Annotated in this window: 52 protein-coding genes, 3 tRNA genes and 21 pseudogenes (1 of these 76 running past the window's edge); 55 read left to right on the top strand and 21 right to left on the bottom strand. The window is 43.8% G+C overall.

The window, feature by feature from the left end; all coding sequences use genetic code 11:
- The 9 genes and pseudogenes from MMY81_RS25550 to MMY81_RS35870 form a co-directional block, all read right to left on the bottom strand.
- On the bottom strand, positions 1 to 264 hold a 264-nt coding region (locus MMY81_RS25550; RefSeq protein ID WP_252315069.1), incomplete at its 3' end, for an ATP-binding protein.
- Between the two features lie 56 nt (positions 265 to 320).
- Entirely contained in the window at positions 321 to 584 is a 264-nt protein-coding gene (remB, locus tag MMY81_RS25555) for an extracellular matrix regulator RemB (RefSeq protein ID WP_120194482.1), read from the bottom strand.
- Between the two features lie 12 nt (positions 585 to 596).
- Positions 597 to 1718 (bottom strand): annotated as a pseudogene (gene recF, locus MMY81_RS25560) (DNA replication/repair protein RecF).
- Positions 1719 to 1728: 10 nt separating this feature from the next.
- A pseudogene (gene yaaA / locus MMY81_RS25565) lies at positions 1729 to 1954 on the bottom strand (S4 domain-containing protein YaaA).
- A 163-nt stretch (positions 1955 to 2117) separates the two neighbouring features.
- Positions 2118 to 2372, bottom strand: a complete 255-nt coding sequence (locus tag MMY81_RS35855; protein WP_374562825.1) for a hypothetical protein — start codon at positions 2370 to 2372, stop codon at positions 2118 to 2120.
- The gene (gene dnaN / locus MMY81_RS35860) at positions 2369 to 2956 is read right to left on the bottom strand and encodes a DNA polymerase III subunit beta (protein ID WP_374562839.1); all 588 of its coding nucleotides are present in this window, start codon (positions 2954 to 2956) and stop codon (positions 2369 to 2371) included. The genes MMY81_RS35855 and dnaN overlap by 4 nt, the downstream gene beginning before the upstream one ends.
- Before the next feature lie 17 nt (positions 2957 to 2973).
- Positions 2974 to 3129: pseudogene (locus tag MMY81_RS35865) on the bottom strand (DNA polymerase III subunit beta); the annotation flags it as partial.
- A gap of 299 nt (positions 3130 to 3428) precedes the next feature.
- Positions 3429 to 4412 (bottom strand): annotated as a pseudogene (gene dnaA / locus MMY81_RS25575) (chromosomal replication initiator protein DnaA).
- Positions 4413 to 4497: 85 nt separating this feature from the next.
- A pseudogene (locus tag MMY81_RS35870) lies at positions 4498 to 4744 on the bottom strand (DnaA N-terminal domain-containing protein); the annotation flags it as partial.
- Between the two features lie 784 nt (positions 4745 to 5528).
- Between MMY81_RS35870 and rpmH the strand changes: the two are divergent.
- The 13 genes and pseudogenes from rpmH to MMY81_RS25630 all read left to right on the top strand — a co-directional run bounded on the left by rpmH (position 5529) and on the right by MMY81_RS25630 (position 14819).
- A pseudogene (rpmH, locus tag MMY81_RS25580) lies at positions 5529 to 5665 on the top strand (50S ribosomal protein L34).
- Positions 5666 to 5850: 185 nt separating this feature from the next.
- A pseudogene (rnpA, locus tag MMY81_RS25585) lies at positions 5851 to 6189 on the top strand (ribonuclease P protein component).
- 260 nt (positions 6190 to 6449) lie between these two features.
- Positions 6450 to 6647, top strand: a complete 198-nt coding sequence (locus MMY81_RS36350; RefSeq protein WP_483882501.1) for a hypothetical protein — start codon at positions 6450 to 6452, stop codon at positions 6645 to 6647.
- Positions 6629 to 7255 (top strand): YidC/Oxa1 family membrane protein insertase, encoded by a 627-nt coding sequence (locus tag MMY81_RS25590; RefSeq protein WP_483882502.1) that lies wholly within the window; start codon positions 6629 to 6631, stop codon positions 7253 to 7255. The genes MMY81_RS36350 and MMY81_RS25590 overlap by 19 nt, the downstream gene beginning before the upstream one ends.
- Positions 7252 to 7557, top strand: coding sequence for a Jag N-terminal domain-containing protein (locus tag MMY81_RS25595; RefSeq protein ID WP_252315035.1), 306 nt, complete (start codon positions 7252 to 7254; stop codon positions 7555 to 7557). The genes MMY81_RS25590 and MMY81_RS25595 overlap by 4 nt, the downstream gene beginning before the upstream one ends.
- Positions 7558 to 7566: 9 nt before the next feature.
- Positions 7567 to 7875 (top strand): RNA-binding cell elongation regulator Jag/EloR, encoded by a 309-nt coding sequence (gene jag, locus MMY81_RS25600; protein ID WP_252315036.1) that lies wholly within the window; start codon positions 7567 to 7569, stop codon positions 7873 to 7875.
- Positions 7876 to 8109: 234 nt separating this feature from the next.
- Positions 8110 to 9485 (top strand): annotated as a pseudogene (mnmE, locus tag MMY81_RS25605) (tRNA uridine-5-carboxymethylaminomethyl(34) synthesis GTPase MnmE).
- Between the two features lie 60 nt (positions 9486 to 9545).
- Complete coding sequence (gene mnmG, locus MMY81_RS25610) at positions 9546 to 11435, top strand: tRNA uridine-5-carboxymethylaminomethyl(34) synthesis enzyme MnmG (RefSeq protein WP_252315037.1); 1890 nt, start codon at positions 9546 to 9548, stop codon at positions 11433 to 11435.
- A 78-nt stretch (positions 11436 to 11513) separates the two neighbouring features.
- Positions 11514 to 12233 carry a 16S rRNA (guanine(527)-N(7))-methyltransferase RsmG gene (gene rsmG, locus MMY81_RS25615; RefSeq protein ID WP_252315038.1) on the top strand — a complete coding sequence of 240 codons (720 nt, stop codon included), beginning with the start codon at positions 11514 to 11516 and terminating at the stop codon, positions 12231 to 12233.
- A 221-nt stretch (positions 12234 to 12454) separates the two neighbouring features.
- Entirely contained in the window at positions 12455 to 13216 is a 762-nt protein-coding gene (locus tag MMY81_RS25620) for a ParA family protein (RefSeq protein ID WP_120194492.1), read from the top strand.
- A 61-nt stretch (positions 13217 to 13277) separates the two neighbouring features.
- Positions 13278 to 13798 (top strand): annotated as a pseudogene (locus MMY81_RS36355) (ParB/RepB/Spo0J family partition protein); the annotation flags it as partial.
- Between the two features lie 6 nt (positions 13799 to 13804).
- Entirely contained in the window at positions 13805 to 14059 is a 255-nt protein-coding gene (locus MMY81_RS36360; protein ID WP_483882503.1) for a hypothetical protein, read from the top strand.
- A gap of 55 nt (positions 14060 to 14114) precedes the next feature.
- Positions 14115 to 14819 (top strand): DUF554 domain-containing protein, encoded by a 705-nt coding sequence (locus MMY81_RS25630; RefSeq protein ID WP_120194494.1) that lies wholly within the window; start codon positions 14115 to 14117, stop codon positions 14817 to 14819.
- Positions 14820 to 14851: 32 nt separating this feature from the next.
- Here the strand turns inward: MMY81_RS25630 and yyaC are convergent, their stop codons facing one another.
- The gene (gene yyaC / locus MMY81_RS25635; protein WP_120194495.1) at positions 14852 to 15499 is read right to left on the bottom strand and encodes a spore protease YyaC; all 648 of its coding nucleotides are present in this window, start codon (positions 15497 to 15499) and stop codon (positions 14852 to 14854) included.
- A 160-nt stretch (positions 15500 to 15659) separates the two neighbouring features.
- On the opposite strand from yyaC, the gene MMY81_RS25640 reads away from it, so the two are divergent.
- From MMY81_RS25640 to MMY81_RS25755, 24 genes and pseudogenes are all read left to right on the top strand, one after another.
- Positions 15660 to 15866 (top strand): DUF951 domain-containing protein, encoded by a 207-nt coding sequence (locus tag MMY81_RS25640; RefSeq protein ID WP_120194550.1) that lies wholly within the window; start codon positions 15660 to 15662, stop codon positions 15864 to 15866.
- A 94-nt stretch (positions 15867 to 15960) separates the two neighbouring features.
- Entirely contained in the window at positions 15961 to 17061 is a 1101-nt protein-coding gene (gene ychF / locus MMY81_RS25645) for a redox-regulated ATPase YchF (RefSeq protein ID WP_120194496.1), read from the top strand.
- A gap of 136 nt (positions 17062 to 17197) precedes the next feature.
- Positions 17198 to 17485 carry a 30S ribosomal protein S6 gene (gene rpsF, locus MMY81_RS25650; protein ID WP_252313715.1) on the top strand — a complete coding sequence of 96 codons (288 nt, stop codon included), beginning with the start codon at positions 17198 to 17200 and terminating at the stop codon, positions 17483 to 17485.
- 24 nt (positions 17486 to 17509) lie between these two features.
- A complete protein-coding gene (gene ssb, locus MMY81_RS25655) occupies positions 17510 to 17932 on the top strand; it encodes a single-stranded DNA-binding protein (protein ID WP_252315039.1) in 423 nt (140 codons plus the stop codon).
- A 121-nt stretch (positions 17933 to 18053) separates the two neighbouring features.
- Positions 18054 to 18281 (top strand): 30S ribosomal protein S18, encoded by a 228-nt coding sequence (rpsR, locus tag MMY81_RS25660; protein ID WP_211327008.1) that lies wholly within the window; start codon positions 18054 to 18056, stop codon positions 18279 to 18281.
- A gap of 249 nt (positions 18282 to 18530) precedes the next feature.
- Positions 18531 to 19469, top strand: a complete 939-nt coding sequence (locus MMY81_RS25665) for a YybS family protein (protein ID WP_252315040.1) — start codon at positions 18531 to 18533, stop codon at positions 19467 to 19469.
- Positions 19470 to 19480: 11 nt separating this feature from the next.
- Positions 19481 to 21452 (top strand): annotated as a pseudogene (locus MMY81_RS35875) (DHH family phosphoesterase).
- Positions 21449 to 21892 (top strand): 50S ribosomal protein L9, encoded by a 444-nt coding sequence (rplI, locus tag MMY81_RS25675; protein WP_120194502.1) that lies wholly within the window; start codon positions 21449 to 21451, stop codon positions 21890 to 21892. The pseudogene MMY81_RS35875 and the gene rplI overlap by 4 nt, the downstream one beginning before the upstream one ends.
- A gap of 82 nt (positions 21893 to 21974) precedes the next feature.
- Positions 21975 to 23331 (top strand): annotated as a pseudogene (gene dnaB, locus MMY81_RS25680) (replicative DNA helicase).
- Positions 23332 to 23566: 235 nt separating this feature from the next.
- Positions 23567 to 23686 (top strand): adenylosuccinate synthetase, encoded by a 120-nt coding sequence (locus MMY81_RS25685; protein ID WP_252315070.1) that lies wholly within the window; start codon positions 23567 to 23569, stop codon positions 23684 to 23686.
- A 98-nt stretch (positions 23687 to 23784) separates the two neighbouring features.
- Positions 23785 to 24653: pseudogene (locus tag MMY81_RS25690) on the top strand (adenylosuccinate synthetase).
- Between the two features lie 286 nt (positions 24654 to 24939).
- A tRNA-Lys gene (locus MMY81_RS25695) sits at positions 24940 to 25015 on the top strand.
- A gap of 24 nt (positions 25016 to 25039) precedes the next feature.
- Positions 25040 to 25114 (top strand) — tRNA-Glu (locus tag MMY81_RS25700).
- A 45-nt stretch (positions 25115 to 25159) separates the two neighbouring features.
- Positions 25160 to 25235: transfer RNA gene (locus MMY81_RS25705), tRNA-Phe, on the top strand.
- A gap of 316 nt (positions 25236 to 25551) precedes the next feature.
- Positions 25552 to 26219 (top strand): annotated as a pseudogene (gene yycF, locus MMY81_RS25710) (response regulator YycF).
- Between the two features lie 55 nt (positions 26220 to 26274).
- Positions 26275 to 28044, top strand: coding sequence for a cell wall metabolism sensor histidine kinase WalK (gene walK, locus MMY81_RS25715; protein WP_308215482.1), 1770 nt, complete (start codon positions 26275 to 26277; stop codon positions 28042 to 28044).
- Positions 28041 to 29215: pseudogene (locus MMY81_RS25720) on the top strand (YycH family regulatory protein). Before walK ends, MMY81_RS25720 begins: the two are co-directional and overlap by 4 nt.
- On the top strand, positions 29208 to 29378 hold the full coding sequence (gene yycH, locus MMY81_RS25725) for a two-component system activity regulator YycH (protein ID WP_252315041.1): 171 nt from the start codon (positions 29208 to 29210) through the stop codon (positions 29376 to 29378). Before MMY81_RS25720 ends, yycH begins: the two are co-directional and overlap by 8 nt.
- Before the next feature lies 1 nt (position 29379).
- A complete protein-coding gene (locus MMY81_RS25730) occupies positions 29380 to 30315 on the top strand; it encodes a two-component system regulatory protein YycI (protein ID WP_252315042.1) in 936 nt (311 codons plus the stop codon).
- Positions 30316 to 30323: 8 nt separating this feature from the next.
- Positions 30324 to 31118: an MBL fold metallo-hydrolase gene (locus MMY81_RS25735; protein ID WP_252315043.1), complete on the top strand. Its 795-nt coding sequence runs from the start codon at positions 30324 to 30326 to the stop codon at positions 31116 to 31118.
- Positions 31119 to 31224: 106 nt separating this feature from the next.
- Positions 31225 to 32448, top strand: a complete 1224-nt coding sequence (locus MMY81_RS25740) for a S1C family serine protease (RefSeq protein WP_252315044.1) — start codon at positions 31225 to 31227, stop codon at positions 32446 to 32448.
- A 208-nt stretch (positions 32449 to 32656) separates the two neighbouring features.
- Positions 32657 to 32812, top strand: a complete 156-nt coding sequence (locus MMY81_RS25745) for a CxxH/CxxC protein (RefSeq protein WP_245961019.1) — start codon at positions 32657 to 32659, stop codon at positions 32810 to 32812.
- Positions 32813 to 32874: 62 nt separating this feature from the next.
- Entirely contained in the window at positions 32875 to 33354 is a 480-nt protein-coding gene (gene rlmH / locus MMY81_RS25750) for a 23S rRNA (pseudouridine(1915)-N(3))-methyltransferase RlmH (RefSeq protein WP_252315045.1), read from the top strand.
- A 107-nt stretch (positions 33355 to 33461) separates the two neighbouring features.
- On the top strand, positions 33462 to 35111 hold the full coding sequence (locus MMY81_RS25755) for an alpha-keto acid decarboxylase family protein (RefSeq protein ID WP_252315046.1): 1650 nt from the start codon (positions 33462 to 33464) through the stop codon (positions 35109 to 35111).
- 58 nt (positions 35112 to 35169) lie between these two features.
- Here MMY81_RS25755 and MMY81_RS25760 read toward each other — a convergent pair whose 3' ends face one another.
- Entirely contained in the window at positions 35170 to 35478 is a 309-nt protein-coding gene (locus tag MMY81_RS25760) for a hypothetical protein (RefSeq protein WP_252315047.1), read from the bottom strand.
- 115 nt (positions 35479 to 35593) lie between these two features.
- Complete coding sequence (locus MMY81_RS25765) at positions 35594 to 36172, bottom strand: DUF4190 domain-containing protein (RefSeq protein ID WP_252315048.1); 579 nt, start codon at positions 36170 to 36172, stop codon at positions 35594 to 35596.
- 159 nt (positions 36173 to 36331) lie between these two features.
- On the opposite strand from MMY81_RS25765, the pseudogene MMY81_RS25770 reads away from it, so the two are divergent.
- The 14 genes and pseudogenes from MMY81_RS25770 (at position 36332) to MMY81_RS25835 (ending at position 46520) form a co-directional block, all read left to right on the top strand.
- Positions 36332 to 37008, top strand: a pseudogene (locus MMY81_RS25770) (uracil-DNA glycosylase).
- Between the two features lie 18 nt (positions 37009 to 37026).
- Positions 37027 to 37857, top strand: a complete 831-nt coding sequence (locus MMY81_RS25775) for an aldo/keto reductase (RefSeq protein ID WP_252315049.1) — start codon at positions 37027 to 37029, stop codon at positions 37855 to 37857.
- 276 nt (positions 37858 to 38133) lie between these two features.
- A pseudogene (locus MMY81_RS25780) lies at positions 38134 to 39381 on the top strand (ammonium transporter).
- A 1-nt stretch (position 39382) separates the two neighbouring features.
- Positions 39383 to 40402 (top strand): DUF294 nucleotidyltransferase-like domain-containing protein, encoded by a 1020-nt coding sequence (locus tag MMY81_RS25785; RefSeq protein WP_252315050.1) that lies wholly within the window; start codon positions 39383 to 39385, stop codon positions 40400 to 40402.
- Entirely contained in the window at positions 40402 to 41109 is a 708-nt protein-coding gene (locus tag MMY81_RS25790; protein ID WP_252315051.1) for an exonuclease domain-containing protein, read from the top strand. The genes MMY81_RS25785 and MMY81_RS25790 overlap by 1 nt, the downstream gene beginning before the upstream one ends.
- 34 nt (positions 41110 to 41143) lie before the next feature.
- Positions 41144 to 41491, top strand: coding sequence for a MerR family transcriptional regulator (locus MMY81_RS25795; protein WP_252315052.1), 348 nt, complete (start codon positions 41144 to 41146; stop codon positions 41489 to 41491).
- A gap of 73 nt (positions 41492 to 41564) precedes the next feature.
- Positions 41565 to 41744, top strand: a complete 180-nt coding sequence (locus MMY81_RS25800; protein WP_252315053.1) for a hypothetical protein — start codon at positions 41565 to 41567, stop codon at positions 41742 to 41744.
- Between the two features lie 92 nt (positions 41745 to 41836).
- On the top strand, positions 41837 to 42226 hold the full coding sequence (locus tag MMY81_RS25805) for a hotdog fold thioesterase (RefSeq protein ID WP_252315054.1): 390 nt from the start codon (positions 41837 to 41839) through the stop codon (positions 42224 to 42226).
- Between the two features lie 199 nt (positions 42227 to 42425).
- Positions 42426 to 42743, top strand: coding sequence for a DUF5327 family protein (locus tag MMY81_RS25810; RefSeq protein WP_252315055.1), 318 nt, complete (start codon positions 42426 to 42428; stop codon positions 42741 to 42743).
- A 24-nt stretch (positions 42744 to 42767) separates the two neighbouring features.
- Positions 42768 to 43139, top strand: coding sequence for a DUF423 domain-containing protein (locus MMY81_RS25815; RefSeq protein ID WP_120194525.1), 372 nt, complete (start codon positions 42768 to 42770; stop codon positions 43137 to 43139).
- 41 nt (positions 43140 to 43180) lie between these two features.
- Positions 43181 to 43981 carry a 3'(2'),5'-bisphosphate nucleotidase CysQ gene (cysQ, locus tag MMY81_RS25820; protein WP_252315056.1) on the top strand — a complete coding sequence of 267 codons (801 nt, stop codon included), beginning with the start codon at positions 43181 to 43183 and terminating at the stop codon, positions 43979 to 43981.
- Between the two features lie 188 nt (positions 43982 to 44169).
- Complete coding sequence (locus tag MMY81_RS25825; RefSeq protein WP_252315057.1) at positions 44170 to 44793, top strand: cell wall hydrolase; 624 nt, start codon at positions 44170 to 44172, stop codon at positions 44791 to 44793.
- A gap of 143 nt (positions 44794 to 44936) precedes the next feature.
- Positions 44937 to 45407 (top strand): RDD family protein, encoded by a 471-nt coding sequence (locus MMY81_RS25830; RefSeq protein WP_374562836.1) that lies wholly within the window; start codon positions 44937 to 44939, stop codon positions 45405 to 45407.
- Positions 45408 to 45572: 165 nt separating this feature from the next.
- Positions 45573 to 46520: a DUF6612 family protein gene (locus MMY81_RS25835; RefSeq protein ID WP_252315058.1), complete on the top strand. Its 948-nt coding sequence runs from the start codon at positions 45573 to 45575 to the stop codon at positions 46518 to 46520.
- 137 nt (positions 46521 to 46657) lie between these two features.
- Here MMY81_RS25835 and MMY81_RS34550 read toward each other — a convergent pair whose 3' ends face one another.
- Positions 46658 to 47245 (bottom strand): PepSY domain-containing protein, encoded by a 588-nt coding sequence (locus MMY81_RS34550; RefSeq protein ID WP_308215484.1) that lies wholly within the window; start codon positions 47243 to 47245, stop codon positions 46658 to 46660.
- Positions 47194 to 47541: a PepSY domain-containing protein gene (locus MMY81_RS25845; RefSeq protein WP_252315059.1), complete on the bottom strand. Its 348-nt coding sequence runs from the start codon at positions 47539 to 47541 to the stop codon at positions 47194 to 47196. The genes MMY81_RS34550 and MMY81_RS25845 overlap by 52 nt, the downstream gene beginning before the upstream one ends.
- 203 nt (positions 47542 to 47744) lie before the next feature.
- On the opposite strand from MMY81_RS25845, the pseudogene MMY81_RS25850 reads away from it, so the two are divergent.
- Positions 47745 to 48366 (top strand): annotated as a pseudogene (locus tag MMY81_RS25850) (class D sortase).
- A gap of 86 nt (positions 48367 to 48452) precedes the next feature.
- Here the strand turns inward: MMY81_RS25850 and MMY81_RS25855 are convergent.
- The 3 genes and pseudogenes from MMY81_RS25855 to MMY81_RS25865 all read right to left on the bottom strand — a co-directional run bounded on the left by MMY81_RS25855 (position 48453) and on the right by MMY81_RS25865 (position 49737).
- Entirely contained in the window at positions 48453 to 48599 is a 147-nt protein-coding gene (locus MMY81_RS25855; protein WP_252315060.1) for a hypothetical protein, read from the bottom strand.
- Positions 48600 to 48649: 50 nt separating this feature from the next.
- Positions 48650 to 49279, bottom strand: a pseudogene (locus MMY81_RS25860) (DUF368 domain-containing protein).
- A gap of 137 nt (positions 49280 to 49416) precedes the next feature.
- The gene (locus MMY81_RS25865) at positions 49417 to 49737 is read right to left on the bottom strand and encodes a DUF3817 domain-containing protein (RefSeq protein ID WP_120194533.1); all 321 of its coding nucleotides are present in this window, start codon (positions 49735 to 49737) and stop codon (positions 49417 to 49419) included.
- A gap of 249 nt (positions 49738 to 49986) precedes the next feature.
- Between MMY81_RS25865 and desA the strand changes: the two are divergent.
- The 3 genes and pseudogenes from desA (at position 49987) to MMY81_RS25880 (ending at position 52929) form a co-directional block, all read left to right on the top strand.
- Positions 49987 to 51031: pseudogene (gene desA / locus MMY81_RS25870) on the top strand (Delta(5) desaturase DesA).
- 171 nt (positions 51032 to 51202) lie between these two features.
- Positions 51203 to 52333 (top strand): sensor histidine kinase, encoded by a 1131-nt coding sequence (locus MMY81_RS25875; protein ID WP_252315061.1) that lies wholly within the window; start codon positions 51203 to 51205, stop codon positions 52331 to 52333.
- Positions 52330 to 52929: a response regulator transcription factor gene (locus MMY81_RS25880; RefSeq protein ID WP_120194536.1), complete on the top strand. Its 600-nt coding sequence runs from the start codon at positions 52330 to 52332 to the stop codon at positions 52927 to 52929. Before MMY81_RS25875 ends, MMY81_RS25880 begins: the two co-directional genes overlap by 4 nt.
- A 56-nt stretch (positions 52930 to 52985) precedes the next feature.
- Here the strand turns inward: MMY81_RS25880 and MMY81_RS25885 are convergent.
- The 4 genes and pseudogenes from MMY81_RS25885 to MMY81_RS34555 form a co-directional block, all read right to left on the bottom strand.
- A pseudogene (locus tag MMY81_RS25885) lies at positions 52986 to 55164 on the bottom strand (ATP-dependent Clp protease ATP-binding subunit).
- Positions 55165 to 55488: 324 nt separating this feature from the next.
- Positions 55489 to 56251 (bottom strand): annotated as a pseudogene (hemQ, locus tag MMY81_RS25890) (hydrogen peroxide-dependent heme synthase).
- A gap of 83 nt (positions 56252 to 56334) precedes the next feature.
- Positions 56335 to 57075, bottom strand: coding sequence for an enoyl-CoA hydratase/isomerase family protein (locus MMY81_RS25895; RefSeq protein WP_252315062.1), 741 nt, complete (start codon positions 57073 to 57075; stop codon positions 56335 to 56337).
- A gap of 23 nt (positions 57076 to 57098) precedes the next feature.
- Positions 57099 to 57671, bottom strand: partial view of an FAD-dependent oxidoreductase gene (locus tag MMY81_RS34555; RefSeq protein ID WP_308215485.1) — the end only. It continues 606 nt past the right edge of the window; 573 of the gene's 1179 nt are visible here — the last part of the coding sequence; its start codon lies off the right edge, out of view — the gene reads right to left on this strand; it ends in the stop codon at positions 57099 to 57101.

Below are 57671 nucleotides of genomic sequence, written 5' to 3' on the forward strand. Positions count from 1 at the left end.
GCGTCCCATTTTTTCGTGGTTTCCGACCGGAATACCGCGTCCGTTATCCTGAACCGTAATGCTGTTGTCTTTTTCAATGACAATGGATATTGAGTCACAGTAACCACCCATTGCTTCATCAATGCTGTTATCGACAATTTCCCACACGAGGTGGTGAAGTCCTCTGGAACTAGTTGAACCAATGTACATGCCGGGACGTTTTCTAACTGCTTCAAGGCCCTCCAGGACCTGAATCTGGCTTTCATCATATGAATTTGGATCCATTGCCAATTACATTCACCTTCTCTTCCATTACCATATTCCAAATGTATGCGTGTCTATTATTCTTCGCTGAAATCTTCTATTTCTGAAATGACCTGTGCGCGTCGTTTTAACGTTAAAGAAGAAATAGGAGATAAGTACACTTTTTCATGCGTGACAACTACTGATTTCGTATAATCCTCTGAAATTTCTACGACCTGACTGCTGTTCCGGGCGTCCATAAAACGGGCCGTGTCTTTTGAAGAGGCATGGGAAGTCTGGTCGAGAATGGCGACTACATCTTTTGACCGGATGATCATATCACCGCCCAAATGAATAAACATATGTCTTCCTCCCTACTCTGCTGGTGTCAGCAGGCCGCTGCCTGCATGAAAAGTCGAAGCTTTTTTTAATGTTTCATGTTCAATGCCATCAATACTTGTCGTTGTGACAAACGTCTGCACTTTTCCCTGTATAGCATGAAGCAGGTGGGACTGCCTGAAATGATCCAATTCTGAGAGCACATCATCAAGGAGTAAAATCGGGTACTCTCCAATGTTGTCGTGAATAAGCTCAATTTCTGCGAGTTTCAGAGACAGGGCTGCTGTCCGCTGCTGGCCCTGCGAACCATAGGTCTGTGCTTCCCTGCCGTTTATTTTTATAATCAGTTCGTCACGGTGGGGACCAACAAGAGAAATACCCCGCCTTATTTCGCGGTCCGAGGCTTTTTCAAAAGCCCGGTGAAGAGAAGCAGCAATGGCTTTTTCATCCATTCCTTCCTCAACCTCTGCTGAAGAACTGTATTCAATATCAAGCTTCTCCATCTGCCGGCTGATCTGCCAGTGAATGTCCTGAGCCCAGTTACGCAGCATCTTTAAAAAAGAAAAACGCCTTCCGATAACTTTAGAGGCCGTTTGGACAAGCTGATCAGTCAGCACCTGCAGCATCATATCCTGTTCTTTTGTAGCGGATGGGAAGATGTCTTTTAGCAGCTGATTTCTTTGTTTGAGTATTTTCTGATAGATGCCAAGGTCATGAAGATAGACAGAGCTTATCTGGCCTATTTCCATGTCGAGAAAACGCCTTCTCAGATTGGGACCGCCTTTTACAAGCGACAAATCTTCGGGTGCGAACATAACAACGTTGCAGGAACCGATATACTGGCTTAGTTTTTTCTGTTCGAGTCCGTTCACTTTTGCTTTTTTGCCTTTTTCCGACAAAATCACCTGCAGGGAGGCAGGGCCGTTCTTTTTGGTTACCTCTGCGCTGATTCTGGCAAAATCCTGATCCCACTGAATCAGCTCTTTGTCTTTGGATGTCCGGGTGTGATTTAGCAAAAGCCAGTACATGAATGGCTTCCATAAAATTTGTTTTACCCTGCGCATTTTCACCAAGTATAACATTTATCTCATTTTCCACCGGAGGGTAAGCTGATTGTAATTCCGATATTGCTTTAAAGAGATTTCGTTAATATACAATCTCTTTTCCTCAGCTCGTACTGGAAGCTATTTCAAACACTCCAGCGCCCTCAATCTCGATCACATCACCAGGATACAGCTTGCGCCCTCTCCGCTGGTCCTGCTCCTTATTTACAAAGGCTTTATATTCCAGCAGAAAAATCTTAGCCATTCCGCCGGTATCAATAACTCCCGCTTCTTTTAAAAAGCTGTCCCAGCGTTATATATTCTTTGCTTATTTCAATTGTATTTGTCATATACCGGGCCTCCTATGCCAGAAATGAAATGACATACTATATCATCTTACATTTTACTAAATTTCCACTTATAAAGCCAATATGAAATCCACGCTTACATACTTGCTGCTGCGCTCTTTCATCAGAAAAGCCCCTGGCTTTTCAACCCAGAGGCATTTGTGTTTTAGTACGTTCTTACCGGTGAAAATAAATGCAGCATTTGATCATGGTCTGTCGGCTGAACAGTAAAAGGACTCATTGCCCCGGTGAAACGAATTTTAATTGTTTCACTGTCGATTACTTTCAGGGCATCCATGATGTTCTTGCCGTTAAAAGAAATACGGAGTTCTTCTCCCTCCATTGTATCACATGAAATCTTTTCTGTTACTTTTCCTACCTCTGCTGATACAGAGCTTACTTCTATTTCGCTGTTATTCATTGTTTTAGGTTAATGACGTTGTTTTTAGCTTCTCTTGAAAGAAGAAGCGCCCGCTCCAGCGAAGATAAAAGCTCTTTTGTACGGAGCACAAGTTCTGTTTTGGCATGATCGGGAATCATGTTTTTCGTAACCGGGTATTTGCCATCCAAAAGCCTGGAGAAAAAGAGAAGATTTTCAAACTTAAATAACACCTGGCTTTCTGTGACAATAATATCCACCAGCTCTGTAGAATCTTCGAGTACTTTATTCAGCTCATTCAGGCTCTTTCCGGGAATGACTACGTTTGATAAAGACATAGCCCCTGTTTTGGTTTCTACTGATGCTTTGCGCATTGCCAGGCGGTGGCTGTCTGTTGCAGTACAGATTAATTCAGATTCCTCACCTTCGAGGTTTACACCTGTCAACACGGGGCGTGTTTCCTGAGTGGACACGGCGAAAACGGTTTGTCGTACCATATCTTTAAGCAGATTCTGCGGCATTTGAAAATGATTATCCTCATCAAGCTGCGGAAGTCTTGGATATTCTTCGGGATCGAGTCCATTAAGGTTAAAACAACGCTTCCGGAACGAAGTGTTGTTGCGAATTGATCCTGAACGGCGACTTCAATTTCCTCTCCCGGCAGTTTTTTTACTATTTCAGCAAAAAAACGGCCTGCAGCACAATACTGCCCTCTTCTTTTATCGTTACGTATTCTTTTTCTCCATCACTTGCCGGTATGAACGTTTCAATCGAAAATATCAGAATCGCTTCCTGTCAATGTTACTCCATAATTGGTCGCTTCTATCTTGATTCCTGTAAGAATTGGAATAGTGTCCTGGAAGAGACGGCCTTGTTAACGTGCTGAACACTGTGAACGAAAGCATCCCGTGAATAGTAAAATGCATAGGTAGACCCCTTTATTATATATTTAATAATTTATAGTCGTAGTAGTAGGGGCTGTTAATAGTGTGGATAAGTTAATCAACCCCAATAGTGCCGTAGTTATCCACATGTGGATGAAATGTTAATAACTAAAATGTTATCCTCATCATGCCTTTAGTTGTTCCATAAGCTCTTTCAGCTGTTTTTGAAAATCGCTGTCCGAATGAACGAGTTTTGAGATTTTTCATGGGCATGAATAACTGTTGTATGGTCGCGCCCTCCAAATTCCTCTCCAATTTTAGGAAGAGAAAACTCTGTCATTTCCCGGGACAGATACATGGCAATCTGCCTTGGAAAAGCAATAACCTTTGTGCGTTTTTTTGCTTTCAGTTCCTGGGGCTGCAGACTGTACTGGCTGGCAACTAGCCTTTGAATATCATCAATCGTTACTTTCTTTGGCTTGCTGTTTGGAATAATATCCTTGAGTGCTTCAGCTGCCAGATCGGCATTCATGTCCTGATTGATTAAGGAAGAATAGGCGACAACTCGTATCAAAGCGCCTTCGAGCTCGCGGATGTTTGTATCTATTTGATTGGCAATATAAAGCATAACTTCGTTTGGTATATCCAGTTTTTCGGCTTTCGCTTTCTTGCGGAGGATGGCGATTCTTGTTTCCAGATCCGGAGGTGTGATATCGGTGATTAATCCCCATTCGAACCTGGAACGAAGCCGGTCCTCAAGCGTCGGTATTTCTTTTGGCGGGCGGTCACTGGAAATAACAATTTGCTTGGACTCCTCATGAAGTGCGTTAAACGTATGGAAAAATTCTTCCTGGGTTTGTTCTTTTCCGGCTAAAAATTGAATATCATCTATTAACAGCACATCAACATTCCTGTATTTGTTTCGGAAGTTCACTGTTTTATTGTCCCGGATAGAGTTAATAAATTCATTCGTGAATTTTTCGGAAGATAAATATACAACTCTGGCATTTGGATTATGGTCGAACATAATGTCCGATTGCGTGCATCAGGTGGGTTTTGCCAAGGCCGACTCCCCATAAATGAAGAGTGGATTGTATGCTTTTGCCGGGGCTTCGGCTACTGCAAGAGAAGCCGCATGGGCAAAACGATTTCCTGAGCCAATAACAAATGTGTCAAAAGAATACTTATCGTTAAGCATGCTTTAGGCACATTTTCGGAACTGTCGTCTTTTTCTCTTTTAGCATTCGGTGCAGCAGGAACCGTGAAATCATCCGCATGTTCAGCTTCTGGAATGATAAATTTTACATCCAGTTCTGAACCGGTGAGATCGTTTAACGTATCTGATATTAAAGAGGAATAGCGGTTTTCCAGCCAGTCGCGGGCAAATTCATTCGGCGCAGTAACAACGATAGTATCATCATATAATTCGGAAGCCCTGGTAGCTTTCAGCCACGTTTCATAACTGGGTTTGCTGACCTTTTCCTTCATAATTTCAAGCGTTTGGTTCCATAAATCATTAATATTTTCCAGCACTCTCTAACCCTCCTTTTCTATTTCTTTATTGTTTTATTTATTACATAAGCGGATAAAAAAAAACTCGGTTCACCACCGAGTCTGGTGTATCCATCTATTTTTTTAACATGCCGGTCCCATAGTACACGGTAAAACTATTCATTGCTACCGATAAAAATAAAATAGCAGTTAAACCTATGTATAAGGAAAAATATTCGTATACTTTTAAAAAGGAACTCTTGATAACAAGTGGATAACATTTAGTATAGTACATAATCGTCTTATCCACATGAGTCTTTTTTATGTGGAAAAACTATTCAGAGGCTGTGGAAAGTTATGCACAAAGTTATCAACAGGTGTGGATAAGTATTTTATTTCACAAAGTTATCCAGAGGAAACATAACTATCATATCAAAAATAAAAAGCGAAAACAACGGACTTTTTTATAGTTATCCACATAATCAATACCTTGTGGGAAACATTTGTCCACACCACTAGATTGTGTATATCCTGTATATAAAATGACGTAATGTAAAAAATGGTGTCCGAAAGTTATCCACACCAGCATGTAATCCCGATTCTTTGTTTTATTTTTCTGCTCTGCTGCGGCCCTCAAAAGATTGCTATTGACAGATGCCCCCCTTTCTCTATATAATTTTACGGAATGTGCAAGAGGTTATATTTCAGTAAAGTACCCTTTCGGCTTAATCAATCAAATTGATTCTTTGAGAATATAAAGGCTGGGATATAGAAGAATTACCGCACAGTAGAACGATAAATTACTCACCAGGAGGTGCTAAGAATGGGAAAACCAACGTTTAATCCTAAAATCGCAAGCGCAAAAAGAATCATGGCTTCCGTACAAGAATGAGTACAAAAAACGGCCGTCACATCATTAGAAACCGCCGTCGTAAAGGAAGAAAAGTACTATCTGCCTAAGGCCACTGATATTGACAGTGGTCTTTTTTACTTTTCCTCACAGGACGGGTCTCTGCATGCAGCGGCTTAAATAAGCTGCATGGAGGCTGTGCTGCTCTGTGAGGGCTTGTTTCTAAAGCAGCAAGACAGCTTGCTGTTAATTAAGCATATGGTCTGTTGAAGGCTCTGGCGGAGGTGCCGCTGTTTTGAAAAAAATGCACAAATTAAAAAAGAATCATGAATTTAGTATGGTGTTTGACAAAGGATCTCTTATGCAAACCGTCAGTTCGTGCTCTACGTCCTTAAAAAGCCTGCCCAGTCTGAATACCGCGTGGGCGTAACCGTCAGTCGTAAGCTTGGCAATGCGGTTACTAGAAATAGAATGAAGCGCCTTTTAGAGAAGTATTGAAAGAACTGGATGATTTTCTTGATCCAAAAAAGATTATGTTATTATCGCTCGTAAGCCGGCTTTAGAAATGGAATATGAAGAATTGAAGAAAAGCTTTAAACATGTTTTGCGAAAAAGCGGCAGCCGTTCTTTCTAAAACAGCAGCCAGGCTTTTCTTTCTTTATCTTTTATATTCGCTAAAATGGTTAAGGGCTCTTTTTTTTGAAAAAAGCGAACGCTTACTTTTATATTTCAATATTTTACCATTATAATTGTATATATTTAGCAATAAGACAAACCATACATACAAACTTTTAATTTAATGGATTTTTTGTAAATTTAATCATTCCTTTTTCTTAAATAAGCCCGATAGTTTCACACTATATGAAGATTGTTTTTATCAAGGAGGAAGCGGTTGTGCGAAAGAAGTTAGGATTAGTAGCAATGCTGGTTGCTTTAATGACCGTCATGGCGGGTTGTTTTGACGTAAATCAGCCGATTAATGCAGACAGTGAAGGTATTTGGAATTCGTATTTTGTTTACCCATTATCATGGTTGATTATTTATATTGCAGAACCCTGGGAGAAAGCTACGGCATGTCAATTATTGTTGTAACGATTATGCTTCGTATTCTGATTCTTCCTTTAATGATCAAGCAGACAAGAAGCGCAAAAGCGATGCAGGAAGTTCAGCCTGAGCTTGTGAAGCTGAGAGAAAAATATTCTGCCAAAGACCAAAAAAACACAGCAGGAACTGCAGCAGGCAACAATGAAATTGTTTCAATCAAAAGGAATCAATCCACTGGCCGGTTGTCTTCCAATCTTTATTCAGATGCCTATTCTTATCGCTTTCTACCATGCGATAATGCGGACAGAGAGATTGGAACGCATGAATTCCTATGGTTCCAGCTTGGCCAGCCCGATTATATACTTCCGATCATTGCAGGGGTTACAACATTTATCCAACAAAAGATGATGATGGTCTCAGACAACCCTCAAATGAAAATGCTTATGTACATGATGCCATTTATGATTGGCGGATTTGCCTTTTTCTTCCCATCCGCACTGGCTCTTTATTGGGTGATTGGTAACCTGTTTATGATTATTCAGACTTATTTCATTACAGGTCCAGGTGCAAGAAACAGGCGTGATGCAAAAACAGCAGATGGTGTCAGCGAAGACGGACCGAAACAACCGAAAGCTGGAGGAGTGAAGAAAAAGTGAAAACAGTAACAGTATCCGGAAAAACAATAGAAGAAGCGAAAGCTAATGCGCTATTGGAATTGAGTATAGAGGAAGACCAGCTTGAGTATGAGCTGGTGCAGGTGCCGGTAAAAGGTTTTCTTGGTTTATTCAAAGGCAAAGCCGCTATTATTGAAGCGAAAGTAAAACAGGATCCTACAAAAGAAGCGGCTGCGTTTCTTACCCAGGTTTTAAAGGAAATGGGTACTAAAGCTGAAATAGAGATTACAGAAAAGAAAAAAGAAGTTCTTTTGATATTCAAGGCGAAGATCTCGGTGTGTTGATTGGAAAGCGTGGAAAAAACGCTGGATTCACTGGAATATCTGGTGAATTTAGCTGCGAACCGCTATTCAGATAAGTATTCACATATTACATTGGATGCTGAAAATTACCGGGAAAGACGTCGGGAGGCGCTTCAACAGCTGGCAGCAAGACTTGCTGATAAGGCAAGGAAAACGAAGCGGAAAGTAGTTTTGGAGCCCATGAGTTCCAGAGAACGAAAAATTATTCATGCAGCGCTTCAAAATGAAAAAGATATCGAAACAGCTTCTGAGGGTAAAGAACCTCACCGCTATGTAGCTATTTTCCTTTCCAAAAAATAAAACCGCTTTTCTTTATACTCAATACGGATTATTACGACAAGCCATTTCTGATATCAGGAATGGCTTTTTTTGTGGATAAAATAGGGAGGTTGAAAAAAGAAGGAAGGTTATCCACATGTGGATAATCAATGCTTTCCGAAAACTCATTCCTATGCTATTCTATTTAGTTAGGAATACAAAACCAAATGAAATAATGTAAGCAAACTATTATTCATTCTGAGGAGCGGAGTTAGAATGGAATTTGATACAATAGCCGCAATTTCCACTCCGGTCGGCGAAGGTGCCATTGCCATCGTACGATTGAGCGGGGAGCAGGCTTTTTCTATTGCTGATACACTGTATAAAGGAAAGAAACGGGTGCAGGAGGCAGCATCCCACACTATTCAATACGGCCATATCATAGATCCGGAAACAGCCGAAACGGTAGAAGAGGTTATGGTGTCAGTCCTTCAGGCACCCCGGACATTTACGAGAGAAGATATTATAGAAATAAACTGCCACGGCGGTCTGGTTTCCGTTAATCGGGTTCTTGATCTAGTATTGAGCGCAGGTGCGAGGCTTGCTGAACCGGGAGAATTTACGAAACGCGCCTTTCTTAATGGCAGAATCGATCTCTCTCAGGCAGAAGGCGTAATGGATCTGATCCGCGCTAAGACGGATAAAGCCATGCACGCAGCTGTAAAACAGGTGGAAGGCAGGTTTTCGGAACGGGTCAGGCGCCTGCGCCGGGAGCTGCTCGAAACGGTAGCCCACGTAGAAGTAAATATTGATTACCCTGAGTTTGATGCGGAATCGGTCACTCTTGATAATTTAAAAAGACACACTTCCCACGTGAGGGACGAAGTAAAGCAGCTGTTGTCTACGGCAAAGCAGGGGAAAATTCTTCGTGAAGGACTGGGAACAGCCATAATCGGCCGCCCGAATGTAGGGAAATCGTCTTTAATGACAGCCTGATTCATGAGAATAGAGCAATTGTTACAGACATTCCAGGCACGACCCGGGATGTATTGGAAGAATACGTTAATATACGTGGTGTACCACTGCGTCTTATTGATACAGCAGGTATCCGGGATACAGAAGATATCGTAGAAAAAATAGGTGTGGAACGCTCCAGAAAGGCACTGCAGGAAGCAGAACTCATTCTGCTTGTGCTTAACAGTGCAGAAGCACTTTCTGTAGAAGATGAGGCATTATTTAAGGCTATACACGGGCTGAATGCGGTGATTCTGTTAAACAAAACGGACCTGGATAAAAAGATAGATGAAGACCGTGTACGGGAGCTGGCTTCGGGCCGTCCTGTTATTGCGGCGTCCTTATTGAAAGATGAAGGCATTGACGAACTGGAACAGGCGGTATCGAGCCTCTTTTTTGAAGAAGGCATTGAAGGATCGGATCTAAGCTATATTTCCAACGCGAGGCACGTCGGTCTCCTGAATCAAACGAGGCAGACGCTTGAAGATGCCCTGGAAGCAGTGGAAATGGGCGTACCTGTTGACATGATTCAAATTGATATTACGAGAGCCTGGGAAATGCTCGGTGAAATTATCGGTGAAAACGTCCATGACGGGCTTATTGACCAGCTGTTTTCTCAATTCTGTCTAGGTAAATAAATTGGAATATAAAATAAATTACACTTTCACCATATTTAACCATTATAAGGAGGCACATGAATGAATTACGAAGGCGGTACGTATGACGTTATAGTCATCGGAGCCGGGCATGCAGGAGTTGAAGCCGGCCTTGCAGCAGCTCGTTCAGGCTCAAAAACACTAATGCTCACATTAAACCTTGACGCTGTGGCGTTTATGCCATGCAATCCCTCAGTAGGGGGCCCTGCAAAAGGAATTGTCGTGCGTGAATTAGATGCACTCGGTGGGGAGATGGCAAAAAATATTGATAAAACCCATATCCAAATGAAGATGCTGAACACTGGTAAAGGACCTGCCGTTCGTGCTTTAAGGGCACAGGCGGATAAATTCATGTACCAACATGAAATGAAAAATACGATTGAAGAACAGGAAAACCTTACCCTGCGCCAGGGACTGGTAGAAAAATTGATCGTTGAAGACGACGTATGCAAAGGGGTAGTAACGAACACCGGAGCGGAATATACGAGCAGCACAGTCGTTATTACAACCGGCACGTACCTGCGCGGGAAAATTATTCTGGGAGAACTTGCTTATGAAAGTGGACCAAACAACATGCAGCCTTCTGTTCAGCTTTCTCATGAATTAAAAGCTCTTGGGTTTGATCTGGTCCGTTTTAAGACAGGCACGCCTCCACGCGTGAATGGCAACAGTATTGACTACAGTAAGACAGAAATTCAACCAGGAGACGATCAGCCCCGGGCTTTCTCCTATGAAACGACTAAATTTATTACAGATCAGCTACCCTGCTGGCTGACTTACACCGGAGAAGCAACCCACCAGATTATAAATGATAATCTATCCCGCTCTCCTATGTATTCCGGTATGATCGAAGGTACCGGTCCAAGGTACTGTCCATCTATTGAAGACAAAATTGTACGTTTTAATGACAAACCGAAACATCAGATTTTCCTGGAGCCGGAAGGCAGAAATACAACAGAAGTATATGTGCAGGGACTGTCGACCAGCCTGCCGGAAGATGTACAGTTCAAAATACTACAATCTATACCAGGCCTTGAAAATGTTAAGATGATGCGTCCAGGCTACGCTATTGAGTACGATGCAATGGTGCCTACACAACTGTGGCCTACACTGGAAACAAAAAAGGTGGAAAACTTGTTTACTGCCGGACAAATAAATGGAACATCCGGTTATGAAGAAGCCGCAGGCCAGGGGCTGATGGCGGGTATGAACGCTTCGCTTAAAGCGCAGGGAAAAGAACCTGTTATTCTGGATCGTTCAGACGCCTATATTGGCGTAATGATTGACGATCTGGTTACAAAAGGAACCAATGAACCATATCGTTTGTTAACTTCGAGAGCAGAATACCGCCTGCTTCTCCGCCACGATAATGCCGATCTTCGGCTGACAGAGATCGGTTATCAGGCAGGTATGATCGAACAGGAACGGTATGATCGTTTCCTATCGAAAAAAGAAGCAATTGAGCAGGAAAAACAACGAATGAGAAAAGCAACTATTCAGCCGGGTCCGGAGCTTGAGAAGATGCTTACATCAAAAAACTCCTCTCTTATTACAGAGGCAGTAACGGCTATGCATTTATTGAAGCGCCCGGAGCTTGGATATGACGATATTTTTCCGCTTACCGGCTTTACAAGCCGTGTAACGCCGGATGTAGCAGAACAAGTTGAAATTCAGACGAAATATGAAGGCTACATTTCCAAACAGCTGGATCAGGTAAACAAAATGAAAAAGATGGAAATGAAGAAAATACCGGAAAATCTTGATTACAGCGTAATCAGCGGTATTGCTACAGAAGCCCGCCAAAAGCTGACTGAGGTAAAACCATTGTCTGTCGGCCAGGCTTCACGGGTATCAGGGGTCAATCCCGCAGATATTTCCATTCTTCTCGTTTATCTGGAGCAGGGAAAGCTTGCCAGAGTAGGGGAAGCTTAAAAGGAAGCTGGGCGTCCGTTCCTTACGGACGCCTTTCCTATGGATGACAGGATGAAGAACCGGCAGAGGAGGAGAACGATGAGCAAAGAGAAATTTCCCGAGTGGGCGGCAGCAGAAGGTATTGTTCTGTCCGCGCATCAGCTCAAGCAGTTTGAAAGCTATTACACACTGCTTATCGAATGGAATAAAAAAATGAATTTAACCGGTATTACAGATGAAGATGAAGTTTATGAAAAGCATTTTTTTGACTCCATTTCTGCGGTAAAAGCATTTCCCACCACAGATCGTCCGCTGAAGATAATTGATATTGGAGCGGGGGCGGGCTTTCCGAGTATCCCGCTTAAAATATGTTTTCCTCATATTGAAATGACAATTGCGGATTCGCTGAAAAAGCGGATAACGTTTCTGCAGGAGGTCGCAGGAGTGCTCGGCTTAAACGATATAAGCTTTGTACATGAGCGGGCGGAACAGCTTGCCCGGAACCCAGAACACCGGGAAAGCTATGACATTGTAGTGGCAAGAGCCGTTGCGCGTATGCCGGTTTTATCCGAACTTTGTCTGCCTTTTGCTAAGATCGGCGGTACCTTTATTGCTATGAAAGGGTCTACCGGGTTAGAAGAAAAAGAAGAAGCCGAAAAGGCCTGCAGTCTGCTCGGAGGGGTGTGGAAAGAGGAATATTCATTTACGCTGCCGATAGAAAAAAGCCAGCGTTGCATTCTTCAGGTAATAAAAGAGAAAAAAACGCCAAAGACTTATCCCCGTAAGGCTGGAACACCATCTAAAGAACCGATTATGTAAAGAAAAGCCGGCAGCCTGAAACATTTATCAGGCTGCTTTTTTACGTTTTTTCTGAAAAAGACGAACAAAAAGAGAACTGTTGCGAATTTTTTTTAAAAACATGATAGAATAAAAAAAGAAAGAAAATCCGCTTAAATACGGTTTTAATTAATACTACTCGGATAATTCATCCAGCTTTACATATAATAAACGAAGCAGCAGGAGAGAAAGTAGGTGTAACGATGGCCAAAGTAGTAGCCATTGCCAATCAAAAAGGCGGCGTTGGCAAAACGACAACAGCAGTAAATATCAGCGCGTGTATCGCGTATCTCGGAAAAAAAGTTCTTCTTGTTGATATGGATCCGCAGGGTAACGCTACAAGCGGTGCAGGCATCGAAAAGGGAGAAGTGGATAAATGCATTTACAACCTTCTTGTAGATGATGTAGAAATTAAAGACATTATCCGTCCCGGCAGCGTCGATAACCTGAGCGTGGTTCCTGCCACTATCCAGCTTTCCGGTGCCGAGATTGAACTTGTATCTACTATTTCCAGGGAAGTTCGTTTAAAGAACGCGCTTCGGGATGTTATTAAAGACTATGACTATATTATTATCGACTGTCCGCCTTCCCTCGGGCTGCTGACAATAAATGCACTTACCGCCTCTGATTCTGTTCTCATTCCTGTCCAGTGCGAGTATTACGCATTGGAAGGCCTGAGCCAGCTGCTTAATACCGTCAGGCTGGTACAGAAGCATTTAAATCATGAACTCGCGATTGAAGGTGTTCTTTTAACGATGCTTGATGCGCGTACAAATCTTGGACTTCAGGTAATTGAGGAAGTTAAAAAATATTTCCGGGAAAAAGTGTATAAAACAATTATTCCAAGAAACGTCCGGCTGAGCGAGGCGCCAAGCCATGGCCTTCCTATTATCAGTTATGACGCCAGGTCAAAAGGGGCCGAAGTTTACTTAGATTTAGCAAAGGAAGTGGTGGCGAGTGGCTAAAGGACTAGGTAGAGGACTAAATGCTTTTTTTCCTGAAGAGAAAACGGCTAAAACAGAATCAGTGCAGGATATCGAAGTAAATCAGCTCCGTCCTAACCCGTATCAGCCCCGGCAGGTTTTCGACAAAGAAGCTCTTCAGGAGCTGAGCCAGTCGATTTCAGAGCAGGGGGTCGTTCAGCCTCTTATTGTTAGAAAAAGTATTAAAGGCTACGATATTGTTGCGGGAGAGAGGCGCCTGAGAGCCTCTAAAATAGCAGGGCTGCAGACTGTGCCGGCCATCGTGAAACAGCTGACAGATGAACAAATGATGGAAATTGCCCTGATTGAAAATCTGCAGCGGGAAAATCTAAATGCGCTGGAAGAAGCAAAAGCGTATGAAAAGCTGATGGATCATCTTTCCTTTACACAGGATGAACTGGCAAAGCGGGTTGGTAAAAGCCGTCCGCATATTACAAATTACTTAAGACTGCTGCAGCTTCCTAAAAACGTTCAGCAGATGGTAGAGAAAAAAGAATTAACGATGGGCCATGCCAGAGCTCTTCTCAGTATAAAGATAAGAAAACCATTGATCAGCTGGCTGAAGATATAGTGAAAAATCAGTGGAACGTACGGAAAACGGAAGAAATAATAAAGGCTATGCATGAAAAAAAGGAGGATGTTTCACGTGAAACATCAAAACCTTCACCTTCTATTTTTATCCGTTCAACGGAAAACAGTCTTAAATCTTACTTTGGTACAAAAGTGGCAATCAAGCAGGGGAAGAAAAAAGGAAAAATTGAAATTGATTTTTTCTCGGAGGAAGATTTAAAACGGATTATCGAGCTTTTGGATAAAGATGAATAACCCCCGGACCGGGGGTTTTATTTTGTTAAGATAAAGAGAATTAGAAGGTGAGAGTATGGTGTTATTAGGTACACTGGTAAACGGGGCCGCGATTATTATTGGATCTTTGCTGGGCCTTGTTTTTCATAACATTCCGGAAAGATATAAAACCACTATTATGCAGGCGCTGGCTTTGGCAGTTATGCTTTTAGGCATACAAATGGGGCTGCAAAGTGAACAATTTTTAATTGTAATAGGAAGCCTTGTGATCGGCGGTTGGATTGGAGAGCGCATTCAGCTGGAAGACGTATTAAACAGAGTAGGAAAGTGGATTGAAAAGCGCAGCGGTGCAAGAGGAAACGAAGGGGCAGTGGCCAAAGCGTTTGTTACAGCCACTCTTGTATACGTGGTGGGAGCAATGGCTGTTCTTGGAGCGCTTGACAGCGGTTTAAGGCTTGACCATAACGTCCTTTATACGAAGTCGATGCTTGATGGTTTTACCGCTGTTTTGTTCACGGCGACGCTTGGTTTTGGAGTTGCTTTTTCCTTTATCCCGGTGGTATTGTATCAAGGCAGTATCGCGCTTCTGGCGGGGCAGATTGATCAGTTTGTGCCGGTGGAACTAAGGGAGATGTTTATTACAGAAATGACGGGAACGGGCGGAATCATGATTATGGGGATTGGCCTGAAGCTGGCGGGGATTCTCGATATTCGGGTGGCTAATCTGCTGCCGGCTATACCGGTAGTTGCGGTCATTGTAACGGGGATGTACCTGTTATAGCTTATGTAAGCCGAACTTATCGGCTTCGAACGTTATGCTTCGTGTTTAACGGTTTTTTCTGTAATGGAAAAAGAACGGTCCTGATAGGCTTTTTCAATTAATTTTTTCCCCTGAAGACGTCTATCCGCCAATACAAAGCTCTCAGAAAGGCTTTCCGCCATCTGCATGACGACATGAAGACGGGTGTTCTGAAGAACGAAAAATTCCATCATCCCTCCAACATTTACGATTCCTGTAATATGAACACTGCCGACGGGGGGCAGATTCTTTTTCATCGCAGCTCCAGGATAAACCGGTCCATCTTCAAAATGAAGAGATCCTACGTTTTTAACCCGGCCGAGACACGCGTCTACGGCGATAATATACGGAGCGGTATGACGAATCTGAATATCAGCCAGTACATCTTCTAAATTAACAGCATGCACAGGAGAAGCAAGTGTACCGTATACCTGAAAATTATCAAGCTTGTGTTTTGTAAGCAGGGTGCCGGTAAGCGGTCCTAACGAATCACCCGTGGAGCGGTCGGTACCAATGCATACAATAACAATTTCTGAAGTTTCAGGGACAGTTGATAATACATCTGTTAAAGTATTAGAAAGAATTGCTGGTGTCTGCTCGGACGCGGTGTCCAAATATAAAGAAGCAGGGGGGTGGCCCGGGCGGCTTTGTTTTCTAAACATGCTGCTCTACCTCCTTGATGAAGCGTTTGGTCATAAATGATATATATATCTATATACCCGCTTTTTTATGCTTTAATTTAAAAAAGCAGAGTGGATGAAAAAATAAACCTTTATACCCTTTTAAATGGTAAATGAAGGAAATTTAGAATGGGGGCAGAACATGACACATGAGTCGTACCATCTGCATGACGTTGTTCAAATGAAAAAAGCTCATCCCTGCGGAGAAAACAGCTGGGAAATTATCAGGCTTGGAGCAGACATCCGAATTAAATGTCAGGGGTGCGGGCATAGTGTTATGCTTCCAAGAAGAGAGTTCCAGAAAAAATTGAAAAAAGTAACCGGAAATACAAAAGAAGAATCGAAATAACGGTTCTTCCTTGTATTTCCCGAAACGCCTTTCTATACTATAGAAAGAAAATGGCTGTAAGCAGCTTAATGATTATAATGAAGGACGTGAAAAGATGGCTTTAACAACTGGTATTGTAGGTCTTCCTAACGTAGGAAAGTCTACTCTTTTTAATGCAATCACCCAGGCTGGAGCAGAAGCAGCCAACTATCCATTCTGCACGATTGACCCGAATGTCGGCATTGTAGAGGTGCCGGATGAGCGGCTCCAGAAATTAACAGCGCTCGTCAAACCGAAAAAAACCATTCCGACTGCGTTTGAGTTTACAGATATTGCAGGTATTGTAGAAGGTGCCAGTAAAGGCGAAGGGCTTGGTAATAAATTTTTGACACACATCCGCCAGGTGGATGCTATTTCCCATGTAGTGCGTTGTTTTGATGATGGCGATGTGACACATGTTTCCGGAAGCGTCGATCCAATCCGTGATATTGAGGTGATCAACCTTGAGCTGATTTTAGCTGATATGGAATCGATCGAAAAGCGGGAAGCCAAAGTCGCAAAGCTGGCCAAATCAAGAGATAAAGATGCGGTCGCTGAGCATGCGGTGCTTAAAAAGCTGCTTGCTATTTTTGAAGAAGAAAAGCCGGCACGTGCTCTTGATTTAACAGACGAAGAACGGAAAATGGTTAACGGATTTCAGCTGCTTACCATGAAGCCTATTTTATATGTGGCCAATGTGAGTGAAGAGGATCTGGTCAGCGGCGAAGATAACGAGATGGTAAAGAAAGTAAAGGAATTTGCTGCTGGAGAGAATTCAGAAGTAATTACGGTCTGCGCCAAAATCGAAGCGGAGATTGCCGAATTGGATCCGGAGGAAAAGCAGGAATTTCTGCAGGATCTGGGTATTGAGGAATCCGGTCTGGATCAGCTGATCCGCGCAGCCTATGTGCTTCTCGGCCTGCAGACATACTTTACAGCCGGCGAGCAGGAAGTACGCGCCTGGACGATTACCGGAGGAACAAAAGCACCGCAGGCGGCCGGCGTGATTCATACCGACTTTGAACGGGGCTTTATCCGTGCCGAAACCGTGAGCTATGAAGACCTGACGACTACAGGTTCTATGAATGCTGCCAAAGAAGCGGGCAAGGTTCGGCTGGAAGGCAAAGAGTATATTGTAAAAGACGGCGATGTTATTCATTTCCGTTTCAATGTTTAGAAAATCACCTTCACGTATTGCTATAGAGTAGTTTCTATGCTAAAATTATACATTGTGAGTAAAATCGTTTTATTAAATTTTGCTCCTTGCTCTTTTCAAAGAAAAAGAGCCTTAGACCAAAAGGAGGTGACGCAATATGCGTAGGTACGAAGTACTTTACATTATTGCTCCAAACGTAGATGAGGATGGCGTGAAACAGACAGTTGAACGCTATAACGAAATTCTGACGAAAAACGGAGCAGAGATCGAAAAAGTAGATCAAATGGGAAAACGCCGTCTAGCTTATGAAATCAATGATTTCACTGATGGACATTATGTCGTGGTTTACACGAAGGCTAATTCCGAAGCTACTAGTGAATTCGATCGTCTTGTTAAAATAGATGATAACGTAATCCGCCATCTTATCGTTAGAAACGAAGGCTAATATCTAAAATGGGGAGGGGCACTTATGATAAATCGTGTAGTTCTAGTTGGACGATTAACTCGTGATCCTGAATTGCGATACACCCCTAATGGTGTAGCCGTGGCAAATTTCGGCATTGCAGTAAACCGCCCGTTTACGAATCAGCAGGGAGAACGCGAAGCGGACTTTCTTAACTGCGTAACGTGGAGAAAGCAGGCCGAAAATGTAGCAAACTTCCTTAAAAAAGGAAGCCTTGCCGGTGTAGACGGACGTCTTCAGAGCCGCAGTTATGATAACCAGGATGGTAAACGTGTATATGTTGTGAAGTACAGGCCGAAAGCGTTCAGTTTCTTGAACCTAAAAATGCAGGCGGCGGTTCTCAAAGCCAGGGAAACTATGGCGGAGGAAACAGCGGCGGCCAGCAGGGCTATGGGCAGCAGAATCAAAATAAAGGCTCATCTAATTTAAATGATGATCCATTTTCAAATGATGGCCAGCCTATCGATATTTCAGATGATGATTTACCATTCTAATCCCCTTCTCCTGAAATAAAATGTAATACGTAAAAAAACAAAGGAGGATGAAAAACATGGGTAAACGCAGAGGTAAGCGCCGGAAAGTTTGTTACTTCACGGTGAACAAGATCGAAAAGATCGATTATAAGGATGTAAATCTTCTTAATAAGTTCATTAGTGAGCGTGGAAAGATTCTTCCACGTCGTGTAACAGGGACTTCCGCAAGATATCAGCGTATGCTGACTAGAGCGATCAAACGCTCCCGTCACGTAGCATTGATTCCATATGTAAGAGAACAATAGAGCAAGAAATAATTAGAGCTTTTCTCCGGGGAACTTTCAGCGGGGAAAAGCTCTTTATACTTTTTAAAGACTTTCTTTATGCTTGAGCAGCCGCAGAGAAAATGAGAGACACCGGCTGATATTTTCAGCTTATTCCGGCCGGCTTGCGCATTTAATATTACATAAGCTACAATGAAGCAATGCCATTCTTACCGGCAGCTTTTTGGGAGCGTGTGACCAGTTTTTATACCAACAGATGGGGTGAACGTATTGCAGCGGACGAGAAGTTTGACGGAGGGCGCGATACTGAGCGGATTATTTATTATACTAATGCTGCTTACCATATTTGTCCCTCCTCTTGTTTATATTTTATTATGGTTTATGCCACTGCCTTTTCTGATTTACACTGCGCGCTATGGTCTTCGAAGCGCGCTGGTTATGTTTGTGGTTTTATTTCTGCTTTCTTTATTTATCGGCGGTTTGGCCGGGGTTCCTTTCGTCTTTATGTTTGGACTGGGCGGTATTACAGTCGGTGAAATGATCCGCAGAAAAAATGAACCTTTGTTTGTTTTAACGGGGGGATCGCTCGCATACATAACAAGCCTTATGGTAATCTATGCGGTAACGATTCTTGTCTTTAACATTAACCCGGTGGAAACGCTCCAAAATGCAATGAGGGACTCCTTTAACCAGGCGGAGTCCATGCTCAATTCCATCGGCCAGGACGGTACGGAGAGCATAGAGACAATGAATGACGCCATTGTGCAGATTGGCTATATGATTCCTGTCATTATGGTAGGGTCTGGTGCAGCATTCGCTGTTATTACCCAGGCTGTCGCCCACTATTTTTTAAAGCGGCTGTCGATCCCGTATCGGCCTTTTCCGCCTTTTCGGGAATGGAATTTTCCAAAGTCGCTGCTTTGGTACTATCTGGCAGCGATTGTGCTCACACTGATTGGAGCAGAGGAAGGAACAACTCTTTATCTGCTTATATGGAATGTTTACTGGTTCCTTGGAAGCATTATGGTTATTCAAGGGTGTACAGTAGTCTTTTACTACTGTTACAAGAAATCTCTGCCAAAAGCACTTCCCATTATATTCGTTATTTCCTTAGTAATTTTACCAATTATTCCACTCTTCGCGCGAATCTTGGGTATAATTGATTTAGGCTTTCGTTTGAAAGAACGACTGGAAACTGACAAGAAGTAGGGGTTGACATTATGCCTAAGTTCTTATTAAGACGCTGGCACGGTTTACACGTTGTTGCTCTATTTATCCTTGCCTCTTTCTTCATTGGAGCACTGATGATTTACCGCTGGGAATTAGGTCTGGCCGGATTTATTCTTTTGGGGGTAATGGTTTTTTATGTCGTTCAGGCTAGAGCGTCCTTTGAACGCGATCTTGAACGCTATATTGCCACTCTTTCCCACCGTGTGGACAAAGCCGGTGAAGAGGCTGTAACAGAGCTTCCGGTTGGTATTTTGTTATATGGAAAGGAATATGAAATTGCCTGGGTGAATCCTTTTGTTCTGCAGCTTCTTCCCGGCAATTTTTTAGGAAAAGGACTGGACGAAGTTTCTTCAGATCTTATTCCGGCTATTAAAAAAGGGGAAGAAACAGTAAAGATCAGCTTAAACGACAATTACTATACCGTGTATATCCGTCATGAAGACAAACTTTTGTACTTTTTCGATATGACGGAAACATCAGAAACCAACAGATTGTATGAAGAAGAACAATCAGTAGTAGGTTTGATATACCTCGATAACTATGATGAAGTAACCCAGGGTATGGATGACCAGCTGCGGAGCAGATTGAAAAGCCATGTTACCTCAGCGCTTAATCGCTGGGCTACGGAGCACGATATTCTGCTTCGGAGCATTGCTTCGGACCGCTTTATAGCATTCATGGACCAAAAGGCACTCAATGAAGTAGAAAAGACGAAATTCGTGCTTCTTGATGAAGTGAGGGAAGTAACGGGAAAAGAAAAAGTGGCCGATTACGCTGAGCATCGGCATCGGTACAAAGGAATCTTCTTTAAGAGAACTCGGCACGCTCGCCCAGTCCAGTCTCGATCTGGCATTAGGACGTGGCGGTGACCAGGTGACGATTAAAGAAAAGAACGGAAAAGTCCGCTTTTACGGGGGGAAATCCAATGCGATGGAAAAACGGACCCGTGTCCGTGCACGCGTGATTTCCCATGCTCTGCGTGATTTCGTGCTCGAGAGTGACCAGGTCGTTGTAATGGGGCATAAGAACCCTGATATGGATGCAATTGGAGCGGCGATAGGCGTTTTGAAAATTGCAGAAGTAAACAATACGGACGCATATGTTGTTGTGGATCCAAACGAAATCAATCCGGATGTGCAGAAGCTGATGGAAGAAATAGAAGCTCACGAATATCTATGGTCCCACTTTATTACTCCGGAAGAAGCGATGGACGAACTGACCCGCCATACACTTCTGGTAGTAGTGGACACGCACAAACCTTCCCTGGTTATTGAACCAAAGCTTGTGGATGCGGTAGACCGTATTGTTATACTCGACCACCACCGCCGCGGGGAGGAAATTATAAAAGATCCTGTGCTTGTGTATATGGAGCCATATGCTTCTTCCACCGCGGAGCTGGTAACAGAGCTTCTGGAGTATCAGCCGCAGAAGCTGAAAATGGATGTTCTGGAAACGACCGCGCTTTTAGCGGGAATGATTGTGGACACAAAAAGTTTTGCTATACGCACCGGTTCCCGTACGTTTGATGCAGCTTCCTTTTTAAAGTCGCATGGAGCGGACACTACGCTTGTTCAGAAACTATTAAAAGAAGATATCGAACAGTATGTTAAACGCTCACATTTAATTGAAAAAGCGACTATTTATAAGAAAGGCCTGGCGATTGCAAGAGCATCTGAAGGAGAAACGTATGATCAGATTCTTATCGCACAGGCCGCAGATACGCTGCTGACAATGAATGATGTGAAAGCCTCGTTTGTTATATCCAAGCGGGCAGATGATAAAATCAGCATCAGCGCCCGTTCTCTGGGCGAAGTCAACGTCCAGCTTATTATGGAAACGCTGAACGGAGGCGGCCACTTAACGAATGCGGCAGCCCAGTTAAAGGAAACAACGCTTGAAGAAGCGGAAAAACAGCTGAAGTCAGCCATTGATGAATATTTGCAGGGAGGTTCTTCTGAATGAAAGTAATATTAAATGAAGACGTTAAAGGAAAAGGCAAAAAAGGTGAAGTAGCCAACGTATCGGAAGGCTATGCGCGCAACTATCTTTTTCCAAATAAGCTTGCGGTAGAAGCAAATACAGGAAACATGAAAAATCTGCAGGCAAAACAGCAGAGCGATGACAAGAAGTCCGAACAGGAGCTTGAAGAAGCAAAAGCATTTAAAGAAAAGATTGAAAGCAAAAAAATTGATATTAAAGCAAAATCGGGAGAAGGCGGCAAACTGTTCGGCGCCGTTTCCTCTAAACAGATTGTGCAGCGCCTGAAAGAAATGGATCTAAAGGTCGATAAGAAAAAAATCGAGCTTGATGAACCAATCCGGACATTAGGTGTGACTAAAGTTCCTGTGAAGGTTCATCCAAAAGTAACTGCTACGATGAATGTTCACGTAGTGGAAGAATAAAGGCCGGCCCTCTCTCTTACAGAGGGGGCTCTTTATTAGGCTTACATAACCGCATCATAGAAAGAAAGGCAGGACAAACAGGATGAGTGATATGTATACAGATCGAATGCCTCCCCAGAACATTGAGGCCGAACAGGCCGTCCTTGGAGCTGTCTTTTTAGAAAGCGAAGCATTGATTACGTCTTCCGAACGATTAGCTCCCGAAGATTTTTACAGAGCCTCCCACCAGCGGATTTATCAGGTTATGCTGGAACTTGGGGAAAAAGGAAGCCCGGTCGATCTCGTTACCGTCACCTCCTCTCTGCAGAATTACCAGTGGCTGGAGGAAGTAGGCGGGATCTCGTATTTAACCGATCTGGCCAATTCCGTACCTACGGCTGCAAATGTGGACTTCTACAGCAAAAGCGTTCAGGAGAAATCTCTGATGAGGAGGCTGATCCGTACGGCGACCGATATCGCGACGGATGGCTACAGCAGTGAATCTGAAGTAGAAGATATTTTAAATGAAGCGGAGCGCAGCATTCTTGAAGTTGCCAACCAACGGAGTTCCAAGGCGTTTGTTTCTATAAAAGACGTATTGATTGAGACGTATGACAATATTGAAACGCTGCAGAACAGAGAAAGCGATGTAACAGGGATTTCGAGCGGTTTTATGGAGCTCGACCGGATGACGGCCGGTTTCCAGAGAAATGACCTTATTATTGTAGCAGCGCGCCCTTCTATGGGTAAAACCGCCTTTGCACTGAACATTGCCCAGAACGTTGCCACAAAGACAGAAGAAAACGTCGCGATTTTCAGCCTGGAGATGGGCGCGAGCCAGCTTGTACAGCGGATGCTTTGTGCGGAAGGCAATATCGATGCGTCGCGCATGCGGACAGGTGCCCTTCAGGAAGAAGACTGGGAAAAGCTGACGATGGCAATGGGGAGCCTTTCCAATGCCGGTATTTACATTGATGATTCACCCGGTATCCGGGTAAGCGATATTCGTGCTAAATGCCGAAGACTCCAGCAGGAAAGAGGCCTGGGGATGATTCTGATTGACTATATGCAGCTTATTCAGGGCTCCTCTGCCCGCGGAGGCGAAAGCCGCCAGCAGGAAGTATCTGAAATTTCCCGAAGCCTGAAAGCCTGGCCCGTGAACTGAATGTGCCAGTTATTGCGCTTTCCCAGCTTTCACGTGGGTAGAATCCAGACAGGACAAACGCCCGATGATGTCCGATTAAGAGAATCGGAAGTATTGAGCAGGATGCCGACATTGTATCTTTTCTTTATAGAGAGGATTACGATCAGGAAGGCGAGAATCAGAACATTATTGAAATTATCATAGCAAAACAAAGAAATGGTCCGGTCGGCACAGTAGAACTGGCTTTTATTAAAGAATATAATAAATTCGTTAATTTAGACCGCGTCACGATGAAGGAAGCGCTCCGCCTATGTAGGAGCGTTTTTTTGTGACATTATTACGAACAAAAATAACAACTTATATTTAGAATGTTCGTGTTTATTGACTTTCCCGGCTAGTTGATACACTATGTAAGGGTTTTTTGAACACGTTTTACATACCAAATTATAAATAGATCGTTTAAATATTCTGGAGGTGGGAGTCATGTCATCCATCGTTATCGTAGGTACACAATGGGGAGATGAAGGTAAGGGTAAGATTACCGATTATTTATCAGAAATGCCGAAGTAGTAGCCCGTTATCAAGGGGGAAACAATGCCGGCCACACAATTGTGTTCGGGGGAGATACGTATAAGCTTCATTTATCCCGTCCGGTATTTTTACAGCGATAAAATCTGTGTATTGGAAACGGAATGGTTATTGATCCAAAGGCTTTGGTCGAGGAACTAAATATCTTCATGACCGCAATGTAGATACAAGCAACCTTCGCATCAGCAACCGCGCCCACGTTATTCTTCCTTACCATATTAAACTTGATATTGTAGAAGAAGAAAGCAAAGGCAGCAACCAGATTGGTACAACAAGAAAAGGCATCGGACCGGCTTATATGGATAAAGCTGCGCGTACAGGTATCCGAATTGCTGATCTGCTCGATAAAGAAGAATTCCGCGAAAAGCTGGACCGCAACTTAAAGGAAAAAAACCGTCTGCTGGAAAGATTTATGAAACAGAAGGATTTGAACTCGAAGATGTACTTGAAGAGTATTACGAGTACGGTCAGCTTGTATCAAAATACGTAGATGATACGTCCGTTGTTTTAAATGACGCTATTGATCAGGGACGCCGTGTTTTGTTTGAAGGCGCACAGGGCGTTATGCTTGATATCGATCAGGGTACGTATCCATTTGTTACGTCTTCCAATCCTATTGCAGGAGGCGTTACGATCGGCTCCGGTGTAGGCCCTTCAAAAATTCACCACGTAGTAGGTGTGTCGAAGGCATATACAACAAGAGTCGGCGATGGTCCTTTTCCAACCGAACTGCTGGATGAAACCGGCGATAAGATCAGGCAGGTAGGTAATGAATATGGTACAACAACAGGACGTCCGCGTCGTGTCGGCTGGTTTGACAGCGTCGTAGTCAGGCATGCCCGTCGTGTGAGCGGAATTACCGATCTTTCCATTAACTCTATCGATGTATTAACCGGTATCGAAACGCTGCGCATCTGTACCGCTTACAGGTACCGTGGTGAAGTAATGGAACATTTCCCGGCCAGTCTAAAGTACTTGCAGAATGCGAGCCTGTATTTGAAGAGCTGCCGGCTGGACAGAGGATATAACAGGAGTAAAGTCATTAGATGACTTCCTGCCAATGCCCGCCTATTTAGAAAGAATTTCCCAGCTTACTAACATTCCGTTAAGCATTTTTTCTGTAGGCCGGACCGTGATCAACAATGATCCGCGGCGTATGGGGCGTATAATATTAATAGCAGCTGCACATTCTCTTTAGAGATGTGCAGCTTTTAATGCTCAAAAAAGCCCGAAAACCAGGCATCTCCCGGCTTAAATATTTTCTTGAAGAAAGCTTGAAAATCAATTTACGGCGTGGTACTATTAATGATGTTGCTGAGAAAAGCAATAAACATAAGAGCCATTAGCTCAGTTGGTAGAGCATCTGACTTTTAATCAGAGGGTCGGAGGTTCGAATCCTCCATGGCTCACCATTTCTTCTGTATATGAACTGCAGCGGCCCGTTGGTCAAGTGGTTAAGACACCGCCCTTTCACGGCGGTATCACGGGTTCGAATCCCGTACGGGTCACCATTTATATAAATAGAAGCACAGTACTTACAAATCAAAAATGATTACGGCTCGATAGCTCAGTCGGTAGAGCAGTGGACTGAAAATCCACGTGTCGGCGGTTCGATTCCGTCTCGAGCCACCATTTAGTAAAAGCCCAAAGCCATGGATAGGTTATCCAGGCTTTTTTTGTATATTCAAAACATCCTTCCCTCCCGATTTAGGGCTGAATCAGGATAGGACCTGCAGCCGTATGTACCGGCTGCCGCTCCTTATTTAGGACGAAAGCGTGCAGGCGTAGTGACTTTGCACCTGTGTTACAATAAGAGTAACCCGACTGTGCTTTTTTACAGAAAAAGCTTTAAAGACATGGGTTTGAAAAATGACAAATGAAGAAAATAAGAAATGGAAGTGAGCAAATATATGGATGAAAAGGTTTTGTCGTAGATGATGAACAGCCCATTGCAGATATACTGGAATTTAACCTGAAAAAAGAAGGGTTCCAGGTAGAGTGTGCTTATGATGGAATGAAGCTCTTGAAAAAGTACATGCGTTTAATCCGGATATTGTGCTTCTTGATATTATGCTCCCTTTTAAGGATGGTATGGAAGTGTGCCGGGAAATCCGCAAAACCTACGATATGCCGATCATTATGCTGACGGCAAAAGATTCGGAAATCGACAAGGTACTTGGCCTGGAGCTGGGAGCGGATGATTACGTAACAAAGCCTTTCAGTAACCGCGAAGTTATTGCGCGCGTGAAAGCAAATCTCCGGCGCCAGCAGGTGGCTCCGGAAGAAGGCTCAACGAAACAGAAAGAAATTATTATTGGAGATTTAACGGTAGATCCGGATGCGTATCAAGTATTAAAACGCGGAGATCCTGTAGATCTTACGCACCGGGAGTTTGAGCTGGTGCATTATCTGGCCCGTCATATCGGCCAGGTGATGACAAGAGAGCATCTGCTGCAGGCAGTGTGGGGTTATGATTACTTTGGTGACGTCCGAACAGTGGACGTAACGGTAAGGCGTCTTCGCGAAAAAGTAGAGGACAATCCGAGTTATCCATTGTGGATCGTAACCAGAAGAGGAGTCGGCTATTACCTTAAATATCCGGACCAGGAGAAGTAGCGATGAAGTTTTTCAACCTTTTTAAATCCATTCATTTGAAGCTGATTGCTTTTTTATGCTGCTCATTTTTATTGCGATGCAGGTGATCGGGGTGTATTTTACCCGGGAGCTTGAAGCTCAGCTGGAGAGCAATCATTACGATATGCTGGAGGAACGGGCTGATCTGCTTGAATACAATGTACGCCAGGAAATGACCCGGGACCGGGATGAAGAAGAAGAACCTCTGCAAGAAGACATAGAAAGCCTGCTCCAGGAATTTTTCTCCATTGAAGGCTCGCAGGTACAGGTCATCGGGCCCAATCAGGTAGTACTGGGTACGTCTAACTGGAACAATGACTATATTGTAGGACAGCAGAGTACAGAGGTACGTGTGAAACGTGCGCTGCTCGGTACGCCTGACTCTACAGAAGTAAGAAATCCAGAGGGAGACCGGCTGCGCGTTATGGCCATACCTGTTGAAGCTGAAGGAGTCGTTCAAGGAGCAATATACATCGAAGCGAATATGAATGAAATTTATGACGAAATAGATGAAATCAACCAGATTCTTTTTACAGGAACGGTTATTGCGCTTATTATTACCGCTGTTCTTGGAATCCTTCTTTCCCAAACGATCACAAGGCCTATTGTGGATATGAAAAAACAGGCCAGAGTGATGGGGGAAGGTGACTTTTCCCGGCAGGTTAAAGTATACGGCAACGATGAGATCGGTCAGCTTGCTCATTCATTCAACAATTTGACTCTTCGTTTAAAAGAGTCGCAGTCCACAACGGAAGGCGAGCGGAAGAAACTGAGCTCGGTGCTCGCCCACATGACCGATGGTGTTATTGCCACCGACGAACTCGGGCGTATTATTCTGATGAACAACCGCGCTGAGCAGCTGTTGAATCTCGATCAAAAGGATATTATCGGTACTTCCCTGCCGGAGATTCTTCATTTATCAGAAACGATTACGCCAAGCGACCTGTATGACTACTCTGATTCGATTCTGCTCGATTTCAGCGATGAGGAAACCGATTTTCTGCTGGAAGCTAACTTTTCTGTTATCCGAAATGAAGACGGTCCGGTAAATGGTTTAATTACGGTACTTCATGATGTAACGGAGCAGGAAAAAATTGAGAATGAACGACGTGAGTTTGTGGCAAACGTATCCCACGAACTGCGGACTCCGCTGACGACCTTGAAAAGTTATATGGAGGCGCTCGAAGACGGCGCGATGCAGGATGAAAAGCTGGGACCCCGTTTTCTAAAAGTGACGCAGAACGAAACAGAACGGATGATACGCCTTGTAAACGACCTGCTTCAGCTTTCCAAAATGGACAGCGATGACTTGAGGCTGAATGCAGAAACCGTAGATTTAGGGGAAGTTATGCACCAAATTGCAGACCGCTTTGAGATGGTAAATAAAGACAAGAATATTCATTTTGACCGGCAGTTTCCTTCATATCCTATATACGTGGATATGGACCGTGACAAAATGATTCAGGTGTTTGATAATATTATCTCCAACGCTGTGAAATACTCTCCGGATGGGGGTACGATAACGTTGCAAATGGTACCAAAATCCCGGGATGTGGATATTGAAATTATTGACGAGGGATTAGGCATTCCAAAAGAAAGCCAGAACAAAATTTTCGACCGTTTTTACCGGGTTGATAAAGCAAGAGCAAGAAATCTAGGCGGAACCGGACTCGGTCTGGCTATTGCCAAGGAGCTGGTCCATTCCCACGGCGGTTATATCGACGTACAGAGCGTATGGAAGAAAGGCACCACCATTGCTGTCACCCTTCCTTATTCCGCCTATAAAAAAGCAGGTGGCGGCGAATGATAGAACGGATAAAATCATGGTCGCTGTCCCTGCTTGTAGTAGTAAGCGTTATTCTGACCTATCAGACATGGACGTTTCAGCCTGAATACGAAGCATTCGAAGACACTACGTATGTTGAAAATGAACCTGTAGGAGAAACCCGATCGTTGTCGGAAGCAGTCTGGCCTGAGCAGATTGTACTGCACCAGGATGAAAACATGGCCGCTATTGAAAGCAGCGATGAGGCCTTTACAGAGTTTTATGAAACCCTTCAGGACTCAAGAATTGAAAATCTTGTTAATCTGACCAGTTCCGGCGAAGCTGGAACCGAAGTTAACGAAATTATTGAAAACAATGGCGGACAGATGGCTGAGATTATTTTCCCGACGCCTATTGCGGGGGAGCTGATTGAGGAGCTTTTTCAAATAGAAGAAGATACACCGTATTCTTCTATTGAAACGCTGGATCGAATGTATTTGGTAGATGATGGGCCCGATGCTGACAGCCTGAAAATTCTTCTTGTCTCCTATCAGGATGGGGGAAGCGTGTTCGAAGCCCAGACCAATTTCAGTCTTTCCGATTTCCGCAGCCAGTATCTAAACAACCTGGATGCTTTTCCTTCTGTGTTCGCGCTGGAGACGCCTGAGCAGTCCGGTATTGAACGGAGTATCTATCTGCCGGAAGATACATCTACGTATTCCACAGTGTCCTACACGACATCAGAGATTGCGACAGATAACTTTCTGCGGCTGCTGTTTAATGAGCCGAATTACGTCGAACAGTATCAGGAAGATAACGGCCAGCTTTCTTATACAGATGGAAGCAGAATGGTTAACATTGCATCAGACGGCGATTCATTTAATTATGTGAATCCAATTTACGGAGAAAGCGTAGAGAGTAATCAGGGCAACGTCATTACCTCTTCATTTGATTTCGTGAATTCCCAGGGCGGATGGACTGATCATACAGGCTTTATGATATTAACAGCGCAGCTAATCAGGAAGAGGCCACCTATCGGATGATCGTGCAGGGAGTGCCTGTTTATGATACAGGGGAGCCGCAGACCTCGATTACAGCCGTAAAGACCGGCGGACAGATTGCAAATTATTCGAGGCCGCTGTTTGAGCTCGATGCCAATCCTATTGATATTGAAGAAAACGTTACGCTCGAATCAGGCCGGGATATTGTATGACCAGATGCAGGGACAGTTTGATATGGAAGAGGTAGAGAATGTCCGTATCGGCTACAGTGTCAACAAGGATAATGAAGTAGTTAACTTTGATCCCTCCTGGTTTATCAAGTACGGCGGGGACTGGTATCCTTTTGATGCTGCAGTAGAGGAGGAGGAAGAATAAGATGGATTGGAGCCGAACCAAAACCATTTTTATTGTAACGTTCCTGCTGCTCAATTCTTTTCTAGTGTACCAGCTGATGGAAAAAAGAGCAGGCAGCCAGCTGAATGTACGGGCAGAAGCCACTATTGAAGAGCGAATGAGCGAAATGAATATAACCGTAACAGAAGAACTTCCCGAAGATATGGAGGAAATCAGCCATATTGTCGGCCAGGTCGTTGACATCGAAGAGGAAGTCAGCGGTATTGTAGGAGAAGAAAACGTAACCGAAAACGAAGAAAACGACTTAGTTGAAGTTTCTCTCGAAGAGCCGTATGATACACCGGAAGGACCTTATGACAGCGAAGCAGCACGTGAAGCATTTAATGAAAGCGTCACGGATTTCGTGGAAAATAACGTCTATGAAGGGGAAGAATACGTTTATGGAGAGTGGGACAACGAAAATCGGGAGATGCATTTTTATCAGACGTTTGAAGAGGCCCCGATTTATACCAGTGAAGAAAATCAGCTGGTGCTGACGTTCAACGAGGACACACAAATTACCGGATACTCCCAGATTTTTCTGGATCTGCAGGAGCAGGACGATAAAAAAGATATGTTCCTTCCCTACCTTGCAATTGAAAGACTGCTGAATGAGAATTTGATCACCTTTAATGACAGTGTTACGGAAGTAGAAATAGGCTATTTTAATTTCTTTTCCCCTATTGGCAACAGCCGGGTATTCTCTCCGATGTATCAAATCACTATTAATGATGATGAAGAATATCTGGTTAATGCGATTGACGGTGCCATACAGGAAATGACAGAAGTAGACAGTGTCAACACCGACGAAGAAGTGAATGAGTCAGAGGAAGCGGACAGCCCGGAAGAAGAGACGGAAGAAACCGAAGAGCAGGCGCCAAATCCTCAGGAAACCGCTGAAGAACAGCAATCGGAGTGAATGGTAAGATGGGATTAACATTTAGTGTATTAGCGAGCGGATCGTCAGGAAACGCGATGTATATAGAAACCCCGAAAGTAAAGCTGCTGATTGATGCAGGACTGAGCGGCAAAAAACTGGAGCAGCTGTTGACGAAAGCGGCATGTGATCCGTCCGAACTGGACGGCATCATTGTTACTCATGAACACAGTGATCACATCAAAGGGCTGGGCGTGATGGCAAGGCGCTATAAGCTGCCTGTATATGCTAATGAGAAAACCTGGGCTGCTATGGAGCCTTTAGTAGGCACAATTGCAGCAGACCAGAAATTTCATTTTTCCCAGAACTCAACTAAAGCTTTTTCCGATTTGGATATTCAATCATTTCCTGTCTCCCACGATGCAGCAGACCCGATGTTTTTTGCTTTTCATCATGAGGGCAGAAAGCTGGTGTTAGCTACTGATATGGGTTACGTGAGTGATACGGTTAAAGGAGTTATTCAGAATGCGGATATGATGGTATTCGAGTCAAATCACGACATGAATATGCTCCGTATGGGTCGCTATCCATGGAGCGTTAAGCGGAGAATCCTCGGAGATTCCGGTCACGTCTCCAACGAAGACGCAGCCTACGCCCTGTGTGATGTTATTGGAGAACGCACGAAACGCATTTATCTGGCGCATTTGAGTAAAGATAACAACATGAAAGAATTAGCCAGAATGACAGCCGAACAGATTTTAAAAGAAAAGGGGCACGGTGTCGGAGAGAGTGTTCATCTCTTCGATACAGATCCCGTAAACCCAACCTCTATCGTTACTTTATAAATACCCCAGGTCTTTTTTATAGACGCAGGGGGTATTTTTTTCATAAAATAGACGTAAGTCTAATGAACGTGAAAATGGTTCCTGCTGAAGGAGGATGGGTATATAGATGGGATATTATAATGAAGAGGACAACAGCTACAGCAGGCGTAGAAACCGTCGGCGCGGCGGAGGCAGTTCCGCTTTTATTGGAGCGGTTTTTGGAGCGGGAGTGATGTTAATTGCCGGTCCATTTATTTATCAGTCAGACTTTTATCCAGACTTTGGCACGGGAGACGGGGAAGAAGGCACCGAAACAGAGTCGCTGTTCTCCGGAGATCAGCAGAATGTAAATGTTTCCGTGAATTCTGACATAACGGAAGCGGTGAATCGGGTATCGGATTCGGTAGTCGGCGTATTTAACGTCCAGGACGGGCCGTCCGGCTTTTTTCAGGAAGGAGAGGGTGCGGATCAGGGCGTCGGCTCCGGAGTAATTTATAAAATAGAAGGAAACACGGCTTACGTCGTGACCAACCATCATGTGATCGACGGGGCATCGAGTGTAGAAATCAGCCTGGCCGATGAATCAAGAGTATCAGCAGAAGTGGTGGGTTCGGACGTATTAACTGACCTTGCCGTACTGGAAGTGGACGCAGAGGGTGTTGAAACAGCTGCTGAACTGGGTAATTCCGATAATCTTCAGGTAGGTGAACCGGCACTTGCGATCGGAAATCCGCTTGGTGCCGATTTGTCCGGATCCGTGACGCAGGGAATTATCAGCGCAACGGAGCGTAGTATTCCTGTGGATCTGTCAGGAGACGGCCAGCCCGACTGGGAAGCGGAAGTACTTCAGACAGATGCCGCAATCAACCCCGGCAACAGTGGAGGCGCCTTAGTTAATATTGGGGGCCAGGTCATCGGTATTAATTCAATGAAGATAGCAGAAGGGGCTGTAGAAGGAATTGGATTTGCCATTCCGACTGCTATCGCGATTCCGGTTATTGAGGATTTGGAAACGAATGGCGAAGTCGTTCGACCGCAGATTGGAATTGGCATTCGTTCTCTTGCTGAATATCCTGCAGCCGAAATTCAGGACACACTGAATCTTCCAGAAGATATAGAAGCCGGTATCGTAGTGACCCAGATAGCGGGCGGTTCCCCGGCAGAGGAAGCAGAGCTTGCAGAAAATGATGTAATTACAGAAGTGGATGGAAAAGCTGTAACCAATACCCACGACCTGAGACGATACTTGTATACGGAATCGGGTATTGGAGAAACAGTGACGCTTACGTATTATAGAGATGGAGCACGGGAAACAGCAGAAGTAACGCTGGCAGAAGAACAGCCTTTTTAAGATAAAAAAAAACAGACTCTCTGATGTTATAATAGTCAGGGAGTTTTTTTATTGGAAAACGACTCACATGTGGATAACTTTTTTATTCACTACAAAATTTAAATGAATAAGGTATTATTTTTATAATTGTTTTAATAAAATGGTGTGGATAAATGATTATATTAAAAAATAAAAGTATGAAAATAAAGATAAAAAAGAAGGTGAAATAATGATATTCTGCTGCGAAACCCATACAGATAGAGCGCTTGACGATGCCGTTGAAGAAACAGGCACCTTTCCTTTATTTAGTGTAGTTATTGGAGAAGAGTTATCCACAGTGTGCAATTATTGTGGAGAAACAGCTGTGTATAAAATCGAGGAATAGCAAAATAGAGCCTGTGTATATGTGGATAGTATTGTGGATAATGTATTTAGGAAGGAAAAATAATGAATATTACTATTATTGCAGTAGGAAAATTAAAAGAGAAATATTTAAAAGAAGCCATTGCAGAATACGAAAAACGGATGAAAGCATTTGCAAAACTACAGATTATTGAAGTGAATGATGAGAAAACTCCAGAAGCAGCCAGTGAAAAAGAAAAAATGCAAATTATTGGAAAAGAAGAAAGTAAAATAATGGATAAAATTACAAAAGATACTTATGTGATTTTGCTGGACGTAAAAGGACGCATGCTTTCCTCTGAAAAGCTGGCCTCAACTATTCAGGATCTTGGTACGTACGGCAAAAGTCATCTAACGTTCGTTATCGGAGGTTCCCTTGGAACAGGAGAAGCATTGAAAAAAAGAGCTGATTTATCATGGTCGTTTTCTGACTTAACATTTCCCCATCAATTGATGCGGGTTATGCTTTTGGAGCAGGTTTACCGCGCTTTTCAGATCAATCAGGGCAGTCCTTATCATAAATGAATGTATAAAATATCCCAATGTGCCGGGCCGCCATTTTCGTTTTCTATGTCTGAAATCAATCATTCTTGGGAACAGAGGTAGTACTAAATGATTACAGGAGGCCGTTTATGGCAGAGTGGAAAACGATAAGCAGCTATTTATATGATTGTTTGCTCGAAGAAGGAATAACAGAAATATTCGGTGTGCCGGGCGATTATAATTTTGCCCTTCTTGATGAACTGGAGAAGTATACACCCATTCAATTTATTGATAACCGCAACGAGCTTAATGCCGGGTATGCTGCTGACGGATATGCCCAGATAAAAGGAATGTCTGCTTTGATTACTACATTTGGAGTGGGAGATTTAAGTGCGGCTAATGCAGTGGCAGGAGCGTTCAGTGAACAGGTGCCGCTCATTGAAATTGTTGGTTCTCCTGCTTCCTCCATGCATGAAAACGGAACAAAGGCCCATCATACTTTAATGAACGGAGACTACGATGTCTTTTTACGTATGCACCGGGAAATTACAGAACGTGCGATCAAAATCACTGCAGATAACGCAGTCAGGGAGATACCCGCGGCGATTGCGGCTGCTTTAGAGCACAGAAAACCGGTTTATATAGATATCCCCCAGGACGTGGCGTTGATGGAAATAAACACGGACAGCCCGGGAGACGAGAGCGGTACGCAGGAAAATGAAACCGAATTGGCTGCACAAGGGGCAGAGGAAGTCAAAAAAGTTCTTCAGCAGGCGGACTCCGCTGTACTGTTGGTAGATATTTATACGATCCGCCATCATTTAAAAGAAAAAGTCCTGCAGTTAGCCGAGTATTTAAATATTCCAACTGCGCAGATGATGCAGGGAAAAAGTGGCTTTAACGAACAGCACCCACTATATATCGGTATGTATGGCGGGGCTTTTGGAAATCAGAAAGTCCGGGAATATGTAGAAAATGCTGATATAATTATCACCGCCGGCCTTTTGGAGTCTGATTTTAATACGGCGAAGTTTACAGCAGTGCTTCCCGGGAAAAAAAGAATTGATCTGCAGCCGATGGAGCTGTTTATTCAAGGAGAATCTGCCGGAAAAATGAAGATGGAAGCACTTATTGATGCTCTTCTGTCAAAAAAATGTCCTGTTTTCGAGGATAAATCCTATTTTCCTTCTTTTTATGATGAGCTTCCGGAAAAGCTGGAACCGCTTCGTGCCGAAACATATTATCCGATCATTCAATCGGCTCTCCGGCCGAAAGATATTCTTGTAGTAGAAACAGGTACTCTTTCCTACGGGCTGGCTCACGTTCGGCTTCCTGAGGATGCGGCCTATATCTCCCAGGGCTCCTGGCAGAGTATCGGATATGCGCTGCCGGCAGCCTTTGGAGCCCAGATGGCAGCGCCGGAAAGACGCGTGCTCTTATTTATTGGAGATGGTTCTTTTCAGCTGACTGCCCAGGGACTCAGCTCCATGGCCGAGCAGAATATTAAACCGGTTGTGTTCTTTCTCAATAATAAAGGGTATACGGTCGAGCGTTATTTGAATACGGATAATCCTCAGGCAGAGTATAATGACATTCCGGAATGGGACTATATCAAACTGGTTAAAAGCTTTTATACAAAGGCCCGCACAACACGGGTGACGACAACAGAAGAACTAAAGCAGGCAGCAGCTCAATTAGACGAGACGGACTCGCTCCACTTTATTGAAATAGTGGTTAACGATAAAATGGATGCCCCTCTTCACCTGAAGCGTTTAAGAGAAGCGTCCCTCCAAGAATAATATAATAAAAAGAGCCTTACGAGTGGTATAGTACCACGCCGGAGGCTCTTTTTTGCGTTTATGCAAAAGCCTGGCTGCCAACTTTCTGAAGATATTCCAAAAATAATGGATCTTCGGCAAGCACTTCGTAATCGTAAAGTAAAAAAAGAAAGGAGGTATTGTCTAAAAACAGCAGCATCTCTTTTCGAATGGAAGCATCCAGCAAAGAGAAGGCGGCTGCCTGTTTCATTTCCAGAGTAACGGAATGAAGGATATCTACTGCGCCAGATGGTTTCCATAAAAAATGCCAGCATTTCTCCAAAGCGGCGCTTTGGGTTTCGGATAAAGAAAATACGGTAAATGATTCGTCCAGCAGTGTCAGTGTCATGATGATCCGTCCTTATAAATTACTTGGAAAACATTATTTCCATATTATTACATTATATCACAATTGTATTGTGCAGAGAACAAAAAAGAGACAGCTCAGCCGTCTCTTTTCTTCATTAATTTTGAAATTGCTCCATCTGCTGATTAATTTCGTTTTGTATTTCTGGAGGCAGGTTATCTCCAAGTAATACAGCCAGCAGGCCTAAAACAATCAAAAGGCCGGAAATCACCATGCCGATAGTACTGAAGATAATACCGGCAATTGCAAGCCCTCTTCCAGTTTTAAAGGCCCGTTTTACCGCACGAAGCCCCATAATACCAAGAATTAAACCAATAAGACCCAGTAGAAAACCTACAGGAGGAACAAAGAAAGCCAACACAGAAAGAATACCTAATATAAGAGCTACTAATGCTTTGTTGTTCTTTCCTCCATCGCCCGCACTTCTATTGGAATGACGGTCATTTTTTCGGTCTGATACCGTCCGGTCGCGGTTATCCAGGCGTTCATCCCTGCGCCTGTGATCATCGCGCTCGTTAAAACGATCTCTATCCCTTTCCTCTGTCATTGCGGGTTCTTCATCTCTTCTTCTCTCATCATCTTCGAACGTGTTCCGTTCGGCAGAACGATCATCTCTTGCGTCCAGATTATCTTTGCTGCGGTCGGATCGAAATCGTCTGTTTTCTTTATCATCCATATAAACTCACCTCTCATGCTTTCCATTTATCTTTATCGGAGCATAGTTACTCATACCACTATTTCATGGTTTCTAAGCATGTATCTTTTGGGTGGAGGACGTTTTCATATCTCAGACAGCGGGTATAGATTCCAGATGCCGCACAAAGGAGAATCGTCTATGAACATATTGGAAAATGATTGGGCTCCGCTTCTCGAAGAAGAGTTTGAAAAAGAGTATTACGAAGAACTACGGCAGTTTTTAAAGAAAGAATATACAGAGCACACGGTGTATCCGGATATGTATGATATTTATAATGCGCTTCATTATACAAGTTATGAAAATACAAAAGTTGTTATTTTGGGGCAGGATCCCTATCACGGGCCTAATCAGGCTCATGGATTAAGCTTTTCGGTGCAGCCAAAAGTAAAAACTCCTCCGTCCCTCCAGAATATTTTAAAGAACTAGAAGAAGATCTTGGGTTGGAACCACCCGGCCATGGGTATTTAAAAAAATGGGCCGAAGAAGGAGTGCTGCTGTTAAATACAGTGCTGACCGTGCGTAAAGCAGAGGCCAATTCCCATAAAAACAAAGGCTGGGAAACATTCACGAATGAAATCATAAAAAGAATTAACGAAAAAGAAGATCCAGTTGTTTTTCTGCTGTGGGGAAAACATGCGCAGTCAAAACAGGAACTGATTACCAATTCACACCATATGATTATTACATCGGCACACCCCAGTCCTTTTGCCGCACATCGCGGATTTTTCGGAAGCAAGCCGTTTTCAAGAACCAACACGTTCTTAAAGAAGGCCGGCCGTCCGGAAATAGACTGGTCCATTCCAACGAACGTATAAATGAAGGAGAGATGTTATATGATAAATACAGCAACGGTTTCATTAAATAATGGAGTAAACATGCCCTGGGTCGGACTCGGCGTGTATAAAGCCGAATCTGGAGAGCCTACAAAAAATGCGGTGCTTCAGGCATTGAAAGATGGATATAGAAGCATCGATACAGCTTCCTTTTATGATAATGAAGAAAGTGTAGGGGAAGCTATTCGGGAAAGCGGCGTCCCAAGAGAAGAAATTTTTCTGACAACGAAAGTGTGGAATGATGAACAGGGATTTGAACAGACAATGGAAGCTTTTGAACGGTCCCGCCAAAAACTTGGCGTAGATGTTATTGACCTGTACCTTATCCACTGGCCGGTTCCGGGAAAGTATAAAGAAACCTGGGGCGCTATGGAAAAATTATATAATGAAGGAAAAGTAAAAGCGATCGGCGTCAGCAATTTTACAGAAGAACATTTGGAGAATCTAATGAAGGAAGCAAAAGTCACGCCTGCGGTGAACCAGGTAGAGTATCATCCGAAAAACGCTCAAAAAGGGCTTCGTGAGTTTTGTGAAACGCATGGAATTCAAATGGAAGCATGGCGTCCGCTTGGAAGAGGGGACCTGCTGGAAGATGAAACCATCCAGCAGATTGCGGACAGGCATGGAAAAACAACAGCGCAGATTCTTATCCGCTGGTGCCTGGAGACCAAAGTTGTAACGATTCCAAAATCAATTACTCCGGAGCGGATTACTGCCAACGCCCAGGTATTTGATTTTTCCCTTACGGCTGAAGATATTCAGGCTATTGACGGGATGAACGAAGATCTTCGGTACGGTTATCACCCGGATGACTTTCCTTATGATAAATAAAAAACCATAAATAGACACTTCCTACAAAAAAACTGCCTGTTTTCAGGTAGTTTTTTTGTTGTGTTTTGAAATCGCTATCAACATTGCCGCACTAGGAGCAGACTAAAATGGAGCAGAATTATGTATTCTATTTGCATGTAAGATTATCTAACAAAAAACTGGATTCTGAAAATTTAAAATGTAAAATAACATTAACGCAAGATGTTAACTAAGTTTACATTTGAGAGGAGAGATTTTTAGATGGATCCAATGTTTTTAATGAACAATCTGTGGGTTATGATCGCATTTATTCTAGTTATTCTAATGCAGGGTGGGTTTATTCTTTTGGAGGCCGGCTCAACACGAATGAAAAACGCCGGGCATATCGCCGGTAAAACAGTATTTACACTGGGAATAGCATCTCTAGTTTTCTGGGCTGTCGGCTACGGTTTTATTTATGGGGAAAGCCTTGGCGGTATCATCGGTTTCAGACTTCTTCTTCGGTGATGCTACTACAATGTTTGATGGCTGGCTGGTTCCGTTGACTTTATTTTTCAGCTTGCTTTTGCAGCTATTGCATTAACGATTGCATTTGGCGGATTTGCAGAAAGAGCTAAATTATCAGCTTATATTGTATTTGCTCTATTGTTCTCGGCTGTTGTTTATCCGGTAGTTGCCCACTGGATCTGGGGCGGAGGCTGGATCAGCGAACTTGGTAAACAGGATTTCGCGGGTTCTACTGTAGTTCACTTAACTGGTGCAATGGCAGCGATGGCGGCAACGATTCTACTTAAGCCGCGTATTGGTAAATTTAATAAAGATGGTTCTCCTAACGAATTAGCAGGACATAACCAGGTATTTACGGCTTTAGGTGTACTTCTTTTATGGGTAGGTTGGTTTGGATTTAACGCTGGTAGTACATTCGGTGTAGATGATGCGTTCTTTGGCTTTGTTGCATTGAATACTCAGCTTGCAGCAGCAGGCGGCGCCGTGGCGGCTCTCCTTATTGCATGGGCTGTTATCGGTAAGCCGGACGTACCGACTATGTTGAATGGAGCACTTGCAGGACTTGTAGCTATTACAGCATCCTGCGCATTCGTTGACCCTTGGGCCGCAGTTATTATTGGTATCATCGGTGGACTGATTGTATTTGGAAGCATGAAGCTGGTAGAAAAGCTTGGAATTGACGATCCGATCTTTGCTATCTCCGTTCACGGGGCAGCAGGTATCTGGGGTACACTTTCTACAGGATTCTTTGCTACACCGGCATTAGCTGAACTAAACGGCGGACGTGCAGGATTGTTCTACGGCGGCGGACTTACACAGCTCGGTGTTCAGGCTATCAGTGTTGTTGCCTGCGGACTCTTCGCTTTTGTCGCAGCTTATGTACTTCTTCTTATCACGAAAGGTATTACAGGAGGCCTAAGAGTTTCTGAAGAAGAAGAAATTATGGGTCTTGATATTAGTGAACATGGAAGCTATGGTTATCCAGAGGCACTGAAAGCAGCAGAATCAAACAATTCTGAATCAAAGACAGGAGCGTAATATGACAAAATCTTCCGTATCTCCGCAGGAGGGCAAAGGCCCTCTGTCACCTTCTTATGAGTCCTATGAAGACATTAAACAGCTCAAAGAGTCCCAGGTAAACGAGATTGCAGAAGATCCAATGAAGCTCAATGACGCACATGATGAGTGGATTAAGGAAACCATTGCTCTTGCTATACAAAAAGTAGAAAGTGAGCGGGGACCTTCTCCCGCTCACTTTGCTTTTTTTCTAATGGGAAGCGCAGGGCGCAAAGAACAGGCAACATTCAGCGATCAGGACCATGGGATTGTATTTGACGGCAGTGATGAAGAACACCAGTCCTACTTTTTAAAAGTTGGGGAAGAAATACGCGAAGGTATGGCGCATGTGGGCTATCCCCGCTGTGAAGGGAAAGTAATGGCCTCACATCCCCGCTGGTGCCACAGTATCGATGGATGGAAAGAGCAGATCGACGGCTGGATTGAGACAGATACCTGGGAAACGCTCCGTCACCTGCTGACGTTTGTGGATGCCAGAACTCTTGTAGGAGAAACGGGGTTTCTGGAAGAAGTCAAAAATCACGTATTTCAAAAAGCACAGGAGAATCCTTCCTTATTAAAACGGATGTCTGAAAATACTTCCTATCTTCATAAAGGTGTAAATGCATTTGGCAGGCTGCTCCCGGAAGATAAAGGGGCCTATACAGGATCGATGCATATTAAAGATGTTGGTTTCTTTCCATATGTACATGCGATGCGGCTGCTTGCTATTAAAGAGAGTATACAGGAAGCCGGAACGGCCAGCCGGATGGACCAGACGAGTGAAAAGTATCCATTCGTTCAGGGGAAAAAAGGTCATTTTAACCATATGCTTGATCTGCGGGCTTCCTTTTCAAAAAAGCAGAAAACCTATGATGATGTGCACTATGTACCGATCGAAGAACTCGATAAAGACGAAAAGCAGCAGTTGAAAAAAGCATTAAAAGAGGGAAAGAATCTGTTTCAGCAGACTAAAAAACATATGGAGTCAGGTGACCAGTAATGGTAATGAATAATATGTTTCAGTGGGTCCGTCAGTTTTCAGGAGTAGACCAGTCCAACCCTCAGCATCAATCTTTTATGAGACACCTTCAAAAAGAATTAAAAGCAGAACAGCCGCTTACAAAGCCAATCTCTTCCCTGCGGATCACCGTACTCGATCTGGAAACCTCCGGATTTTATCCGGATGGGGGAGACAAAATTCTTTCTATTGGAGCCGTTAAAATTAAAAACAGCAAAGTGCAGAAAGATGATACGTTTTATACCACAGTACAGGAGCCGGATGCTTTATCCGAGGAAATCGAAGAGCTTACCGGCCTGAAAAAAGAAGAACTGCAGGAGGCACCGCCCCTTGCAGATGCTCTGACAGCTTTCTATAACTTTGCACAGACGGATCTTCTTGTCGCCCACCATGCAAGCCATGAAAGAAAATTTCTGCAGCACGCTACCTACCAGGCTATCGGTACAAGCTTCAAGCACCGCCTGCTTGATACATCTTTTCTAATGAAAATCGCCGCTCCTGAGCATGAACTTCATACGCTTGATGATTGGTGCGGGCACTATAAAATTCCTGTAGAAAATCGCCATAATGCCCTTGGAGATGCTGTAATGACGGCCGAACTCTGGAAACGGGCAGTAGAGGGGACGATGGAACAGGGATTTGAAACACTTCATGATGTATACGCTCATTTAAATAGCCGGACAAGGTGATCAGGTCTTGGAAGGAGAAAAGGAGGAGAGCAGGGTGAAAGGCCATATTCCCCGTCATACCGCATGTTTCCCCATCAGCGTAGTGCAGGAATTGACTCATTTGTCCGCACGGCAAATACGATACTACGAAGAACAGGGGCTGATTTCTCCAGAGAGAAATCAGGGCAACCAACGGCTGTTTTCACTAGCAGATATTGACCGGTGCAGCGATATTAAAGAGCTTATTGACCAGGGCCTTAACATAGCCGGCATTAAAACCGTGCTGGCAGCTAAAAAAACATCAAAGGAAAAAAAGGTGAACGTACCAAAGCGTTCCATCCCTAAAGAAAATCTTGATAAGCTTCAGCCCCATTTAAAGAAATTAGGAGAAATGGAGAATTAAAAAATGAGTCTTTCTTCTTCGTTTAACGATAGAAAACAACGGGTATTTCTATCAATACGGAGGTGTTGTAAGCATGGCTTATATTCTAATCGATGACATGCAGATTCCGGCAGTAAAGTACGAAGAGAAGGAAGCAGCCAAAGAGGCAGCATCCGATAAGGAAGTAGTCGTTCAGGACAACAACAATAAATTCTGGGTAATAGACGAAGAGAGCTACGCAAAAATTGAAAGTTTCGGCTATACAATCGTCTGATACCTGACAGCGCAGGCACTGCTTTTCAACATAAAAGCAGTGTCTTTTTTCTATAATGAGTTAGAAAAATTACAGAAAAAGGAGTGATCTCTATGACAGAAGATGTACAGTATGAGACATTAATGGATGCGTTGGGTATTCGTATCGTTACGCTGGAACACGAAAAAGTGATTGCGGAAATGCCGGTAGACGGAAGAGTAAAGCAGCCGTTTGGGCTTCTTCACGGAGGCGCGTCGGTAGCTCTTGCTGAAACCGTAGCCAGTGTAGGCGCTTATCATCTGGTAGACCAGGATAAACAATACGTGGTTGGTCTCGAGATAAACGCCAATCATATTAGGAGCAAAAAAGAGGGAATCGTTACAGCAGTAGGTATTCCCCTTCACATAGGACGTTCGACAATGGTATGGGAAATCAAGCTGATGGATGAGGAAGAAAAGCTCCTCTGCGTTTCCCGCTGCACTATTGCGGTAAGATCTTTTTAAAAAGCAGGTTTTTATACCAATCAACAGTTTGAAAGAACGCCGATTTGAATTCTCCAGACGAGCACGGCCGGCTGATTCTGCTTTATCCGTTTTGATCTATTCACAATAAGTATAAGATCACAAAGCTGCTACTTAACCATGGCTATGCAAGATGCTATACTATACAAAGCATAGAAAGCCGAAAGCAGGTGACTTACTAATGAATATCTCCATCCGGGCTTTGTTGGAAAAGATGGAAGAAGAGCTTATTATGATCTCAGATCATGCAGATAAAGAAGAAGAGGCAGAAGTGAAAGCTCACGCACGCATATTGGAAGCATACTGCGGAGTGCTGCTGGCTTCCGATACAGGAGGCGTGGGGCATGCTTCTATACAGAGCCGAAAGCCGGCGCCGGAAATGCCAAAAGAGCAGCCTGTACCAGTTCAAAAAGTTAAAGAGTCCGCCGGTTCAAAGCCGGAATCCACCGTCTCACCAGAAGAACTGCCTTCTACAGACGGCAGTCTATTTGATTTTTAGGAAGAACCGCAAAGGAGAATATGTATGTGGAAACTATTTATTATACTTGGAGCGCTGAACGCGGCCATCGCTGTCGGGTTCGGCGCTTTTGGAGCGCACGGACTTGAGGGGCGTATCAGTGCAAGGCTGATAGAGGTTTATCAAACCGGGGTTCAGTACCATATTATGCACGCCCTTGGTCTTCTGGCCATCGGACTTGCAGCTGCTCACATGGGCGGCAGTGCCCTTATCGCCTGGGCAGGGTGGCTGTTATTTGCCGGGATTATTATTTTTTCCGGTAGTTTATATACGATGGCCTTTACTGGTATCGGCTGGCTCGGAGCAATTACTCCCATTGGGGGAACAGCCTTTATTGCCGGCTGGATTCTGCTCGTTATCGCCGTTATTAAAGCTTAATCAACCAAAATACGTTTTAAAAGCAGAGAGAGGATGTTTCGATGTACAAAGAGTTGGTATACTCATTAAAAGATATAGCGGTAGCCGCTGGAATTGATATTATGGATGTGTATTCGGGGGATATGGAGGTCGAGCATAAAGATGATGATTCGCCGCTTACTATAGCGGACAAAAGAGCCCATCAGACGATAGCTGCCGGCCTGGAAAAACTGAATGCGGACATCCCTGTTCTAAGTGAAGAAGGAACGATTGCTTCCTACGAAGAGAGAAAAAACTGGAAAAAATTCTGGCTCGTTGATCCGCTCGACGGCACGAAGGAATTTATTAAAAAGAATGGTGAGTTCACTGTGAACATCGCACTGATCGAAGATTCCTATCCGGTATTGGGTGTGATTTATGCACCGGCCCTCGATACGTTGTACGTAGGGTATGGAGAAAAGGGAGCGGTTAAAATAGCCCAGGCTTCCAACCGCGGCTTTGCTTCTTTTGATGAGATGTGGAGCATGGGGGAGATTATTTCCGCACTGTCCCCGGAAGGATCGGCCGAAGTAGTAGCCAGCCGCTCCCATATGAATGAGGAAACGGAAGCTTTTATTAATGAATTAAAAGACATACACGACCCTGTAAACGTTGTTTCTGCAGGCAGTTCACTGAAGTTCTGCCTCGTTGCCGAAGGGCAGGCGCACTTCTATCCGCGCTATGCACCGACAATGGAGTGGGACACAGCGGCCGGACAGGCAGTAGTTGAAGCTGCCGGCGGTTCTGTTTTGGATAACAGTAAAAATCGGTTTGCATACAATAAAGAAAACCTTAAAAATGGCTGGTTTTTAGTAAAGGCGTAAAGAAGCTTTTAAAATCAAGGTCAAAAAGTATTTTTGAAGATCCTTCCTGGAAGGGTCTTTTTTTTTGTTTCACGTGAAACGTTTGAATAAATGAGGAAAAATGTTGGGTAGGTAATAATTACTGAAAAGTGAAAATAATGAGTTGTTTTGTTCACTTTAAGGTAAAGTAATAAGGAAGGAGGGGTTCAATGATTAATAATAAATGGCTGGTTTCGAGTTTTATTGCACTTATTATGGTATTAGGTTTTTCTATCGACTCGAAGCCGGCGCAGGCAAATGAACAGGTTAATCTTCAAGAGCAGACAGTCATCAGCATTCAGGACAAGCTGCGCAGCATGAATTACTTAAATTCTGTATCAACCGGGCACTACGGTCCACTGACAACTGAAGCAGTAAGGCAGTTTCAGGCAGACTTCGGGCTTTCGGCCGATGGAGTGGCAGGACCTGCTACCATTGCCAGACTAGATGAAGTAACATCCATCGCTCAGGTAGTTTATGGGGAAGCCAGAGGAGAATCTTATGAAGGACAGGTAGCTGTTGCTGCTGTAATTAAAAATAGAATAGAATCTCCTGAGTTTCCATCTTCTGCGTCAGACGTTATTCACCAGGTGAATGCGTTTACCGCAGTACAGGACGGACAGTATTACTTAGCTCCTGATGCCACTGCATTTCAGGCGGTAAAGGATGCATGGAACGGCTGGGATCCTTCAGCCGGCGCAAATTATTATTATAATCCTGTAGATGCTACGTCTTCCTGGATTTTCACAAGAACACCAAGACTATCCATCGGCAAGCACGTATTTGCTGATTGATCATCGGGCTGTCTCTTTAAAGAGGCAGCTTTTTGTTTTACTTATTTTAAATTCAGCAAAAAATTGGAAAACATAATGCGAAGAATGTTATTCTATTATAGTAGATGCAAGGTACAGAAGGTACATAAAATAAGGAGGAGATAATGATGACAGGACAGCCGGGTGGTTTTTGGAGACGGCTTGCGGCTAACATTATCGATGGTGTTATAGTCGGGATTGCAGGACTAATTATTGGTCTTATTGTTGTTTACGTTTTTGGGGTAGAGCCAGCTTCTGCACCCGAGGAAGGATGGACTGCTGGTGTGGATTTCGCGAATAACAGCGTCAGCCTTCTTTACAGCTTAGCGCTGCCGGTGCTTTGGTCCGGCTATACGGTTGGTAAAAAAGCGTTGGGCATCCGCATTGTGAAAAAAGACGGAAGTAACGTAGGAATTGGCACCATGCTTATGAGAGTAATAGTGAGCGGGATTGTTTATTTGTTTACGTTAGGCATTGGCGTTATCGTATCCATATTTATGGTAGCGATCCGCAAGGACAAGCGTGCGATTCATGACTTTATCGCCGGTACACAGGTAACTACATCTCTTCCTCCTGAAAAAGAAAAAACATACTAAGAAAAATCCTTCAGTTAACTTCTGGAGGATTTTTTAACAAATTAAGGAAAAGAAGTTTTGAAATTGGAAATGAAGGGCATAAAAAAGGTACCTGCTTATTTTTTTCAAATAAGCATGCCATCTTAGATCCTACATACAAACAACCAAATAAGGGGCGCTTAACAAATGAAAAAGAAATCAGCAGTACTTACGTTAGCAGCAGCAACAGCAGTTGCTGTTCCATCCCAGGCTTTTGCAGAAGAGACACCGGATGCAGCATCTATTCTGGAAGAATCAAACAAGGCAATGATGGAGCTGGAAAGCTATTCGAGTGAAACAATGATGGAACAGACGGTAACAGATCCGATGATGGAAGGCGGTTCATTTACAACGACGACTCATTCTATGGAAGATGTGATAATGAATCCTTTTTCCATGAAACAGACGGCGACTACTTCCATGGACGGCGAAGAGACGACGCTTGATTCCTACTGGACAGAAGACGGCTTCTACCAGCAGGACGTAGATGGAAGCTGGATAAAGATGGATGAGACATTTACAGGCGACATTAATGAACTTATCGCTATGTCTCAAAGCGGAGCTCAGATGGAGCAGACGGCTGCGCTTGGAGAAGACATGTCCGTGGAAGACGCTGGAGACAGTTACATCCTTACCTATGAAGGAGAGGGAGACGAGCTGATGGAATCCGCTGAAGAAATGCTGACTTCCATTATGCCTGAAGAAGATACCGGCATGATGGCTGCTGCAATTTTTGAGGATATCACGGTAAATGACCTTCAGTATGTTATGACCGTAGACAAAGAAACTCATTATATGACGGAAACCACGATGGATCTGGACATGGATTTATCTATTGAAGAAGAAAGTATGAATATTGTACAGAGTCTTGATATGACCGTATCTAATTTCAATGGAGTCGATGAAATCGTGGTACCTGAAGACGTAGTGAACAGCGCAGTACCTATGGATGCAATGATGGAAGAGGAAATGGAAGAAGGCGGTGCGCTTCCTGATACGGCAACGAATAATCCGTTTTACGCAGCAGCTGGAGCTATTGCGGCCGCCGCAGCCGGCAGTATGCTGTTCTTCCGCCGCAGATTTGCACGCAGTTAATTATAATAAAATACCGGCATTGCCGTTTGGTGTTGATTTTGTTCTTTAGCCTGGTTACTACTATCAAGGTGTATTCTTTTTAGAGCATTTTAAAATCCTTCCTGATTGTTCAGGAAGGATTTTTTTATTAGCGGAAATTAATCGTCGTAGTCGACCTTCATAACATCGCCGGTTTCTGCATCCACATCTACATCTACTTCATTGTTATTATTGTCATAAAGCTCCATCTCATAGTGCATTCTGCCATCATCGTCATCGAGTTCAATTTCTTTAACGGAAGCACCGTTTCCAACTTCTTTCACAGCAATAGTTTTTGCGTCATCCATGCTTACAGCCAGTCCGTTAGTAGAGGAAGCGGATTCGCGGTCATCATCTTCATCATCATCATTGTCATCGTCGTCTCTGTTGGAAGCAGCGCTGTCATCCATTTTCTCAGTGTCTTCAGATCCATTTACTCTTTCTTTCTCGTCTTCTTTTATAAACTCACCGGTTTCTGCGTTATATTCCAGCTCATATTCGAATTCGCTGCCTGTGATGTCAATGTCATATTTATACACCCCGTCATCGGAATCAAGATCTACATCTGTGACGGTGCCTGGATAATCCTGATTGGCCCGTTCGCTGATTTCCTCTGCGGATAGAAGATTGCTTTCTGCCTTCTGATTTGAAGAATTTAATGATTCTTTCTCGTCCTCTTTAAAAATTCTCCTGTTTCTGCATGATATTCTACTTCATACTTATAGTCTTCTCCGATAATATCCAAATCGTATTTCTTCACTCCGTCATCAGATTCCAGATCGATATCGACTACTTTGCCCGGATAATCCTGATTAGCGATCTCACTGATTTCTTCTACAGATAGAAGGCCGCTGTTCGTGTTATTTTGTTCCTGACTCTCCGACTGATCCTGTGACACTCCACCGACTACTTCGTCATCAGCAGAAGCTGAAAATTGACTAACTCCAACAGCAGCACCTCCAAGACCTATTACGCACGCACTGGCAATCATAAATTTTTTCATTTTGTATGTCCTCCTTGTTTAATTTGTTACCCTTATCATAAAGGTACAAAATGAAAGAACCCTGAATGCTATATGAGAAAATGATGAGAAATGCATAAGTATTTCATTGATTTACTCATTCTGGAAGAATGCAGTGTCTTGTCGTATAATGGAAACCATACATAAAAGAGGAGGCCGACATGGAAAAACTCTATATTTTTATTATGTGCGCGGGTCTTGCCGTGGCCGGTTATTTTGGTTATCAATGGTGGCAGGGAAGCCAGTCGGTTGAAACCATTTCAATAGAAGAAAGCGAAAACAGAGGCTCCTGCTGAAGCCAATATGGCAGAGGCTGAAGAAACACAGACGGAAGATGCCGGAAGTTCTGAGCCTGCAGAGCAGGAAGCGGCCCCGGTGATGAGCGATGAAGTGACAGGCTACGAGCAGGGAGAGGAAATGGCCCGCCTGGAGATTCCTGAAATTGAAAATGCCTACAAAACGTTTTGGGGGGCAGATGATGCTACGTTAAAACAAGGCGTAGGCATGTACGTGAGTGAATGGACGACGACTCCCGACCAAAAGCGTCATACGGTTTTAAGCGGGCATCGAGATACGGTTTTTACGGAGCTTGAGAGTTGGAAACCGGCGACATGCTGGCTCTGGAATACGATGGTAAGCGGTATGAATATGAAATATCAAAAACATGGATTACCGATAAAGACGACCGGACGGTAATTGTAGATAAAGATACCCCACACTGACACTGACGACCTGTTATCCACTCGATACCTGGGCAATGCTCCGGATCGTTACATTATTCAGGCAGAGCTTGTATCGGTTTCATAGTAGATTCTATTTTATATGATAATAAAACACCCGGTTTTCACGGATTCTCTGCTTTTCAGAGTCCTGAAGAACCGGGTGTTTTTGCATTATAGTTTGCTGTTATTAATCTGCCCTAAAATGACAGCGAGGCCAAGTCCAATCAGAAACATCACAACACTGGCGAAAAAGAGCCCGATGCTTCCGGGAATCCCTGGAAATACAACGAAAAGCGAGCCGATAAGAAGGCCGATCATTGTAGCATAGGTCCCTTTCGAATGATTGCGGAGCAAAAAAGTGAATAAATTTACTCATGATAAGTACCAACTACTATACCGAGGCCTACGACGATGATAACGAGAAGGTTTAAAGAAGATACAGCAGCAATGACAGTAGGATAAGCTCCGATAATAAGAAGAACAAACGAACCGCTCACGCCGGGAAGCAGCATAGCTGAACTTGCCAGCCAGCCGGCAAAAAAATAAAAATACATAGCCGCCTAAGCTGATAGATGTCATTATGCCTCCGGTATCATCCTGGAAAAAGCCCGAAGCGATAACAACGACAGCTGCGACTGCTAAGATAGCGTAGTGCTTGCCGGTAAAGGACCGGCGATAGTCTGCTTCTCTCACATTAGAAACGGGATGGTGCCTAAAATTAAACCGATAAAGAGAGAAAAGGTAGGCTCCGGGTAGTCAGCAAGCAGCCATTCGATCACGTTGCTCAATGCCAGAATGGCTGTCCCCATGCCGATACCAAGAGGAATAAAAAAACCGAGCTGGCTTTTCCATTCTTTTGTCGTCAATTTATTAATACCGTCAATCAAACGTCCATAAATACCGAGTATTAAAGCCATGGTACCGCCGCTTACGCCGGGAATGACATCACTTGTTCCCATGACAAACCCGCGCAGCAGATTTTTCCATTCAATCATCATATGTACTCCTTTAATTGCATTTTCAAAAACAATCTGTATCTGTTATATCATGTTTACAAAGAAAATACGACAACTACCTTCAAACGGTAGAAAAGCCTGCTCCGTTTCAATACGGCCAGGCTTCCGGGTCTTCTCTATTACTGTCCAAAAGTAAGAGGGGTAACACCTGTTTCTTCTTCCCGTCTTAGACTTTTCTCGAAAATAAACGGGCCGAAAGGGATCACTGAAACGGCCATAGCGACTAAAGCACGCAGAAACGACCAGCGTCTCTGTACCCATACGACAAGAACAAGGGCAATATAAATAGTGAAAAGACCGCCGTGGGCTGCCCCTACGATTGTCACCGCCATATCGATCCCGGCCATGTATTTAAGGGGCATAGCCAGAAACAGAAGCGCGACAAATGATATTCCTTCAATAACTCCAGTAAGACGTAAAGGCTTAAGCATAGAACGCATGTGTGCGAGTGCTCCTTTCCATAGTATCTATCTAAAAGCATAGCACAGCACGTTCATAGAGAACAAATGAAGGTTTTATGGCAGATTAAGAAAGAAAGCGCTTTATAGATTGGGAATTAATAGGGAAAAATACATGACATCTGTCATACGAGCAACTGACTTTCATGTCTTACCTCTTCCAGGCTTTCTCTATATGATTAAGCTATAACCAATAAACACACACGCCTATCGAAATGGGAGAGATTATATATGAGTAAGGCAAAACAGGCTCAACTACGAAAAACCGTAGCACCGTTTGAAAATCAGACCAGTCAAAAAGTACTAAACAACTTTTCAATACATTAATCCCTTTCTTTACTTTATGGTTTTTAGCATACCAAAGCTTATCGATTTCTATCTGGCTCAGTCTTCCACTGTCTATTATAGCGTCCGGCTTCGTCGTACGAACCTTTATTATCTTTCATGACTGCTGCCACCAATCCTTTTTCAAAAGCAAGAAAGCCAATTCTATTCTAGGGACGATAACAGGTATAATAACGCTGTTTCCTTTTGAAAAATGGAAAAGAGAACATTCCATTCACCACGCTACCAGCAGTAATCTCGATAAGCGCGGCGTTGGCGACATTTGGGTGATGACCGTAGATGAATATAAAGAAGCATCTGCTTTCGAAAAATTTTCCTATCGTCTGTACCGCAACCCGCTTGTTATGTTTGGCCTCGGACCGTTTTACCTGTTTCTTATTACAAACCGTTTTAACCGTAAAGGTCCAAGACGTAAAGAACGCATAAACACGTATATATTAATGCTTCTATTGTAGCTATTTACGGTGTAATGATTGCTGTCATTGGATGGCAGGCATTCCTGCTCGTACAGGGACCAATCCTATTCGTTTCCGGTTCTCTGGGCATCTGGCTTTTCTATGTGCAGCATCAATTTGAAGATTCGTATTTCGAAGAAGAGAGCGAATGGGATTTTGTTAAAGCTGCAGTAGATGGCAGTTCCTATTACAAGCTTCCAAAGGTACTTCAGTGGGCAAGCGGAAATATCGGCTACCACCACGTACACCATCTCAGCCCGCGTGTACCAAACTATAATCTTGAACAGGCGCACGAATCAACGCCGCCTCTTCAACAGGCAACTACGATCACGCTTGGATCGAGTTTGAAATCCATTCGTTTCCGTCTTTATGACGAAAAGAATAAAACGTTCGTAGGTTTTCGGGAACTGAAGAAAACCACTCTAAAAGAAAACATGATACTGGATAGGGAAAAAGCCAGCTTTCAGGAAAAGTAATAGTATAAGAAGCCATTCCTTAAACGGGGGATGGCTTTTTTTCTATAGAAGTGTGGTTGTTTCACATAGAAGAAGAGAACGATTCTTCAGAGGAGAATAAGAGAATTGTCTGATATACTTACAGTAAGACATACTAAGAAACAAAAGACACAAACTTTTAAGGAGAGCGCCATGAATAATTGGTATCAAATTTTTCCGAAAAACACATGGCTCAGCACGTATGTATGGATTATTTTCTTTTTGCTGCCGTTTTATTTTATTATCCGTTCGTCCACTTTACCTGAAATTATTCTGGGCGTTATTTTTATACTGCTGTTTTTTGTTGCTATCGCTTTTCTAGCTTCCGGCTGGCTGTTCTACTTTTGGGTAGGAACGGCAATCACGATCAGCATTATTATGACACTTTTTTACGGCTATGTTTATTTTTCTCTTTTCCTTGCCTTTTTTATAGGGAATGTGAAGCATAAAACAGGCTTTTATATTTTATATGGTATTCATTTATTAACAGCAGTTGCGACTATTAATATTTTGTTTTTTACGGAAAATGAATTGTTTCTTTCCCAGTTTCCGTTTATTGTTATCAGCGTTATTGGGATTATTCTGCTTCCTTTCAACACATTTAACCGCAACAAGCGGGAAAAGCTGGAAAGCCAGCTTAAAGACGCCAACCAGAAAATTTCCCAGATGGTTGTGATGGAAGAGCGGCAGCGGATTGCAAGAGATCTTCATGATACGCTCGGACAGAAGCTCTCACTTGTCGGCTTGAAAAGTGACCTCGCCGGGAAGCTGATAGACGCCAATCCGGAAGCGGCTAAACGGGAAATCAACGATATCAGCCAGACCTCGCGGACCGCATTAAAAGAAGTCCGGGAAATGGTTTCTGATATGCGCGGAACCAAATTGAAAGATGAATTAGTCCGTATCGAGCAGGTTTTAAAAGCCGCAGAGGTGGAATTTACTATTAAAGACGAAACCGCACTCGAAAAGACACCACCGCTTGTGGAGAATGTGCTCAGCATGTGCTTAAAAGAAGCAGTAACCAACGTAGTAAAGCACAGTAAAGCAACAACGTGCCTGGTAGAATTGAATGAATCAGTGGATGAGCTGAGTATTCGCGTTAAGGACAATGGAGCCGGAATAATAGGAAAAATAGATCCTACAAAGAAAAACGGCCTCCGCGGAATGGAGGAGAGGCTGGAGTTTGTTAATGGTACTCTCGAGGTTTTATCTAAAGAGGGGACGGAGCTGTTTATTAGGGTGCCTACTGTCGTGAAACAAGTCAAACAGGAGGGAATGGCATGATAAAGATAGTGATTGCAGAAGACCAGGGGATGCTGTTGGGAGCACTTGGCTCTATTTTGGACCTCGAAGAAGACATGACCGTGATCGGTAAAGCGAAAAACGGCCAGGAAGCGGTCACGCTCGTAAATCAGTTCAATCCGGATGTGTGTATTATGGACATTGAAATGCCGGTAAAAAGCGGCCTGGATGCAGCAGAAGAGCTGAAAGATCATCCCTGTAAGATAATTATATTAACTACGTTTGCCAGACCCGGTTATTTCGAAAGGGCCCGAAAGGCAGAAGTTGGCGGTTATTTGCTAAAAGACAGTCCAAGTGAAGAATTAGCCGATTCCATCCGGGTAATTATGAAAGGACGCCGCGTGTACGCCCCGGAGCTGGTTGATATGGTTTTTCAAAACGATAACCCGCTGACAGATCGGGAAAAACAGGTCATTGAGCTGATCGCCGATGGTAAAAATACAAAAGAAATAGCCAGTGAGCTTTTTATTACAAATGGTACGGTCAGAAACTATATATCTATCATTTTCGATAAGCTTGGCGTCAGTAACCGCATTGAAGCAATCTCTCACTTTAAAGAAAAAGGCTGGTTTAAATAAATAGTATGTAAAAGCCGAAGGCCCTTTATAAAAGGACCTTCGGCTTTTTTTGGATATTATTTTTGAGAGGAAACGCTGGTTTGGTTCGTTACGCTTATTTTATCATCAACCAGGCTGACGGTAATATGCTCTAATTTCTCTTCATCAAGCATGAGATCCGCAATGCCATCCTCGACCTGCTCAGCGATTACGCGGCGGAGCGGTCTGGCACCAAAGGCTGGATCGTAGCCCAGATCAGCAAGTTTTGCTTTTGCTTCATCGGACACTTCTACCTTCATGTCTTGTTCTGCTGCAGCTTCTGTGATTTCAGAAAGCATAATGTCAACGATGGTAATTAAGTCTTCACGTTTTAATTCACCGAATTTAACGATGCTGTCAAAACGGTTAAGGAATTCCGGTTTAAAGGAAGTTTTCAGGGATTCAGTTACTTTTGGCTCTTCGTCGTCCTGACTGCCAAATCCAACACTGACTTTTTTCAAGCCGGTTCCTGCATTGGAGGTCATAATGATTACCGTATCTTTAAAACTTACGGTACGTCCCTGGCTGTCGGTCAGGCGGCCATCTTCCATAATCTGTAGAAACATATGCTGCATCACGGGTGCGCTTTTTCAATTTCATCCAGAAGGATAATGCTGTAAGGCTTGTGGCGCACTTTCTCCGTAAGCTGTCCGGCTTCTTCGTGGCCGACATAGCCTGGAGGGGAACCGACAAGTTTGGATACAGAATGTTTTTCCATATATTCGCTCATATCAAGCCGGATCATCGCTTCTTTATCTCCAAACATTTCTTTAGCCAGAGATTTGGACAATTCGGTTTTACCAACGCCCGTTGGTCCTACGAATAAGAAGGAACCAATAGGTCGGCTTCCTCTGCGGAGGCCTGCACGATTTCTGCGGATGGCCCGTGCCACTTTCTGCACAGCGTTTTCCTGGCCGATAACGTCGGCGTTAAGGCGCTCAGGCAGATCTTTCATCTTCTGCTGTTCGTCTTTTGAAGGCGGCGTACAGGAATACCGGTTTTGTTTTCAATGATTTCCTGAATAACGTTCACCGTTACTTCTGCTTTGCTCTGGCTGACGGATTCACCGGCAGCTGCTTTATCGCGCTGGCTCATTAAACGGGTTTCTTCGTCACGGAGCTGAGCCGCTTTTTCATAGTTTTCCTGCTGGGTTGCTTTTTCTTTTTCTGCTGCTGCTATTTGTTCCAGACGGCTTTGAATTTCAAGCTCATCATCGCTGCTGTGAAGCAGGTTAATCTTCGAACCGGCCTCATCCATCAGGTCAATAGCTTTATCTGGAAGAAAGCGGTCCTGAATATAGCGGCTGGAAAGAGAAACACATGCTTCCAGTGCTTCTTTTGTATAAGAAACCTGGTGGTATGCTTCATAATTTGGCTTTAGGCCGTCCAGGATAGCCACGGCATCGGCGCTGTTCGGTTCATTAACCATGACAGGCTGGAAACGGCGCTCCAGTGCAGCATCTTTTTCAATTTTTCTATATTCATTAAGCGTAGTAGCTCCAATAATCTGAACTTCGCCGCGGGCAAGTGCCGGCTTCATAATATTTCCTGCATCAGAAGAGCCTTCGGCAGATCCTGCACCCACGATTTGATGGATTTCATCAATAAATACTATAACATCCTGTCTGTCCTGCAGTTCTTGAAGCAGCTGTTTCATACGCTCTTCGAACTGGCCGCGGACGCCGGTGTTTGCTACCAGCGAAGAAACATCAAGCAGGTAAATCTTCTTGTTTTTCAGCTTATTTGGCACATCGCCTTCCATAATTTTTAGAGCGAGGCCTTCTGCAATAGCTGTTTTACCAACACCGGGCTCACCAATGAGAACCGGATTGTTTTTGTTACGGCGGTTCAATGTTTCAATAACCCGCTCTACTTCTTTATGACGGCCAATGACCGGATCAATCATGCCGGCACGTGCCGCATCTGATAGGTTTTTACCTAGATCATCAAGCAGGCCGCCGCCTTTGTTACCTCCGCCTTTACCGGCAGATGGCTGCTGCTGCTGATTGTTGTTCATTTGTGAATTCATCATATTTTGGAAAAACTGGTCAAATGGGGACTGACCAGGCTGATTACCAAATCCGCTGGAAGGCTGTTTCATTTCCTGGCGGATTTCACGGTAGCATACATCGCATAGGTTCATTTTCTGCTGGTGACCATTTATATTCATATTTAATTCAATACGGGCTTCTCGTTGTTCACAATGTTCACATCTCATAGTAGTGAACCTCCTTTTATCTTTAATAGAAAAGATAATGCATCTTAATAATTAGTAAGTGTAATAGTATTTTTTCAGAAAATCAAAGAAACTGCTTTGACTTTGACTATCTTTGATCTTATGAGCTTATTATATACTGACCTTATTTGACTTTCAAGTATTTTTAACCAACTTTTTTAAAAAAATTCTTATTTTCCTCCGGGATTGCAATATATAATAAAAAGTAATCATAAATAGTAATAGTAAGTTCGTTTGATTTGTATTTCCTTAACAACAGAAAGTTAAACATAAAAAACAGCATCCGGTATAAATCCGAATGCTGCTTTACATGATTTTATTAAATATGAAAAAAGATTCTGCTTTTTCCGGCTCGAGCAGGTTTCCTACATAGAAGGGACCAAACTTGCCGTAACGGGCGGACACTTCATCAAATCTCATTTCATAAATGATCTTCTTAAATTGCAGGGCTTCGTGGGCAAACAGGGTAACGCTCCATTCCCAGTCGTCGAGACCGGCTGAACCTGTAATAATCTGCTTGACCTTACCTGCATACTTTCTTCCTGTCATGCCGTGGGCACGCATTAATTCCCGGCGTTCTTTAATAGGAAGGGAATACCAGTTATCGTCGCCTTCCCGCTTTTTATCCATTGGATAGAAGCAGATGTGATTCCATTTAGGAAGCACGGGGATAAATGCGGCTGCGGAGTTCCGGATTTTCCATCGGATCTCCACCGTCTTTAGGCGGCATGTAGTTTCCCAGTTCTACGACAGATACGTAGGAATAGGAAGGAATCGTATAATCAGCCAGTCTGGTTTTATTAAAAGCATTTTCAATATCGTTTAAATCGTTCATCGTTGGACGAAGAATCATAAAAATCAAATCTGCTTTTTGACCGACAATCGTATAAACAGCGTGACTTCCGCCGCCGTTGTCTTCGACATGCTGCCAGTCCTCCAGCATATGAATAAATTCTTTCACAATGCTTTGGCGTTCTTCGCCGGATAGCTTTTTCCATTCTGTCCAGTTGATCCTGCGGAGATCATGCAGACAGAACCAGCCGTCGAGCGTTTGGGATGCTTCACTCATATATGGTTCACTCCTTTATCTAAAACCTGTTCACGGTGTCTACTATACCATAGGTCCACAGGTCTTCAAAAGCAGGAACCGATCTACTTTTTCAGGAAACGGAGGAGGGCGTCTTTATGCTCCTGGCTCTGTCCGGCTTCTCTTTGGGCTGATACTTCCATATCGAGGACTTCTGAAAGGCTGTGTTCAAAGCCCTGCTTCATATTCTGTTTCGCCAATCCATAGGCAGCAGGAGGGATGGAGGCTAATCTCTCGGCATACTCTGCCGGGTTTCCGATAGCGGTGATAAGATTAAGCCGGAACGCTTCTTCGGCTGATATGGTCTGCCCGAGCATAAGCTCCATTGCTTTGCCCAGTCCGACCATACGAGGGAGGAAGTAGGAGGCCCCTGCATCGGGTACAAGACCTATTTTTAAGAAGCTGAGCGCCAGTTTGGCCCGGCTGTCGGCAATACGGTAGTCGCAGGCAAGCGCAATACTCAAACCCGCACCTACTGTAACGCCGTTTAAATAGGCAATTACCGGCTTAGAGATGCTGTCTATTAATACAATCAGGCGGTTGTAGGTATCCTGTAAGTAATCGCCGTAATCGAAGCTTTCTGCGCTGTCAGACGACACGCTTTTCAAGTCGGCGCCTGCGCAGAACGCATCGCCGGATCCCTGCAGAATAATAACTTTGACCTCCTGGGCCTGTGAAGCTTCCTGAAAGCAGTCGTAAAGCTCTTCGTGCATTTCTTTATTTAAGGCGTTTTTAACCTCGGGGCGGTTCAATGTAATCCAGGCCGTCTGATCTTTGACTTCATATAAGACTGTATGTTGTTTCACGTGAAACCCTCCTTTAGAAATAATTACAGCGCATTGGCTGTTTCTGCGCCATTTAAAATAGCGAATTTGGCATCTAGTCCGACAGCATGCTTAGCGCCGCCGATGACGTGCACCCGTTTACCTTTTTCCAACAATTCGGAGGCAAGCATTTGATTTGGAAGCTGCCCGCTTGCCGTAATAATGGTATCGGCTTTTGCAAGTATTTCTCTTTGTTCGTGTAAGATGAGGACACCCTCGGGCGTAATTTCTTTATAGGTCACTTCGCCGATCATTTGTATATTACTGCGGCGGAGTTCGCCCAGTGTAATCCAGCGCGTCGTTTTCCCCAGACCTTTAGCAAACTTTCGGCCCCGCTGCAGGAGCGTAATATCTGTATACCCTTTTTTATAAAGAACTAAGGCTAAGTCACAGGCAATACCGCCCCCGCCTATCATGACAATACTGCCCTGCAGCTCAGCGTTTCCTTCAAAAACATCCCGATAGGAAAAAACGGTGCGGGTTTCCATTCCTTTTATTTCCGGCTGCCGGGGAAGAATGCCGGAAGCCAGAATAATGTCATCAGCCTTCTGCACCAGCGGATGTTCTGCCGAAACAGT

This window comes from Sinobaca sp. H24, assembly GCF_023845525.1.

Coding starts and splice junctions, on each gene's coding strand:
- MMY81_RS25735 (WP_252315043.1), top strand. CDS start 30,324: ATGGGATTAACATTTAGTGTATTAGCGAGCGGATCGTCAGGAAACGCG.
- MMY81_RS25865 (WP_120194533.1), bottom strand. CDS start 49,737: ATGCGTTCTATGCTTAAGCCTTTACGTCTTACTGGAGTTATTGAAGGA.
- MMY81_RS25640 (WP_120194550.1), top strand. CDS start 15,660: ATGACACATGAGTCGTACCATCTGCATGACGTTGTTCAAATGAAAAAA.
- MMY81_RS25765 (WP_252315048.1), bottom strand. CDS start 36,172: ATGGATGATAAAGAAAACAGACGATTTCGATCCGACCGCAGCAAAGAT.
- walK (WP_308215482.1), top strand. CDS start 26,275: ATGCTGCTCATTTTTATTGCGATGCAGGTGATCGGGGTGTATTTTACC.
- mnmG (WP_252315037.1), top strand. CDS start 9,546: ATGAATTACGAAGGCGGTACGTATGACGTTATAGTCATCGGAGCCGGG.
- remB (WP_120194482.1), bottom strand. CDS start 584: ATGTTTATTCATTTGGGCGGTGATATGATCATCCGGTCAAAAGATGTA.
- cysQ (WP_252315056.1), top strand. CDS start 43,181: ATGTACAAAGAGTTGGTATACTCATTAAAAGATATAGCGGTAGCCGCT.
- MMY81_RS25590 (WP_483882502.1), top strand. CDS start 6,629: ATGTCAATTATTGTTGTAACGATTATGCTTCGTATTCTGATTCTTCCT.
- MMY81_RS25855 (WP_252315060.1), bottom strand. CDS start 48,599: ATGATCGGCCTTCTTATCGGCTCGCTTTTCGTTGTATTTCCAGGGATT.
- MMY81_RS25740 (WP_252315044.1), top strand. CDS start 31,225: ATGGGATATTATAATGAAGAGGACAACAGCTACAGCAGGCGTAGAAAC.
- MMY81_RS25830 (WP_374562836.1), top strand. CDS start 44,937: ATGATGACAGGACAGCCGGGTGGTTTTTGGAGACGGCTTGCGGCTAAC.
- rplI (WP_120194502.1), top strand. CDS start 21,449: ATGAAAGTAATATTAAATGAAGACGTTAAAGGAAAAGGCAAAAAAGGT.
- MMY81_RS25810 (WP_252315055.1), top strand. CDS start 42,426: ATGAATATCTCCATCCGGGCTTTGTTGGAAAAGATGGAAGAAGAGCTT.
- MMY81_RS25760 (WP_252315047.1), bottom strand. CDS start 35,478: ATGACACTGACACTGCTGGACGAATCATTTACCGTATTTTCTTTATCC.
- ssb (WP_252315039.1), top strand. CDS start 17,510: ATGATAAATCGTGTAGTTCTAGTTGGACGATTAACTCGTGATCCTGAA.
- MMY81_RS25805 (WP_252315054.1), top strand. CDS start 41,837: ATGACAGAAGATGTACAGTATGAGACATTAATGGATGCGTTGGGTATT.
- MMY81_RS25775 (WP_252315049.1), top strand. CDS start 37,027: ATGATAAATACAGCAACGGTTTCATTAAATAATGGAGTAAACATGCCC.
- MMY81_RS25825 (WP_252315057.1), top strand. CDS start 44,170: ATGATTAATAATAAATGGCTGGTTTCGAGTTTTATTGCACTTATTATG.
- rpsF (WP_252313715.1), top strand. CDS start 17,198: ATGCGTAGGTACGAAGTACTTTACATTATTGCTCCAAACGTAGATGAG.
- MMY81_RS25875 (WP_252315061.1), top strand. CDS start 51,203: ATGAATAATTGGTATCAAATTTTTCCGAAAAACACATGGCTCAGCACG.
- MMY81_RS25790 (WP_252315051.1), top strand. CDS start 40,402: ATGGTAATGAATAATATGTTTCAGTGGGTCCGTCAGTTTTCAGGAGTA.
- MMY81_RS25620 (WP_120194492.1), top strand. CDS start 12,455: ATGGCCAAAGTAGTAGCCATTGCCAATCAAAAAGGCGGCGTTGGCAAA.
- MMY81_RS25755 (WP_252315046.1), top strand. CDS start 33,462: ATGGCAGAGTGGAAAACGATAAGCAGCTATTTATATGATTGTTTGCTC.
- MMY81_RS25630 (WP_120194494.1), top strand. CDS start 14,115: ATGGTGTTATTAGGTACACTGGTAAACGGGGCCGCGATTATTATTGGA.
- MMY81_RS35855 (WP_374562825.1), bottom strand. CDS start 2,372: ATGAATAACAGCGAAATAGAAGTAAGCTCTGTATCAGCAGAGGTAGGA.
- MMY81_RS25845 (WP_252315059.1), bottom strand. CDS start 47,541: ATGAAAAAATTTATGATTGCCAGTGCGTGCGTAATAGGTCTTGGAGGT.
- rlmH (WP_252315045.1), top strand. CDS start 32,875: ATGAATATTACTATTATTGCAGTAGGAAAATTAAAAGAGAAATATTTA.
- MMY81_RS25730 (WP_252315042.1), top strand. CDS start 29,380: ATGGATTGGAGCCGAACCAAAACCATTTTTATTGTAACGTTCCTGCTG.
- ychF (WP_120194496.1), top strand. CDS start 15,961: ATGGCTTTAACAACTGGTATTGTAGGTCTTCCTAACGTAGGAAAGTCT.
- MMY81_RS25785 (WP_252315050.1), top strand. CDS start 39,383: ATGACAAAATCTTCCGTATCTCCGCAGGAGGGCAAAGGCCCTCTGTCA.
- yyaC (WP_120194495.1), bottom strand. CDS start 15,499: ATGTTTAGAAAACAAAGCCGCCCGGGCCACCCCCCTGCTTCTTTATAT.
- rsmG (WP_252315038.1), top strand. CDS start 11,514: ATGAGCAAAGAGAAATTTCCCGAGTGGGCGGCAGCAGAAGGTATTGTT.
- MMY81_RS25815 (WP_120194525.1), top strand. CDS start 42,768: ATGTGGAAACTATTTATTATACTTGGAGCGCTGAACGCGGCCATCGCT.
- MMY81_RS25800 (WP_252315053.1), top strand. CDS start 41,565: ATGGCTTATATTCTAATCGATGACATGCAGATTCCGGCAGTAAAGTAC.
- MMY81_RS25880 (WP_120194536.1), top strand. CDS start 52,330: ATGATAAAGATAGTGATTGCAGAAGACCAGGGGATGCTGTTGGGAGCA.
- MMY81_RS25745 (WP_245961019.1), top strand. CDS start 32,657: ATGATATTCTGCTGCGAAACCCATACAGATAGAGCGCTTGACGATGCC.
- rpsR (WP_211327008.1), top strand. CDS start 18,054: ATGGGTAAACGCAGAGGTAAGCGCCGGAAAGTTTGTTACTTCACGGTG.
- MMY81_RS25835 (WP_252315058.1), top strand. CDS start 45,573: ATGAAAAAGAAATCAGCAGTACTTACGTTAGCAGCAGCAACAGCAGTT.